This is a genomic window from Fibrella aquatilis (assembly GCF_017353255.1).
GTDB lineage: Bacteria > Bacteroidota > Bacteroidia > Cytophagales > Spirosomataceae > Fibrella > Fibrella aquatilis.
Genome location: NZ_JAFMYU010000018.1, coordinates 1 through 57671, shown reverse-complemented (window position 1 = coordinate 57671; position 57671 = coordinate 1). Strand labels below are relative to the sequence as shown.

General features: G+C 56.0%; 41 protein-coding genes (1 of these 41 running past the window's edge). 26 read left to right on the top strand and 15 right to left on the bottom strand.

The window, feature by feature from the left end; translation table 11 throughout:
• Window positions 1–913, top strand: the 3' portion of a protein-coding gene (locus J2I48_RS19705; protein WP_207337208.1) for an SDR family NAD(P)-dependent oxidoreductase. Its footprint begins 107 nt before the window's first position; 913 of the gene's 1020 nt are visible here — the last part of the coding sequence; the start codon falls outside the window, past its left edge; it ends in the stop codon at window positions 911–913.
• Window positions 914–1201: 288 nt separating this feature from the next.
• Window positions 1202–3796 carry a DUF3857 domain-containing protein gene (locus J2I48_RS19700; RefSeq protein ID WP_207337207.1) on the top strand — a complete coding sequence of 865 codons (2595 nt, stop codon included), beginning with the start codon at window positions 1202–1204 and terminating at the stop codon, window positions 3794–3796.
• 125 nt (window positions 3797–3921) lie between these two features.
• On the opposite strand, the gene J2I48_RS19695 is transcribed toward J2I48_RS19700, so the two are convergent.
• From J2I48_RS19695 to J2I48_RS19680, 4 genes are all read right to left on the bottom strand, one after another.
• Entirely contained in the window at window positions 3922–4344 is a 423-nt protein-coding gene (locus J2I48_RS19695) for a hypothetical protein (protein ID WP_207337206.1), read from the bottom strand.
• A 12-nt stretch (window positions 4345–4356) separates the two neighbouring features.
• Window positions 4357–5115, bottom strand: coding sequence for a hypothetical protein (locus tag J2I48_RS19690; RefSeq protein ID WP_207337205.1), 759 nt, complete (start codon window positions 5113–5115; stop codon window positions 4357–4359).
• A gap of 108 nt (window positions 5116–5223) precedes the next feature.
• Entirely contained in the window at window positions 5224–5934 is a 711-nt protein-coding gene (locus tag J2I48_RS19685) for a head GIN domain-containing protein (protein ID WP_207337204.1), read from the bottom strand.
• A gap of 24 nt (window positions 5935–5958) precedes the next feature.
• On the bottom strand, window positions 5959–6660 hold the full coding sequence (locus tag J2I48_RS19680; protein WP_207337203.1) for a head GIN domain-containing protein: 702 nt from the start codon (window positions 6658–6660) through the stop codon (window positions 5959–5961).
• A gap of 177 nt (window positions 6661–6837) precedes the next feature.
• Here J2I48_RS19680 and mltG point away from each other — a divergent pair, with 177 nt between their 5' ends.
• The 4 genes from mltG (at window position 6838) to J2I48_RS19660 (ending at window position 9878) form a co-directional block, all read left to right on the top strand.
• Window positions 6838–7887, top strand: coding sequence for an endolytic transglycosylase MltG (gene mltG / locus J2I48_RS19675; protein WP_207337293.1), 1050 nt, complete (start codon window positions 6838–6840; stop codon window positions 7885–7887).
• Window positions 7884–8027 (top strand): hypothetical protein, encoded by a 144-nt coding sequence (locus J2I48_RS19670; protein ID WP_207337202.1) that lies wholly within the window; start codon window positions 7884–7886, stop codon window positions 8025–8027. Before mltG ends, J2I48_RS19670 begins: the two co-directional genes overlap by 4 nt.
• 70 nt (window positions 8028–8097) lie before the next feature.
• The gene (locus J2I48_RS19665) at window positions 8098–9120 is read left to right on the top strand and encodes an alpha/beta fold hydrolase (RefSeq protein WP_207337201.1); all 1023 of its coding nucleotides are present in this window, start codon (window positions 8098–8100) and stop codon (window positions 9118–9120) included.
• Entirely contained in the window at window positions 9117–9878 is a 762-nt protein-coding gene (locus tag J2I48_RS19660) for a hypothetical protein (RefSeq protein WP_207337200.1), read from the top strand. The genes J2I48_RS19665 and J2I48_RS19660 overlap by 4 nt, the downstream gene beginning before the upstream one ends.
• 14 nt (window positions 9879–9892) lie before the next feature.
• On the opposite strand, the gene J2I48_RS19655 is transcribed toward J2I48_RS19660, so the two are convergent.
• Genes J2I48_RS19655 through J2I48_RS19645 form a run of 3 tightly spaced genes read right to left on the bottom strand, consistent with a single transcriptional unit; the run spans window position 9893 to window position 12751 of the window.
• Window positions 9893–11041 (bottom strand): helix-turn-helix domain-containing protein, encoded by a 1149-nt coding sequence (locus J2I48_RS19655; RefSeq protein ID WP_207337199.1) that lies wholly within the window; start codon window positions 11039–11041, stop codon window positions 9893–9895.
• A 13-nt stretch (window positions 11042–11054) separates the two neighbouring features.
• Window positions 11055–11522 (bottom strand): hypothetical protein, encoded by a 468-nt coding sequence (locus J2I48_RS19650; RefSeq protein ID WP_207337198.1) that lies wholly within the window; start codon window positions 11520–11522, stop codon window positions 11055–11057.
• A 5-nt stretch (window positions 11523–11527) separates the two neighbouring features.
• Entirely contained in the window at window positions 11528–12751 is a 1224-nt protein-coding gene (locus tag J2I48_RS19645; RefSeq protein WP_229376542.1) for an alpha/beta fold hydrolase, read from the bottom strand.
• A gap of 181 nt (window positions 12752–12932) precedes the next feature.
• On the opposite strand from J2I48_RS19645, the gene J2I48_RS19640 reads away from it, so the two are divergent.
• From J2I48_RS19640 to J2I48_RS19630, 3 genes are all read left to right on the top strand, one after another.
• Complete coding sequence (locus J2I48_RS19640) at window positions 12933–13835, top strand: helix-turn-helix domain-containing protein (protein WP_207337197.1); 903 nt, start codon at window positions 12933–12935, stop codon at window positions 13833–13835.
• Between the two features lie 75 nt (window positions 13836–13910).
• Window positions 13911–14372 (top strand): DoxX family protein, encoded by a 462-nt coding sequence (locus tag J2I48_RS19635; RefSeq protein WP_207337196.1) that lies wholly within the window; start codon window positions 13911–13913, stop codon window positions 14370–14372.
• A 99-nt stretch (window positions 14373–14471) separates the two neighbouring features.
• The gene (locus J2I48_RS19630) at window positions 14472–15395 is read left to right on the top strand and encodes an NAD(P)H-binding protein (RefSeq protein WP_229376539.1); all 924 of its coding nucleotides are present in this window, start codon (window positions 14472–14474) and stop codon (window positions 15393–15395) included.
• A 28-nt stretch (window positions 15396–15423) separates the two neighbouring features.
• Here J2I48_RS19630 and J2I48_RS19625 read toward each other — a convergent pair whose 3' ends face one another.
• Window positions 15424–16239 (bottom strand): helix-turn-helix transcriptional regulator, encoded by an 816-nt coding sequence (locus J2I48_RS19625; RefSeq protein ID WP_207337195.1) that lies wholly within the window; start codon window positions 16237–16239, stop codon window positions 15424–15426.
• Window positions 16240–16503: 264 nt separating this feature from the next.
• A complete protein-coding gene (locus J2I48_RS19620) occupies window positions 16504–17217 on the bottom strand; it encodes a LytR/AlgR family response regulator transcription factor (RefSeq protein ID WP_207337194.1) in 714 nt (237 codons plus the stop codon).
• A gap of 637 nt (window positions 17218–17854) precedes the next feature.
• Between J2I48_RS19620 and J2I48_RS19615 the strand changes: the two genes are divergently transcribed.
• The 16 genes from J2I48_RS19615 to J2I48_RS19540 all read left to right on the top strand — a co-directional run bounded on the left by J2I48_RS19615 (window position 17855) and on the right by J2I48_RS19540 (window position 50274).
• Entirely contained in the window at window positions 17855–18343 is a 489-nt protein-coding gene (locus J2I48_RS19615; RefSeq protein ID WP_207337193.1) for a hypothetical protein, read from the top strand.
• Window positions 18344–18418: 75 nt separating this feature from the next.
• A complete protein-coding gene (locus J2I48_RS19610) occupies window positions 18419–19306 on the top strand; it encodes a hypothetical protein (protein WP_207337192.1) in 888 nt (295 codons plus the stop codon).
• Between the two features lie 1015 nt (window positions 19307–20321).
• Window positions 20322–25502, top strand: coding sequence for a DUF8202 domain-containing protein (locus J2I48_RS19605; protein ID WP_207337191.1), 5181 nt, complete (start codon window positions 20322–20324; stop codon window positions 25500–25502).
• 179 nt (window positions 25503–25681) lie between these two features.
• Window positions 25682–34414, top strand: a complete 8733-nt coding sequence (locus J2I48_RS19600; RefSeq protein WP_207337190.1) for an Ig-like domain-containing protein — start codon at window positions 25682–25684, stop codon at window positions 34412–34414.
• Window positions 34415–34509: 95 nt separating this feature from the next.
• Window positions 34510–35073 carry a hypothetical protein gene (locus J2I48_RS19595; RefSeq protein ID WP_207337189.1) on the top strand — a complete coding sequence of 188 codons (564 nt, stop codon included), beginning with the start codon at window positions 34510–34512 and terminating at the stop codon, window positions 35071–35073.
• 63 nt (window positions 35074–35136) lie between these two features.
• Entirely contained in the window at window positions 35137–36249 is a 1113-nt protein-coding gene (locus J2I48_RS19590; RefSeq protein WP_207337188.1) for a thrombospondin type 3 repeat-containing protein, read from the top strand.
• Window positions 36250–36279: 30 nt separating this feature from the next.
• Entirely contained in the window at window positions 36280–37131 is an 852-nt protein-coding gene (locus J2I48_RS19585; protein ID WP_207337187.1) for a hypothetical protein, read from the top strand.
• Window positions 37132–37169: 38 nt separating this feature from the next.
• Window positions 37170–37730 carry an interleukin-6 family cytokine gene (locus J2I48_RS19580; protein WP_207337186.1) on the top strand — a complete coding sequence of 187 codons (561 nt, stop codon included), beginning with the start codon at window positions 37170–37172 and terminating at the stop codon, window positions 37728–37730.
• Between the two features lie 23 nt (window positions 37731–37753).
• Window positions 37754–42037 carry an SdrD B-like domain-containing protein gene (locus J2I48_RS19575; RefSeq protein WP_207337185.1) on the top strand — a complete coding sequence of 1428 codons (4284 nt, stop codon included), beginning with the start codon at window positions 37754–37756 and terminating at the stop codon, window positions 42035–42037.
• Between the two features lie 140 nt (window positions 42038–42177).
• Window positions 42178–44301, top strand: coding sequence for an ATP-binding protein (locus tag J2I48_RS19570; RefSeq protein ID WP_207337184.1), 2124 nt, complete (start codon window positions 42178–42180; stop codon window positions 44299–44301).
• Window positions 44302–44441: 140 nt separating this feature from the next.
• The gene (locus J2I48_RS19565; RefSeq protein ID WP_207337183.1) at window positions 44442–44870 is read left to right on the top strand and encodes an acyl-CoA thioesterase; all 429 of its coding nucleotides are present in this window, start codon (window positions 44442–44444) and stop codon (window positions 44868–44870) included.
• Between the two features lie 19 nt (window positions 44871–44889).
• A complete protein-coding gene (locus J2I48_RS19560; protein WP_207337182.1) occupies window positions 44890–45840 on the top strand; it encodes a YihY/virulence factor BrkB family protein in 951 nt (316 codons plus the stop codon).
• Window positions 45841–46065: 225 nt separating this feature from the next.
• Window positions 46066–47115 carry a glycosyltransferase gene (locus J2I48_RS19555; RefSeq protein WP_310587293.1) on the top strand — a complete coding sequence of 350 codons (1050 nt, stop codon included), beginning with the start codon at window positions 46066–46068 and terminating at the stop codon, window positions 47113–47115.
• A 96-nt stretch (window positions 47116–47211) separates the two neighbouring features.
• Window positions 47212–47838, top strand: a complete 627-nt coding sequence (locus J2I48_RS19550; protein ID WP_207337181.1) for an L-threonylcarbamoyladenylate synthase — start codon at window positions 47212–47214, stop codon at window positions 47836–47838.
• Between the two features lie 45 nt (window positions 47839–47883).
• The gene (locus J2I48_RS19545) at window positions 47884–49320 is read left to right on the top strand and encodes a purple acid phosphatase family protein (protein WP_207337180.1); all 1437 of its coding nucleotides are present in this window, start codon (window positions 47884–47886) and stop codon (window positions 49318–49320) included.
• A 30-nt stretch (window positions 49321–49350) separates the two neighbouring features.
• Window positions 49351–50274, top strand: coding sequence for a S1/P1 nuclease (locus tag J2I48_RS19540; protein ID WP_207337179.1), 924 nt, complete (start codon window positions 49351–49353; stop codon window positions 50272–50274).
• 100 nt (window positions 50275–50374) lie between these two features.
• On the opposite strand, the gene J2I48_RS19535 is transcribed toward J2I48_RS19540, so the two are convergent.
• The 6 genes from J2I48_RS19535 to J2I48_RS19510 all read right to left on the bottom strand — a co-directional run bounded on the left by J2I48_RS19535 (window position 50375) and on the right by J2I48_RS19510 (window position 56359).
• Window positions 50375–51124 (bottom strand): LytR/AlgR family response regulator transcription factor, encoded by a 750-nt coding sequence (locus J2I48_RS19535; RefSeq protein ID WP_207337178.1) that lies wholly within the window; start codon window positions 51122–51124, stop codon window positions 50375–50377.
• An 8-nt stretch (window positions 51125–51132) separates the two neighbouring features.
• Window positions 51133–52890: a sensor histidine kinase gene (locus tag J2I48_RS19530; protein WP_207337177.1), complete on the bottom strand. Its 1758-nt coding sequence runs from the start codon at window positions 52888–52890 to the stop codon at window positions 51133–51135.
• Window positions 52891–53164: 274 nt separating this feature from the next.
• Window positions 53165–54394, bottom strand: coding sequence for a 3-phosphoshikimate 1-carboxyvinyltransferase (locus J2I48_RS19525; protein ID WP_207337176.1), 1230 nt, complete (start codon window positions 54392–54394; stop codon window positions 53165–53167).
• A 23-nt stretch (window positions 54395–54417) separates the two neighbouring features.
• A complete protein-coding gene (locus tag J2I48_RS19520) occupies window positions 54418–54858 on the bottom strand; it encodes a response regulator (protein ID WP_207337175.1) in 441 nt (146 codons plus the stop codon).
• 88 nt (window positions 54859–54946) lie between these two features.
• On the bottom strand, window positions 54947–55615 hold the full coding sequence (locus J2I48_RS19515) for a hypothetical protein (RefSeq protein WP_207337174.1): 669 nt from the start codon (window positions 55613–55615) through the stop codon (window positions 54947–54949).
• A 186-nt stretch (window positions 55616–55801) separates the two neighbouring features.
• On the bottom strand, window positions 55802–56359 hold the full coding sequence (locus tag J2I48_RS19510; protein WP_310587292.1) for a DUF502 domain-containing protein: 558 nt from the start codon (window positions 56357–56359) through the stop codon (window positions 55802–55804).
• A gap of 128 nt (window positions 56360–56487) precedes the next feature.
• Here J2I48_RS19510 and J2I48_RS19505 point away from each other — a divergent pair, with 128 nt between their 5' ends.
• On the top strand, window positions 56488–57555 hold the full coding sequence (locus tag J2I48_RS19505) for an Ldh family oxidoreductase (RefSeq protein ID WP_207337173.1): 1068 nt from the start codon (window positions 56488–56490) through the stop codon (window positions 57553–57555).
• The last annotated feature ends 116 nt before the right edge of the window (window positions 57556–57671 follow it).

Sequence of the window (57671 nt, the reverse complement as noted above, 5' to 3'; positions counted from 1 at the left end):
GGTCATCACGGGCGGCTCGCGGGGGCTTGGGCTGGTGATGGCCCGACAACTGGCGCAGGAAGGCGCCCGAATCGCTATCTGCGCCCGCACCCAGGCACAACTCGACATCGCCGAAGCCGAGCTACGCGCTATGGGTGCTGCCGTGTATGCCCACCGCTGCGACCTGACCGACACAGACGCCCTGCGCGATTTCTTTGTGGCTGTGCGTGAGACACTTGGCCCCGTAGATGTGCTTATCAACAACGCGGGCATTATCCTGGCCGGTCCCTACGCCAACACCACCGACGCCGACTTTCACGATGCCATGAACAGCAATTTCTGGGCCGCCTACCACGCCACCAACGCCGTGTTGCCCGACATGCAGGCGCGCCGCTTTGGCCGCATCGTGAACGTAGCCTCGTTTGGTGGGAAGGTCTCTGTGCCGCACCTGCTCCCCTACTCGACCAGCAAGTTTGCGCTCGTGGGCTATTCCGAAGGCCTCCGCGCCGAGGTGGCCCGCGATGGGGTGTTTGTCACGACCATTTGTCCCGGCCTCATCCGCACGGGTAGTCCACGGCAGGCGTTGGTGCGGGGGCAGCACGAAAAAGAATACGCCTGGTTTAAAATTGGCGACTCATTGCCGGGTCTGTCGGCCAATGCCGAATATGTGGCGGGTCAGATTATCGAGGCCGCCCGTTATGGCGAATCGGAGCGGATTATATCGCTCCCTGCCAAGTTTGCCGGAGCCATCCACGGTCTCTTCCCAGGCCTGATGACCGACGTACTATCGCTGGTCAATACCCTCCTGCCCAACCCCGACCCATCGGGCCACGACAGCCCACTGAAGAAAGGCAAAGATCTGGAAACCAGCCTGACACAGAGCTTTTTAACCACCCTAACAGAGCAGGCCGTGGTGGCGAATAATGAGGGGTAGAGAGAATGTACAATGAACAATGTACAATGTACAATGGCTTCGCGCCCTAGGCCTCTCAACTGCGCTCGGGGTGACACCGGGCTGGCGCACCAAACCACTATAATAGGTTCTTGACTTGATTCAAGGTCGTTGTCACCCCGAGCGCAGTCGAGGGGCACGTAGCGCGGAGCCATTGTACATTGTTCATTATTCATTGTACATTAATCCCCTTCCTTGCAGTTTTGCAACGAATTGCTCAGATTGACGGAGTTAGAGCAAACTATCTTCATTCACTGCGTTTATCTGTTCATGCATACTCTCTTGCTTCGTTGGCTGCTTTGCCTGGCCATTAGCGGTTTGCTGCCTTCCAGCACCTTCGCAACCCCCACTGTTGCCATCTCACCTATTCCAAACTGGGTGTTACCGGTGAAACCCGGGGGGCACAATCCGCCAAACAAAGACATCACCCAGGGCTATTTCGTCTCGCTGTTCGACACACAGGTGCATGTTGACAAGCAGGCCTCATTCACGCGCCTCGTGCGCGAGGTTCGTACCTCGACGGGTGTGCAGAATGCGTCGGACATACTGGTCTATTTCGACCCTAACTACCAGCGGCTGACCCTGCACGAAGTAGCCATTATCAGGCAAGGCAAGCGGATTAATAAGCTCGTGGCGGGGGCTGTAAAAGTGGAACCAAGCGAAACCGAGCGCAGCAGTTTCATCTACAACGGCACCTATGTAGCCTCGCTCCTGCTCACCGACGTGCGCCCCAATGATCAGATCACCTATGCCTATACGCTGACGGGGCAGAACCCAATTTTTGGTGGGCGCTACTCCCAGACTACCTACTTCGGCGCGGGCGATCCGCTGCCCAACCGGCACCATGCCCTGTTTGTCGACGCCAGCCGGAAACTAGCCTTCAAAACCGAGCATACATCCCTGAAGCCAACCGTAACCCGGCAGGGTAACCTGTTAGTGTATGAGTGGCAGGCTTTCGACAATAAACCCACGGTGATGGAGGATTATACGCCGGCGTGGTTCAACACCGAACCCCGGATACAGGTGAGCGAATGGACCTCGTGGGCCAATGTGGCCAACTGGGCGGCGGGGCTGATGGCACCCCCTCCCCTGCCACCTGCCCTGCGGCCACTGGTCGATCAGTGGCAAAAACAGGCAGGCGGCAACCCTATACGGTATGCCCGGCAAGCCGTAGCATTTGTGCAGGATGAGATCCGGTATGTGGGTATCGAACTGGGCGAAAACTCGCACCGGCCCCACCCACCAGAGCAGGTTTTTCGACAACGTTACGGCGACTGCAAAGACAAGAGTCTACTCCTTTGCACGCTCCTGGCAGCCAACGGTACGCAAGCCAGTGTAGCGCTCACCAGCAGCTACCTGACCCACTCCATGCCCGCCCAGCTACCCGACCCTAACGTGTTCAACCATGCCATTGTCTGCACACAACTTGGCGGAAAACCAGTCTGGATAGACCCCACCATGACCAATCAGCGGGGCAACGATGCCGACTTTTATTGCCCCGCCTACTGCCATGCCCTATTGGCAAAAGTAGGCGAACAGGCCCTGCGTCCCATCCCCGTTGTGGGGGCTGGGCGGATCGTGATGAACGAAACATACCGTATTCCCACGTCGCTGGTCGATAGTTTGGCGGGGCAATTGGCCGTGCATTCAACCTACACGGGTCGTGCTGCCAACGACATGCGGAGTGCCCTGGCGCAGCAAGGCAAAACATCGCTCGAAAAATCGTATCTTGATTACTACCAGCAGTCGATGAGCGACCAGGTTGTTGACACGGAGGCACCCCTGACCGACACTGACGACCCCGTACGTAACCTGGTTGTTACCCAGGAGCGGTACCGACTTACCAACGTATGGCAGGCCGACAGTGGCAGTACGGCAAAGCGGTTCGAGATTCGTTGCCGGGGGTTTGTCAACGAGTTGCGCAGCATTACGGCCCGGCAACGCAAAACGCCCCTTGCGCTGGCCTATCCCTACGAAATTGACTACACCGTACGGCTTCATTTGCCCGAAGTCTGGACCGTAGAGAACGATAGCTGGGCCATTGACCGACCCGCCTATTCGTGCCATTTCCAGAAAACCCACTACCCCGCTGATAGCTTGGTTGTACTGCATTTTACCTACAAAAACCTGCGCGACCACGTGGCGCTGACCGACATAGCCACCTACCGCGCCGACATAGATAAGATAGACGGCGATCTGGCGCTCAATCTCACACAAGACCCTTTCGCTGAACCCAGTACCGACATTAACTGGCTCATGGTACTGGTGTCGGTGGTCACGCTGGCCGCCGGAAGCTATGCAGGCTGGCAGCTGTACCAACATGACCGCCAACCCGAACTACTGTCGTCAAACCCGCCGCTGCCCATTGGTGGCTGGCTGATCGTGCTGGCCGTGGCGTTACCCCTCGGTGCGTCGTCGTGGATCTGGAACCTGGCCACCGACACCAGCTACTACGCCATAGGTACGCAAACGACCCTAAGCCAGTTGGGAGGAACAAAGGGTACCATAGCGGTGGCTATGTTATATACTGAACAGATTACGACTTGTCTGTTCTGCCTATGGTCGATGCTGTGTATGGTGTTGTTCTTTCAACGGCGCACCACATTTCCGCGCTTTTTTTCGCTACTGTTATTTGTACGGTTCCTCTTCACGTTGGCCGATACCGCCGTCCTCAACAGCCTGATTAAGACCGATTCGACCAGCACCCGCGAATTGGGCAGTGCGCTCGTCGGGGTACTTATCTGGGTTCCCTACCTCAACAAATCGAGCCGGGTGAAGCGCACCTTTCTGCGACTGCGTGATGGCAGCTACTGGCAACCGCAGGCCGAAGCTATTCCACAGGAAAGCAGCGTTGATGACAACTAGTTATTGGTTGTATTAATTGACGAGGTTGTTCTCCTGCGAGGGACCACCACACCAGCCAATACAACCAGCGATGAGGGACGACAAATTGCGAATCCATTTCTGAAGCCATGCCTCGCCAAGACAGCTCACCCAGCCAATCCACTCACTGATAACTGTTTACTGATAACTGACAGCTGTTCCACCGCCCTATCCACATCCTGGCGTTTGGTGGCGGGGGGGTCGAAGCGGTTGAAGGGGCGGAGTTCGAGCACGAATGTCTCGTCTACGTCGCCCTCGCCGATGGGAGTAAACAGCTTATAGCCCATCACCGTAACGGGCATAAGGCCATGTCGGGCTTTGAATCGGCTCAGCACATTACCCAGCCAGGTTTCCACCGCCGCCACGGCAACACTATCGGCGGGGACAAACCGTACTTCGGCATGGTTGCGGTCGCGGAGGGTTTGCTCCTGAGGGTCGAAATGTCCTTCACAGCTCGAAAACGTCCGCACCAAACCCACATTATTCAGGGCCTCCACAAGAGGCAAAATACCGGATTCGATATCAGTCATAATTGAGCACTGTTAATTTTTAATGATTGACTTATATTGGTCAATATAGTTGAAATAGTGCCATGTATTTTCGGATGGTGCATCCGAATTTATTTTATAATTCGAGAACCGGGTCAGCACGTAATCCTGTGGCGTGATGCTATTTGTCTGAATCACTTCGATTGGCAAATTTGTTTTCTTATCAATAATAATCCGATACGTAACAAGCCGCTGACTAGTCAGCGGCATCAACTCGCCAAGGTTTTTTATCACTTGGCTATCAAGTGTAAATGATATCAGGTAGCAGGGTATTTTATTGATACTTGTATCGGCTGCTGTTTTCACCACATTATGTTCAGCCAAAATGATCGGAATTGCTTTTCGGAGTGTTATCAGGGAGTTATGAAAGAACGAGAGGGATGAAAAATCGTTAACAGTTGGCTGTTTCTTCACGTGCATAATCTTTGTCTTCTTATTCACGTCAAAGAAAGTAGTACCATCATATACCTTTTTATCTGCGTCACTTTCTAACTGAAACACAAATCCTGTTACGTTAACAGAAGGATTAAATTTTAAGTACGTACTACCAAAAATTTCATTATGGTATTCTTCTGATTTATAATTCACGTCACGATAATACGCGTAATTTATATTATTTATATTTTGCAATTTATTCGAAACCCGCTGTAGTATATTTATAGCTTCTTTCTCAGTTGATTTTGTTTGAGCCGATACACAAAAAAACGCTGTCCATGAGAGCAGCGTCAGAAGGGAGATCACGTTGAGTTTCATGCAAAAAAGGCGAGTTTAGATTTGTCAGATGTGCCCAATTAACGCCCTGTTGAGAGAGGGTATTGCTGAGACGATCTCCGGTGTGTCAGCAATACCCCTGATTGAACCTCAGTTTGCGCTGCCACCCAATGATGTCTTGCGGCTCACAACCCGGCCAGGGCCGCTGTGGCTGATGCTGCCGCCGGTAGAAGCGCGCAGGAACAGCTCATTGTCGGCATAAACCCGTACCGTGGCCCCGCTCGACGCGTCGGCCTGGCAGGTGGTGGCTTTCAGGCTGTTGGCCCGCACGGTAGCCCCACCAGAAGCATTGGCCGTGACCGTCTGTGCCGACCCTTCTACGTTGGCCGTGGCCCCGGCACCCGCGCTTAGTTCTACGTCGGTGGCGGCTATGTCGAGCGTTATTTCGGCACCCGATTTACTATGCACAGCCAGCCGGTCGGCCTTGAAGGTACCCTCGCCGGTGAGTTGCGCGCCCGACGTTACCGTGATATCGGTAAGGCGCTTGGCGGTGAGGTAGGCCTTCACGTAGCGGCTGGTGTGGCGGTCGGCACGGTCGCGGCCCAGCCAGCCCTGTAGCCGGATGCTCAGCTTCAGTTCGCCGCCGTCTACGCTGGCAATGATGTCGTCCTTATCAAACCCCCGCGCCTCGATCCGTACCGATTCGGTCTCGCCCTGGGTCAGAAACACCTGTACGCCCGAACTTACTTTCAACGTAGAAAAGTCCTTGACGGTGGGCGTCAACGTCATATCCTGCGCATCGGCCAGGTAGTTTGTCAGCAACAAAAAGGCCATTACCAGGCCACTGATGTACGTTTTCATATGTATTGTGAGTTGAGACAATGACTAATGACTATTAATATCTCCCCCGCCCGATGTTTGGCGGCTTACTACCTGGCCTGGTCCGCTGAAGTCGATGTCGCCGCCGCCGCTGGCCTGGAGGCGGAACTCCTTGCGGCCATACACCTTGGCGTCGGCACCGCCGCTGGCCTGCACCTGACAAACATCGGCGATGAGCTTTTGCGCGTGCAGGTCTGCCCCGCCCGACGATTTGGCCACGAGCCGTTCCGTCGACCCGCTCAGTGTGGCGTCGGCCCCGCTACTCACCGACACCGTCATGTCGCGGGCTTTCACGTTCATGGTCAGGTCGGCACCGCTGCTGACGTTGATGGCTAGCTGGTCGGCGGTAAAATCGGTTTGCCCGTGCACGTCGGCCCCCGACGATACATTGATAGCCGACAGGTTTTTCACCGTCAAATACGCCTTTATATAGTTGTTGCGGCCCATACCTCCCCAGATACCCTTCCGGTCGACGGCCAGTTTCAGCGTACCGTTGCTCATCTCCACCACGATCTCGTCTTCATCGAACCCCCTGGCGTCAATGCGTAGCGATTCGGTGGTGCCCTGCGTCAGAAACACGTCGACGCCATTGCGGACGTTCAGGGTCGATACGTTAGCCACCGAGGGCGTGAGGGTAACGGTTTGGGCCAGCGCCGCCGGGCTGGCAAGCAGGCCGAGGGCAGTTGTGAGTAGCAGGGTCGTTTTCATACGAAGCCGTGTTGATTGGTTCGGAGGAAAGATGCAGCAATGGAGCCAAAGGTTGCGTCTGATATTGACAAACGGTATTACCACGGGTTGGTTTCCCGTTTTACCTTTGCGGCCAGCCTGTGCGCCCCCGGCCCGCCACCCCTTCATCTGGCCCGCCACCGCACGGCCTTCCGCTCTATGACGCTCTCTCGTAACGCCAAAATCGGCATCTACATCGCCTTCACCGTCCTGTTTGTGTCGTTCACGTTCTATGCCTGGCAACTGGTGAAGACGCCCAACCTGAACACCCGCGACCCCGACGACAAGCCGTTTTCGCTCTATATTCCGAAGGGCGCTACCTACGAATCGGTGCTCGACACGCTCAAAAAGCATAAGATCGTAGAAAACGAAACGGCGTTTCGGTTTGTGGCCAAGCTGATGAAATACCCACAGCGCGTGAAAGCAGGGCACTACCTGATTAAAGCGGGCATGGGCAACTACGACGCCATCGGCAAGCTCCGCAGCGGCAGTCAGGACCCCATTCAGCTGACGTTCAACAGCAGCATCCGCCTCAAAAGTGAGCTGATCGACAAGGTGGGCAGCAAGTTTGCCTTTGGTGCTGAAGGCCTCCGCCCGCTGCTCAACAGCCCCGACTCCTGCAAACAATACGGCTTCGACACCACCACCGTCATCTGCCTCTTTATTCCGAACACCTACGAGCTGTTCTGGACCGTGAAACCCACCGCCCTCATGGAACGGATGGCTGCCGAATACAAGAAATTCTGGACGCCTGACCGCAAGGCCAAAGCCGCCGCGCTGGGTCTGTCGCAGACGCAGGTGCAAACGCTGGCGTCTATTGTGCGGGCCGAAACCATCAAAGCCGACGAGCAGCCCCGCGTGGCGGGCGTGTACCTGAACCGCCTCAAGCGCGGCCAGAAACTTGAGGCCGACCCCACCGTGATCTTCGCCAACAACGACTTCACCATCCGGCGCGTACTCAACAAGCACCTGACCTTCGACAGCCCGTACAATACCTACCGCTACGCAGGCCTGCCCCCCGGCCCTATCAACCTGCCGCCGCCCGGTGCCATCGACGCGGTACTTAACCCTGAACAGCACGACTACCTCTTTTTCGTGGCCAAAGCCGACTTCTCGGGCTACCACACGTTCTCGCGCAACATGGCCGAACACCTGGCCAACGCCCGCATCTATCAGCAAGCGCTTAACCAGCGAAAAATTATGAAGTGAGGGTAAACAGACATTCGAACCGGACGTTCGGCACCATCCCGCATACGTTCGCCATCAGCGGCAACCAGGCTACGGGCTTCGACCTGCGGATGAGCAACTTTGTCGAATACGACACGTACCCGTTTCGGCTGGCTAACTGATCCACTCAGCAATAGGTCTTATCCCATCGGGGAAGACGACAGCGGTACACGGCTGACGCAGTTTTGCGTTATGCTACTCAACGTTTTTAGTTTTCATCGGTGCGGCAGGCGGTCTGGTTTGGTCCGTTGGCTGGCGGTGCTTGGGTTAGGTGCCGGTTTGTTTGCCTGCCAACTGCCAACAGTAGATCAACCCGGTACGTGGGTGCCGCCCACCGCCGGGCAGGACCCGGCCCTGCCGCAACTTGCCGTGACTGTAGCCGGGTATCGGCGCGTGTTGCACCTGCAAACCTTCGGCAATCCGACCAGGCCCGTTGCCTTTGTACTACCCGGCGGGCCGGGGGCCGACTTTCGGCTGCTGCTACCGCTGCAAGCCCTGAGCGACCGCTATTTCGTCGTGATGTGGGACCCACGCGGGGCGGGGCTGTCGGAGCGAGTTACCCGTTCGGAACTGACCATCGACTCATTTCTTGATGAAATCGACGCCGTCTGGAGCGCGTTGGCTCCCGGCAGGCCCGTTACGCTTATTGGGCATTCGTGGGGCGCAAACCTGTTTCTGCGCTACACGGCCCGCTACCCGGAGCGCGTCAGTCAGTTGGTGCTTATCGAGCCGGGTGGGGTAACCAAAGCCGGACGCGACCACGAGAACGGCGGGGCGGTCAACTGGTTCGATGGGCAGGATTTTTTCTGGCAGAACCAGCTCCTGACCTCCAGCGACCACGCCGCTGCCGATTACAAAGCCGTCAGTCTGCTCCCCGGCGCGTACCGCAACTACACCTGTACGGGCGAGCGCGTCAGCGACGAACCCATATGGCGGTTCGGAGCCTACCAGTACTACGTATTGACCCAGACCCCGGCGGGCAGCGCAGCCGACGAGTCGTGGCTAACGGCCTTCCGCCAGTTTGCCGGGCCGGTGTTGATCGTAGCAGGTACGTGTGGGGCCAACCGGGCTGATTTTCAGAGCCAATATGTCCTGCCAAACCTGCCCGGTGCCCGGCTGGAGACGGTTCCGGGCGCGGGTCACATCAGCCTGTTCTTAACGCACCGGGAAGCGATGCTGCAACGGCTTCGCGCCCATTTACTAGCCTACCCATGAATCGAAACCATTTCTATCGTTGCTTTCCGGGTGGGCTTGCCTTGCTGCTTCTACCCCTGTTGGCTTATCGAACAACAGCCCAGGGCGCTTTCGGCGTTCGCTCTTCAACTGACCGAAATCAGGCCGGTATCGGGATCGGCATAGAACCTGAACTAACGACATCGGCAGGGTATAACTACCGGGTCAGTCGCCTACCCAATCCGTTGCAGTTTCGGGTAGGTGCGGGTCTGTTGTTGCCGCCCTATCTGGCGGGTCAGGGCAGCGTTCGGCTGAATGGTCTGGTCGCGCTGGACTGGCAACCCGCTCCACAGCCGACCGGGCGGGGCTGGTGCGGGCGGCTTGCCCTGCTTCCCTACTACGCCCACAACCGCAACGACGCCAGTACGCTGGACGGGCTGGGGCTGGACGTACGCCTGCTCCCCCTGCGCCGGAGCAACCGTTGGGCGGGTGGGCTGGACCTGGGCTGGCAAGCCACACTACTAACTCACGTTCAGCACAGCGACCGGGTTAAGGGCACCTTTACGGGTCGCTACCCAGCTAGTGAACCGCCTGCCGGGCAACCCCGCGACGGATGGTACCGAGGTACGGCTCACCGCTTCCGGCTGGGCTATACAAGCGCGTGGGCAATGGGACAACGGTGGAGCGGTCAGGTGTCGGCGGGTACGTTGGTTGGCCTTCAGCGACAGGGCGTCCTGCTCAGTTTCGCGCACGGGCAGGTGCCTGTCTATCTCGAAACAACCATCAACGTTGGTTGGTGATGGGGCCGCGATGGTCAGGTACGTAGTTGTTTACGGTAGCCGGAGGGGGTCTGGCCGGTGTGTTTTTTGAACGCCTTGTTGAAGGCCGCTTTCGACTCGAAGCCCGCGTCGAGGGCCAGGGCCAGGATGGTCAGGTGGTCGTTTCGGTGGTCTGCCAAGGCCCGTTTTACGGCCTCGACCCGGTAGCCGTTGACGTAGTCGTAGAAGCTCACGCCTAGCGTTTGGTTTAATACTTGCGAGAGTGTATGCGGCGACAGAGCCAGTTCATCGGCTACCTGTTTGAGCGTCAACGTACCATCGAGGTACCGTTCCTGTTGGACCATCCAATCCGCCAGTTGCTCAGCATGCGACCTACCCTGCTCGGCGGTTAAGGCCGATTTTTCGTATCTGGGTCGGCTCAGTACGTTTGGGGAGGTGCTTACCGGCTCAGGCTCAGCAGCTGGTTCGGGTACGTTCCATTGCTCAGGAGTAAACAGGACGGGCTGGCGCAACTGCCGATACCCAATCAGGTACGTTACTCCGGTTAGGGCGAACGCCAGTACGTGCCCTGCCGGATGCAGCCCAAGCCCGTAAAGGATACCCGCAAACAGGCCATAACACACGATAAAGCCGATTACCAGTTGCCGTAGCCAGGTTAGTCGCCCGGCTTCGATGGCCGAGTAGTGCGTCATCAAAACCGCGTCGTGCTGGCGAATGAGTCGGAACACGGGCACCAGATAAAGCAAAAAATGAACGAGCGGCAAGTGCCCCCACCAGTCCAGGTGAGGCTGGTTATAGTGGTTGTTGATAAACGTCTGCTTTTGGGCAAACGGCTGTGTATAGAACGGAATGTGACCCAGCACCACCAGCACAAACGGCACCACATGCCACCCATACGCCCATCGCCAACGGAACGCCGGACTAACGGACACCCTCAGGTAGCCATATAGCAACGGCCCAAACAGAAACGGCAGGGCCGAACCCAGCGCGATCAGGTCTGGCACATTGGCGAGCAGGTGGGAATCATGCAAAGCCATCCAGCCCATGAGCAGACAGGCCGCGCCCAGTAAGCCCGCCAGCAGACGACCACTCCAACCACTCAGGTTCGCGCTACGCCACCCGGCCAGCAACAGAAACAGTCCCTGTGCGACGCCCAGTAATTCGATGAGAACGATTCCCCGCATAGCCCATCCTGTATCATCGGATGCGTGTAAATGTCTGCTCTAAATCTTCTTCCCAAGTTGTGCCTTCTTTACTAAGTTCACCTTTTTCGATGATGGTATTGCCATCGTCAGCAATTATCCAGGTGTATCGTTGCGAGAGATTCGGTGCATTCCGCCACCACCTCACGACATTGTCTTCAACGGAAACATCATATTTTCTCGAAACTTTCCGCTCGTCGAACGTGAGCATAAACAATTCGCCGGTCGCATCGTCACTACTGAAGATGGCAATGCCGACCGGAAAACCTTCTTCATCTACCTCGGAATACCACCGTAGAAAAGCACCGCCCTCAATCCACTGGAAGGATGCCTTTCCGGCAAAAACTTTACCGGGAAGCTCAGGATGGGTACCAACGGTTTCCCATTCGCCAACCAATTTGCCCAACTCGTCCAGGGCCGGATTCTGAACTTGGGCTTTGTGAATACCTTGAATCCGTTCCATATGTCTCAAAATGTGGGTGGTTTAGAACTCAAGTCGGAATCCAGGAAATCCGTGATCATCGGTATCAACCAGTGCGTTCGCTGTAGCATACCGACGTGGGTGGTACCCGGCAGAACAGCCAACCGCGATTTGGGTAGCCCGTGCAGATCGCCCTGTTTGCCACCGCCTTTGGCCCGGAGCAGTTCTAAGGCGTGCTCGTAACGTACCCCGTCGGCGTCGCCGATAGCCATAAACAGCGGGACCTGGCTACTTTTTACGGCTTTAGACCAGTCATAAGGCTTCAAATCAATGCTGACGACCTTTTTAATAAAGTCCGGGAAGTGGGCCGGGTCGTTTCCAAACGTATCGTACTGTTCCCGTATCGGCGTACCCTTGAACATATCGGCGGTGAACGTAGCAAAACTCGCCTCTGTATCGGGCCACCACCCATCGTGGGCATAGGGGGCTGACAAGACAACAAGCCTGCGTACCTGCTGAGGGTGCCGCACGGCTGTCTGGAAGGCTACCCCGCCTCCCATGCTGTAGCCCAAAACATCGGCACTGTCTACCTTTAAATGCTTGAGCAGACCCGATACGTCGTCGGCCATTCCCTCATAGCTGATGTCACGCGCTATGTCCTTTGTTCGGCCATGCCCCTGCATTTCGGCTACAATGACTTGTCGATCTTTAGCCAGTGGAGGTATGAAACGCGACCAGTTCAAGGGTATGGTCATATAAGAGCCATGCAGCAGCACGAGGGGTTTGCCTTCGCCATACACCTCATAGTACAGCTTAAGCCCGTTCACGTCGGCATAGCCTGTTTTGGTCGGCTTCAGGGTCTGTTTCGTATCCATGTTAGTTGATCCGGTTGACGCACCTTCTCTCTGTTGCGGTTGGCAGGATGCCAGGCCCGCCACAATAACAGCAACCTGAAGGAGATATAACCTGTGCCTCTTCATACCAAACTTTTTGTACCATTCATGACGCAGAGCACCCAGGGCTAAGCTCAACGCATTGACGTCGGGCCAGTCTCTGACGGACGGCCATTTTTCTGGCCTTGAAAGATCTTCGTACGTTTTACGACCCAGCAAAAGGGTGTCTACGGTTTCCATGGTTTTTAAGGCGCATTCGGAACCCGCTTCTATAAAGGCTTCCGTGGTCCAGACCATAAAGTTGGTTTTGTCCTGGCTTGGGTCGCCGGTGACGACTCCGTTCAACGTGCTGTTTATATACACGATGATCTTGCGCATACGTTCAGGGTGTGTTTTTGGCAAAGCAAACGCGCCGATTCAGAACAGACCTTAGAAATCTTGCTTTCTTCGGCAACGGGCCACACCACCGAACCGCCATACCCTACGCTAAAAAAGCAAGATTTCTAAGCCTCAACCCGGCCTAATCTGTTTGTTTTGGTTATCCTTCTCCTCAACGGTTATGAATCAGCAGCGCGTAACTACCGGTAGGACTGACCTTATTCTTGATCCAGATCCGGCGCATCCGGTCAGGCGGCAGCACTTGTTCGAGGCTGATTTTTATTTGTTCAAGCAATGGACGCTCGACCCGAACGGTGCTGGTTTACCCTACATGGGCATCAGTCCGTGTTTCGCGCTGGTATTCAGTAACGCGGGTCAGATCAAATTCGATTTAGCGGATAAAGCCTATGAACTGCACACCGGCTACGTTGTTGTCGAGAAAGGCCACAATTACGATTTCCGATTATACCCGTCGGCAGGGGTGTTTTCAATTCTTGACTTCACCGACGACTTCTACGAACAGCTCCAGGACGAATACGGCCTGCGCCATTCCTTTTTCTTCGGCAATCCGAACCTGCTCACGCTGGGCCTGAAAACCTCACCCGCCATCGACTACCTGCATTACCAACTGGGGCAGCATGGGGCCGAGATGGACCGCTTGGAACGCGATCAACTGGTATTGGACCTGGTTCGCCAAGTAGTTGAGCGCATGAACCAAAGCCTGACCGAACCCCTCTCAACGGCCTACAAACGTTTCCATCTGACGACCATTGAGCAGGCCAAAGCGTACCTGAACCAGGAGTTTCACCGCGACCTCTCGCTGCTAGACCTGGCCAGTCATTGCTGCGTCAGCCCGTTCCACCTGGGGCGGCTCTTCAAAGCCTGTACGGGCTATGCCCCCCACCAATACCTGCTGACGGTCCGGCTGACCCACGCCGAACGGCTATTGCGCGATACGGGCCTGCCCATAACCGACGTGAGTTTTGCAGCGGGGTTCAACAGCATCGAGCACTTCGCCACCGCCTTTCGGCAGCGGTACCACGCCAGCCCGTCGCAGTACCGCAAGCAGGGCCGCTATCAATGACTGAGTTTGTCGTTTACTTATCTTTTTTCAGTTGTGGGAAGAGGATAAGATTCATATCGTTTAACTCTCCTTCTAATGAAACCACTACTTGTGTTGCTGGTAACCTCGCTGATCGCGTTGCTGGTTATCTTTTTCGTAAAGAACCAATGGAACTTTACCCTGGCGGCCCGGATCGGAATGGCCGCTATGTTAGTGTTTACAGCTATTGGCCACTTTGCTTTTACTAAGGGCATGGTCCTGATGATGCCCGAATTTCTGCCCTATAAGCAGCCGCTGGTTTATGCCACTGGCGTTCTGGAACTAATAGCCGCTATTGGATTACTGGTGCCTGCTACAACTACACTAACGGGTTGGTTTCTGCTTATTTTTTTTCTGCTACTTCTTCCCGCCAATATAAAGGCAGCCGTTGAGCACATTGATTACCAAAAGGCAACTTACGATGGTAGCGGTAGCTATTACCTTTGGTTTCGGATTCCTTTGCAGGTGTTATTCATGGTGTGGGTTTACATGTGCGCCATCAGCCACGCGCTACAGTAATTGTGTGGCTGTTCCCTAACCTTCCCTAATCGACGGAGTAGCCAATTTCTCACACCTTGTCGGTTTTGTTCTATTAAGCCATATAGCCCCCGCCTACTTTTGCCCGAAGTTAATTTATCAACTAAAAAGCAGAAAATGGCGCAGGACATAACAAAGACACTGGTATTGGGGGGAACTGGAAAAACAGGTAGCCGAATCGTTCAACAACTGATAGACCGCGATGTAGCCGTACGGATAGGATCCCGGTTTGCCGACATCCCCTTCGACTGGCTGGATCAATCGACATGGGTACCTGTTTTGCAGGACGTAAAAGCCGTCTACATTGCCTACCAACCCGACTTGGCGGTTCCCGGAGCGGTTGATGCTATCCGTGACTTTACTCAACTTGCCGTTAAAAATGGGGTACAGCAACTCGTTATGTTGTCGGGGCGCGGTGAACCTGAAGCGCAGGACTGCGAACGGGTGGTCAGGCAGTCGGGTGTTGACTGGACAATTCTCAGGGCAAGCTGGTTTTGTCAAAACTTCAGCGAAGGCTACTTGCTGGAACCCATTTTGGCTGGTTATGTGGCACTGCCGGTGGCCGATATTGGTGAACCTTTCATTGACATTGATGACCTTGCCGATGTAGCCGTTACCGCCCTGACTCAACCAGGACACAGTGGAAAAGTATATGAGTTGACGGGTCTTCGGCTATTAACCTTTGCCGAGGCTATTGGCGAAATTGCCCGTGCAGCAGGACGATCCATTCAATACGAGCAGGTACCTATCGAAACTTACACTGCCACGCTGACCGAGTATGGTGTTCCTGAAGAAGCCATTGCGTTAATGACTTATCTGTTCACGGAGGTCATGGATGGCCGCAACAGTACGCTCACCAATGGTGTCGAAGAGGCATTAGGCCGCAAGCCTACCGACTTTTCCGATTTCGTCCAAAAATCAATTGCGCTGGGAATATGGGCCGAAACGCCAGGCGGTGAAGAAGCGGGGGCAACCCGCTCACCAGAAATTGAACCGCGGCAGTAACTAAACAGGCTGATCTGCCCGGTCATCATCAGGCAGTATGAACCCCGGCCAACCCTGCTGCTAGTGCTTCCTGTTTGGTTTTTTGGTGATATTCCGTCGGCAGAATTCCCGTAAACGCTTTAAACGTTCGGGTGAAGTGCGAATGATCGGCGTAGCCGCTTTCGTAGGCGACGTCGGAGAGCTTGTCGTAACGTCCATTCGTCAACTGGTTCAAGGCAGCCTGAAAGCGACAAATGCGGGCAAACAGCTTGGGGGAGATACCCACGCTCTGTTTGAACCGGCGCTCCAGACTTCGTTCCGTAAGCCGCAGAGTATCCTGCAATGCCTTCAGCGTTATGTTGCCATTCGACCGGATCATCTCGTTCAATGCCTGGGCGATTGCCGGGTCTGTGTTCGGGTTGTGGTCCTGAAGGTGAGCCGATACGTACCCGAACAAACTGTCGACTGAGTTGGCCGAAGCAGGCTGCAACAGTCGTTCGAGCAGAGGCTTGTCGCGGACGCAGAATAGCTCGCTCATATCCATACACGTATCGGTCAGTTCGAACGCATCGAGACCAAAGAGTGCCTTTAGGGCATCGGGATAAAAACAGATGCCTAACACGGTAGATTCTCCGGTCAAAGTAAGCTGCACCGGCTTGACAGACTGCCCATACAGAATAATCTGGGGCAACCTTTTGTTGTGTCGATGCACCTCCCCGTTTGGCATGCACATAATTCCGGGGCAACCATCGGCCACTACGTCAATGGCGTCAAGGTGCGGGTGGCCCGTCTGGCTCGTTAACCGCCAGCCGTACCGGATGTAATCAGTTAGCGCGGGAGGTGGCGAAATGAGTTCGTATGGCATAAAAATCTCGCTTTTAGAACACTCGGGCATCTCTGTCGTTGGTTTGTTGCTGCCTAAAAGTTTTTGTGGCACACAGACAAAAAACAGTTAGCTGAATAAACAGAGGCCACCCGTCGGCGCCTCAAAGCACGCGACTACGTGCTGCCGTTGCCGCCGAAAAAGTAGCAGTATCTGATTGTAGCATAGTGGCATAGTATCGCGGCCGTTCTGGTAAAACCTATCGATTTATACGGCCTGGCGAAGTAGTGCTGACAGTGCCCTGAGCTAGCTGTCGTCACTACCATCAAACAGGGCTAGTAACCCTTCCAGGCGAGGGCGGTACGAGATCCCGATTGGAAGCTGCGTTTTCCCTAAGTAGATAGAGTGTCGGTCATAGCTAGTGATCTTCCCAAGGTTAATAAGGTACGATTTATGGATGCGGATAAAGAGTCGGGCAGGTAATAACTGCGTCATGGCCGACAGGCGTTCGTTCACCACAAATAGTTGTTCATCCGCGTATACCTTAGAATAAATGCCGAAGGCCTCCACGTACAGTATAGACCGAAAGTCGAACCGCTGAATACGACGGCCCATCTTCAGAAAAATGGCTTCGTCTGTAAGCGAAGGCTGGTTTTGCGACTGAAGCTGCGAAGCGCGATTGAGGGCCATATGCAGGCGCTCGTCTGTATAGGGCTTAAGTAGGTAGTCGGCAGCCCGACCAATTTCATAGCTATCAACGGCATATTCCGGATACGCACTGATGATGATAACCGGCGGCAACGTAGCGCCTATTTTCAAGAGGGTCATTCCGGATTGGTTGGGAAGATGAACATCAAGAAAAATAAGGTCGATACGTTGTGTAGCTAACATGTTGAGAGCGGCCTCGATTGTGCTGACTGCACCCACTGACTTATAGAATGTGAATTTATCAAGCCGCTGAGTTAACAACTCGACATCCTGTTCGCTGTCATCAACGACAAGGTACTGCTTTATGGTCATAGGTATTGGTAATGGGCTGTAAGGAGAGCATCAGATGGTGATTAATCCGGATAGCCTACCAAGCAAATATACGTTAATGGCTATCACCTGGATGAGCTTTACGAATGACTATAGCAACAATTGTAAATACAACTAAGCATGGGCAGAAACATTTATCCTGCCAGTTTGTGCTGTTAAATGGTGAAAAGTGCCTAAAAAAAGACGATCAAAAGCTATTTTAAGCACAGTAAATCTATATGTTCAGGATAAAAAAAGCCGCCTTCGTGTACTAATTACCTCTGTGCCGAAACTCGATTTAGTTACATCGTTATGGGAATAGTTGACAGGGAACGTTCACGTAATCAAATCGCTAAGTCCACTAACTAAAGTGGCCTTTTGAGAGCAGAAACCGCCCACAAGCGCATTAGCACAAAAAGTTGCGCCGTTGTTTGCTCCTGCAACTCTACTAGTTGGGTAAAGCAACATTGTTCAATGCTGGTGCGTCTGTTCAGGCGCACCACATTTTTGCTTCGCTACGGGGCTTATCATCACCACTATATACGCCTGCGTACGCTGACGCACCTTAACAAACTAGCGACGTATATACGATACCGGTAGGTGCCGATCTACGTGCCCATTAGCTGTTTAAGATAAATCAATGGAACGAGTAACACACCTGGTAGATACCTACCTGAAAAGCCGGATGGCTATTCTAAGAAAACTCGACGATGGGGCACTTAGCGTTGGGGACCTGGCACTATGGTTAAATAGTACGCCCTACAAGGTTCTCCTGCGCAAGAGAAATCCTAACAGCTGGCGACCCACGGAACTTGAACAACTGGCTACTGCACTTGACCAGTCCAGTACAACTATCCGGAGCCTGCGCTACCTGGCCGACCACTTGTTGCAACTACCTAACCCGGTTTTGCGGCAACTACTGAAGAAAACTCAATTAAACCGGGTCAAACTCAGGGACCGGGACGCCGATGCAGACCGGTGGCGGCAAAATGAGCTAATGCTGCTCGATTCGGCGCTTAGGTGTTACAAGGCCAGTGCGCCCCTCTGCATAGCTGCTGGTTCAACCACTGTAGCCAGTGACCTGGCTGCCAGAGAGCCAATCGTGATCAGCATACAACTCACTGCTTAATCAGCCAATCAACTAACCGTTGCTCCCTCACACTGGTGAGATGCGGGGGAGCAAACGGCCCAAAATAGCTCAATCATGATGACAGTCAGTAATTACCAGGAACACCCGTTGTATTACAATGACGTCAATAGCAGGCGTTTGTCGATTAACCAGTTGACCGAGACGTTTTCAGTAACGACTACGCTGGTTGACGGGAAACGGGCCCGTAAGCGCATCACCGAAACTGTTGCGCATAGCAATAAATTCTTTTTTACCGAAAACGTGCCCCCTTTTTTTCGGCAACAGCTGAGGGGCGAAACGCGAATGGATGTATTGAAAGAGTTCTGTCAACTGGCTACCAACCCGACAAAAGCCATGTTGCGCGTAAAAGTCGACCTATCGGCCGATGTGCAGCTGGCGGCAGCAGAATGGCACAGTATCATCGACTACTGTATCACTAGCCTGGGTCTGGCAGGCTCACCGGCTATTGTGCTGCATGCGCCAACGGCGACCCATTGCCTTCACCTGTTTGTACTCAGCCATAAGCCCCTGAAAGGAGAGGAAACAGTAGAACATCAACGGATAGTTAGACGAATGATGGCCATCCAACTGGCACTTTGGTGGCACAACCCTGTGTATCGAAACACGGTGTTCAAACCTACGCCGCATGAACTGGCAAACGGTCACTCCCAGACCAGTTGCGGGTCATTTATCAGCCGGGCTATTTATGACTTATTAGACCACAAGCAGATTGAAACGATCTACAGCCTTAGAGAGCACTTGTGGCTGATGTATCAGATTAAATCATACTGCCGCTTGGATGATTATTCATTCTACGAATTAAGGTTTCGCCATAAACAGTTTTCCTGGATTAACGCCTGTGACCTTAGCCTGGATGTGGGCGTGATTCGGATATGGCTGGACTTCAACCGGCTGGTTAAGCAGCCACAGGTACGAAACCGTATCATGGCCAACATTAAGTAGAAAGCAGAAAAACGCGCGTTAGGGGCAATAAACCAACCACAACGTGCAGTTTAACCACGCCGCCCTTGTATATCACGGGTCATGGCGTCTATTTGCTGTTGTCTGTGTATAGGCAGACAACAGCCCGAAAACCTATTTGCCCAATGATACACTGTTCATTCTACGCTCGTTCACCCCAGGGTCATGAGTCATTTGGTAGCTTAATGCGGGAGGACCCCAGGCCCTACCTGAAGTGGATAGTAACGATAGCTGCCAACAAGCAGCTATTTTTTTTGTGCTTGCCTAACCGCTTACCACCGCAATCGGGCCTTAGCGGTAGTGATTACTCAATTGGTGGGCGGTGATTTTCTGGTAAGCATTATTCTTGCCAAATGATAAAAGTTCAGTACAGGAATGAAGCAGTTAACAACACAGAACTCGCTATTCGATGTACAGAATGGGCTATTCAGATAGACAAAACATAGTGTTGAGGATAGTTTTGATAAACCAATACAATAACAAAACGTAGCCTTATTGGTCAACTTCAACAAATAGCCAATTAGGGTAGATGATTCCACTAGTTGAGCATAGAAAACTCGGTGTTCATGTCAGATTTTGGCCGAAGAATAAATCAATGCTCATGTTTGTCAGGGCATTTGCTTTAGGGTTATCAGGCTGGCAAGGTTATGCGCCAGTACACTTACCCGCCTAATTCCATGTACATACGTTGTCAGCTCTCTCCAGGCTGACGCGCCCTCCAAGTTTTCGGCTGCCCTATGTGCGGTAGACCGTGTTGACAGGTAGACGTATATACATATCCGTTACCCACGGTAATTAATGTGCCCTAAACCCCACTTTTCTAATCAATCACACTGACGTAACTAACTGACGTAGTCTAAGCGTATGGAAAACTAAAGAGCGAAGGTGGCAGCGTTAAGCTTCCCACCTCAGAGGCCAATCTCAATAGGCGAGGCAGTAGCTGCAACCAACGATCAATTGGGCTGTACTCCCGTGATTATCAACAAAGAATACGTTTATGAACCGAAAATTACACAACCTTATGCATAATGGTCCCACAAAGACGGACCGGGCATTTCGGCCGCGACTGGCCTGGTTTGCCCTGCTGCTAGCCCTGCTACCTCCTTCGGTCTACTACGCCCAAACGCTCGCTGTTAATCAGGCAGGCGTGGCGCGGGTACGTACGGGGTACCAGCCTGGTGAAACTCCTAGGCCTGTAGCTCGTTTAAGAAGCAGGCCTGCACCACCCACCACCCTATTTTCGACCGAGTTTTTGCTGGGCAGACCCACTACCAGTGCTGACCGGGCATTTGCGTTTAGTGCCGGCGCTGCGGAAATCTGCGACAATGGCCTCGACGACGACGGCGACGGCTACGTAGACGGCTACGACTCTGACTGTAGCACGACCACGGTGCCCGCCTGCACAGCCCCGGCCACCGCAGCGGCGTTTAGCATTGCGCAGGGCTGGGTCACATCAACGGCTAACGGGTTGGCCTGTTCGCAGTCGCCCACGGTAGCTGACCTGGACGGCGACAAAAAGCCCGAACTCCTGGTGGCCGCTGCCGGTGGCACGGGGTATCGCTATTACAAGGGTGATGGCACCAACCTTACCAAGAATACCAATGACTACATAATTCCGCTGTATACAAGCGTAACGCAACCTACTTCGCAGCCCGCCGTTGCCGACATTAACAATGACGGTACGCCAGAGGTCATCGCTGTAGCTGCTACTGGGCTTGTTTATGTGTTTGGTAATGTGGGCGGTAGCGCATCGGGGGGGCAAACATCCACCGGAACCGCTGGATTTCGCTACAGATCGAATGTGGCCTCGCAGTTTGCCTTTGGTTCTCCCCGTGTGGTCGATATTGACGAAGACGGCACCCCGGAAATTGTGGTGGGAACCGATGTGTTCCAGTTCGATTTTGGGGCTGGTTCACTGACACGGGTAGTGGCTGGTAGCTTAAGCCTGCCCTACGGTCGGGATGGTGTTGTTACCGCCGCACCAAATGGTCCCTGGGGTGCCGATCCTGTGGTGGTGGATCTGATTTCATCTAACCCCGGCAAAGAGCTTGTTGCCGGTTCGCGGGTGTACAAGGTCGATCTGGTAAACGGCACACTCACGACCCTGAAAAATTTGAACACCATCAGCCCGGCCAACGTACCGGCCAACTCTGACGGCCCTACGGCGATAGGTGATCTAGACCTCGACGGTGATCTGGACATAGCCTATGCCGATGGGACAAACTTCTATATCTGGGACCCCAACGGCAACGCCCTGCTGATGCGGCAGGCTAACTGGACAGTAGGCGGTTACCGGGGTATTCCCCTGATTGCCAACGTATATGACGAACAGTTCAACGAAGGTCGGGTCAATAACTACCCTGAGGTTGTGCTGACATCACAGAGCAAAATTTCGGCTTTCAACCTAAGCAAAACCACTGGGCCTGTCTGGACCATTGTCACCACCGACAACTCAGGCCAGACCGGCATTACGGCATTTGACCTGAACGGCGACGGTACTCAGGAACTGGTGTATAACGACGAACAGAACATACGGGTTATCAACGGCGACCTGGCTGCGCCGGTTAATTTAGCTTCGTATCCATCAGGTACGGCCACCTGGATGGAACACCCGGTAGTGGCCGACGTGAACGGCGACGGAGCCGCTGAATTTGTTTGTGTCACAGCGGGAGCCGTTGCTATGGTTGGTGAACTGCGAATGTTTAAGTCAGGGGGCGGTGCGCCCTGGCAACCGGCTCGTACGATCTGGAATGGGCGGGGCTACCGGTATGTTAGCATCAACGATGACCTGAGCATTCCGGCGCAGGAGCAGAATATTGCCCTGCCTTTTCCAGCCAGCAGCACCCGCAAACCGCTGAACGTATTCAACGCGCAGCTCAACCCCGACGGGTTTATGCTGGCACCGGGCACCGTAGCGGCAGCCAACGCCAAGCCCGCCATCATCGGGTCGGTGGTGAACTGCCCGTTTATGTACATCAACTACAGCCTGCTCAACACGGGCGACGCGGCCCTGCCAACGGGTATGAACGTTAGCTTCTATGCAGGCGACCCCACGCAGGCTGGCAGTAAGCTTGTTGGCACGGTGCAAACACCCGCGTCGGTTTCGGTGGGGCAAACCAGTTCATTCACGGCTACATTGCCCGTGGGCAGCAATGGTTTCCCGATTAATCTTTTTGTGGTGGCCAATGACAAAGGCACCCTGACGCTGCCACTGTCGCTGTCGGCGCTAGGCACCTCTACGGGTCTGCCTGAGTGTAACTACGCCGACAACACGGCCAGCAGCAGTGTGACCAACGTGGTGGGCTTTTGCCCCTCGCCGGGTTGCGTAGCGCAAAACCTGCAACTCTGGCTCAAAGCCGACGCGGGCGTTATAACGGCGGGCGGCACAGGCAGCACCGTAGCGGCCTGGACGAACAGTGGCACCCAGCCCTTTAGTCTGACTCAGTCGGTAGTGGCCAGCCAGCCGTTGTTTAACGGGGCAGGCAGCAACGGGCTGATCAACTTCAACCCCTCCCTCAACATGCTTGGCACGCGCTCTATGGTGCTGCCGGGGGGGATGCTGCCAAGTGGTACTATTAATAACGTGCATTTCTTCGGCGTGCTGCAAAATACGGCCCTGGTCAATACGGCCATGGCCTACGAAGAGACCCTGCCCTTAATTGCCAACGTACGGCCTCAGAATAACTGGGCTGTTCACTTGCCCTGGGGCGACGGCATCGTGTACTGGGACGCTGGCTCGTCTTCGGCCACCAACCGCCTGCAAGTGGCCTGGGGAGCCGCCCTGAACGTGCCGTATGTGTGGAGCCTGCTGGCCGACGCCACGCCCACCCCGTCGCAGCAAATTCTGCGCAATGGCACCCTGCTGGCCTCCGATGCCACCATGACCGCCTTTAGCAAGCAGTCGCCGGGTGCGCCGTTTAACCTCGGCAATGGCTACAACGGGCTGATTTCTGAAATCCTGATCTACACCGGTCCCCTGACGCAGACTGAGCAATTCCGCATCGAAACGTACCTGGCCATCAAGTACGGGCAGACGTTGGGCCATAATTACCTGTCGGGGTCGGGGCAGACGCTCTGGAACACCAACACCCAGGCCGTATTTACCAACGACGTGGCCGGTATTGGTCGCGACGATTGCCAGGGCTTGTACCAGAAACAGTCGAAGTCGAGCAACCCCAACACCATCGTAACGGTTTCGCTGGGCAACGTGATTGCGCCCACCAACGCGGCCAACCCGGCCAATTTCGGCGGCAACGGGCAGTACCTGCTGTGGGGGCATAATGGGGCACCAACCAGCTTCACGGCCACAGGTGGCCCGGCCAACTACACGGCCATGATGGACCGGCGGTGGCGGGTGCAGGAGTGGAACGGCTCCACCAACACCGACGCTATTCAGCAGGTAGTACTGGCGTTCGACCGCACCAACGCTGGCCTGACGGGTAAAGACACCGATTATGCGTTGGTCATCGACCGCGATGCCGACGGCAACTGGGCCGAAGAAACGCCCATTACCAGTGCCACTACTGTAGGCAGCAACCTGATTTTCACGGGTATAAACCTCAACCACAACCAGATCTTCCGGCTCGCGCTGCGCGATACGGACAACGATGGCGTGGCCGACGTAAACGACCTTGACGACGACAACGACGGTATTCTGGACACGCAGGAGCTAGCATGCACTACGCCGGTTAACCTGAACATCACGACGCTTGGTCCTAATGCAACCGCAACGGGCGTTCCACCGGGTGTCTTCTCCAGTTGGACGGTCGTAGCAGGCGATATTCACTTAGCCGGCGATGGCGGGTATGGCTGGCGTTCACAGGTAGGCGGTAATATGATTGATGGAGGAAACGGAAATGGCCGAATTCAGCGCATCGTACAAACAATTCCCGGACAGGCTTATAACTTCTCATTTTACACCGCAAAGCACACTACATTCCCCAGCAACCCACAGGCGGGTGCAGTCTCAGCCAGCAATGGCGCAACGGTGCTAGGTAGTGTGGCAGTGTCGCCAACGGCACTTGCGTCGTCTGCTGTCTGGAATGAGCAGGTACTCACATTTGTGGCCAGTTCTACGCTGACAACGTTGACTATGGAACAGACCAATGGTCTAAATCCTGGTTATGGCCCTGTTTTTTCAGGTATGGCCCTAACATTAGGTGACCCCTGTGACCCGGACGGCGATGGGATTATCAGCAGGCTTGATTTAGACGCCGATGGCGATGGTATCCCTGATAACATCGAAGCCCAGCCAACCAGCAGCTACTCCGCTGTAACCAGCAGTGTCGATGCAAACGGAGTTCCCGCCGTTTACGCCGGGGGAATAATGCCTATCGATACAGATAAAGATGGTACACCCGACTACCTCGACCTCGATTCGGACCGAGACGGCCTGCCTGATACGCAGGAGGCTAACATCACCAAAGTCAACGCCGACGCGGATGATGACGGGCTGGACGATAACAGCCGCACCGACAAAGACGTGACCAAGTTTGGTCCGGCGGGCGCGGGGCTGGCCAACAACGGCGTGCTGGCCTACTACCCCAGCTTCGACGGCGCCCAGGTCAACTGGCGGCAGGACGTGGTGCCCTCACTGGCCATTACCCAACCGGCCCGCAGCACGGCTACCAATAATACCAACCCGCCCATTGTGGGTACGGCCTCGCCCTTCAGCAGCGTCACGGTACTTGGCCCCAATGGTCAGTCGTGCGTGACAACCGTTCCGAAAAGCGGCACCTACACCTGCACCGGCCTGACGTTCCCCTACGGTCCGGCCAGCGTAACGGCCGTAGCCGCCAACAGTGGCGGCCAAAGTGCGCGGGTAGTGCGCAACTTCACGGTCATCAATTGCCCCACCCTGCCGGTGGGCGGCACGGCCGTCACCAGCAGCGGTACGGTTTGCGCGGGCAACAACAGCGGCGTGGTGAGCCTGACGGGTCAGACCGGCAACGTGGTGCGTTGGGAAACCAGCACCGACGGCGGTAACTACTGGGCACCGCTGCTGAACACGCTGCCGACGCAGTCGTTTACCAACGCGCAGAACGGACAGCAGTACCGGGCCATCGTAAACAACGGGGGGGGCTGTCTGGAAACGCCCTCGGCAGTAGTGACCATCACGACCAGTTCGGGTGCCTGCCCGCTGATCTGTCCCATCCCAATCAGCGTGATACAGAAGTAGACAGGCCCCACCCCACCCCGGCCCCTCCGCAACGGCGGACCGCCCTTAAACAAGGAGAGGGGAGCAAATCCAAGGTGGTCCTTCCCCCCTCCCCTGTTTTTCAGGGCGGTCCGCCGTTGCGGAGGGGCCGGGGGTGGGGTGGGATTCTAATGACCAAACATTCAACATAGTATATCAACATGAACATTCTGTACACACGAATGCGACTAAACCCTGGCCGATTCTGGCTGCTGTGGGTACTGCTTGCCCTGGCGGGATCAGGCTTGACAACGGTCGCGCAGGCGCAGTGCCCGGCCATCGACAAGGCCACGGTTTCGGGTTGTTATTATGCTAACGGACAAAGCCTGGCCACGGTAAGCGTGCAGGTTTCGTGGGGTAGCGTCAACGCCGGTACGGGCAATATTACCGTCACGCTTTTCCGCGGGGCCACCGTTGTGGGCACCCGCATCATTGTACCAGGGCCAATAACGGTTACGTACACGCCGACCCTCACGGGGGCTCAAACGATTGTATCGCCGCAGGTGGTAGCCTTCGACGTGCCTGCCAACGGTGCCGCGCTGACCCTCAGCGTAGCCCGGTCGGGTTGTGCTACCATCACCAACACCCAGCCCATTCAGGCTCCTTCGGGTTGTGCACCCACCACCTGTACCGGTAACGGGCTGGGTGGGGCGGTGTATTACGACTTCGATGCCAACGGGCAGCGGGCCGTATCAGAAACCGTGGGTGTGCCGAACGTAACCGTCACGGCCTACCCCAAAGCAGGTGCGCCGCTCACCACGACCACCGATGCCTTCGGGCAGTTCAACCTGGCGGTACCCCCCACAAGCTACCCCGTACGGCTTGAATACACCCAGATACCGCAGTTTTTGTCGGGTGGGCGCAGTGGTCCCAATGGCAGTGGCAGCCGCACTACGGTGCAGTTCCTGTCGGCGCCAACCTGCCAGGCTAACCTGGGGGTGCTAAACCAGAACGAGTTCTGCGATGCCAACCCTATAATCATGACGCCCTGTTATGTGAACGGTGATCCGCTGGTAGCGGGTACGGCTGGCACTGACCCCGCTATGGTAGGGCTTCCGTATAACTCAACGGGACGTGCACCGGCCAAAACGTTTATGGTGCCTAACTCCAGTTTGGGTGCTACTTGGGCAACAGCGTATAATAAATCAACGAAACGGTTGTTCACGTCGGCCGTTGTGCGCCGGCATGCGGGCTTAGGGCCACTAGGCATAGGTGGTATCTACCAGTTAGACCTAAGCAACCCTTCGGCTCCGGTGACGACCAACTTTTTAGATGTGGTCAATGACCTGGGTATCAACGTTGGCTCTATCGGCTCGAACGCGGCCCGTGGTATGGTGGGCGACAAAGCGGCCAAAAGCAACGACCCGCAGGCATTTACCGCTGTGGGTAAGGTGGGTATCGGCGGTATGGACTTCTCCGACGATAACTCGAAGCTGTATTTTACCAACGTCTTCGACAATACGGTCTATGAAATCGACATGTCGGCCTATAACCTCGGCGGCCCCAAGCCCACGGCGGCTAACGTCAAGTTGTTTCCAATACCTGATCCTGGTTGCGTGGGCGGTTCCCGCCGAAGCTGGGCCTTAAAAGTATCGCGTGGGTATGTGTATGCCGGTGTTGTGTGCGACGCGTCGACCTCGACCAAATCGAACATGATTAGCTACGTATACCAGCTTGATCCGGCAACGGGCGCCTGGAAGCAGGCTTTCTCTATTCCAATGACCTATCCAAAAGGTTGGGCTGGTGGCGTCAATATCACAGGCTGGTTTCCGTGGAGCGATGATTTCGCCGTGTATCCACAGCCTTCTGCTGGCCTCGTGCTCTACCACCAACCCATGCTGACCGACATCGAGTTCGATGTAGATGGCTCTATGGTATTGGGTTATGGAGACCGTGGGGGGATGCAATTCAGCGCAGAGAACTATGGCCCCACGGGCACCACGATACTTACCACCGTTTCGGGGGGAGACATGCTACGGGCCTACTTAAGCAACGGCACCTTTATTCTGGAAAATAACGCCAAAGCTGGACCTGCTACGGGCTATAAACCCAATAACAATCAGGGGCCAGGTTTTGGCGAATTTTATAATGACGACCTGCTGATGACAACTGATCCTAACTACTTAGGCCACGCTGAAAACGCCTTGGGTGGGCTGGCCCTAAAGCCTGGATCTGGTGAAGTAGTGGCAACCATTATGGACCCCATTAATTTGCCGAATGCCACCGTTGCCGGCGATTTTGTGTGGGCAAACGGAGTACGGCGGTTAAGCAACAGCACAGGTGGGGTAAACGATGCCTTCATAGTCTACCAGCGCTATGTCAATGGTGTGCTCACCGGTCCAGGTACGTCAGGTAAAGCCACTGGCTTGGGTGACATTGAGCTGGCCTGTGCGCAGGCGCAGTATATTGAACTGGGTAACCGGCTCTGGAAAGATGCCAACCGCAACGGGGTGCAGGATGCCGACGAGCAGCCGATGGCGGGAGTGCAACTGCAACTCTACAAAGGCCCCACGCTGGTAGCCTCGACTACTACCAACGCCGCTGGCGAGTACTATTTCTCCACCTTGCTGGGCCATACTATCCTGCCCAATACCACCTATAATATCCTCTTCGGCGCTGGGCAGTTCAACAGCACAACCCAGGAGATGACCGTTGGTGGCAACAAATACAAGCTCACCACCCCCGACGTGGGGCAGGGCAGCAACCCCGAACAAAACGACTCCGACGCCGACCCCAACGTGCTCTCAACAGCCCTGGGTGCCCGTCCGGGGGGTGTTCCGCAGATTGTAGTCACCACCGGCGATTACGGCTTTGTCGACCACTCGTTCGATGCGGGGGTATATTGCTCAGACGTAGCGGCATCGGTATCGGCAGTGGCAGCCACCTGCAACGGGTCGACCAACAACAACGACGGTAAAGTCGAAATCGTGTCGGCCACCAGTGCTACCCATTATGCCGTGAGCGTTGGTTCGTCATTTACGGGCGTGTCATTCACCGCCGCTACCCCCATGTCGGGCTTCCCGGTAGCGGTCATCAGCAACGCACCCAATACCGGACAGGTCTATACGGTACGGCTTTTCAACGGGTCGGATGACTGCGTGCTGGATGTTATCGTGAACGTACCGCAAAGCTGCACCATCAACTCGTGTACTGCGGTGGGCGGCACGGTGGTCTACAGCGGCAGCGGTGCCCTCTGCGCCACCAGTAACATTGGCAGCCTGACGGTAACTGGCTCGGCAGGCAACGTGGTCCGCTGGCAAACATCCACTACCGGTGGAGCAAGCTGGAACGACCTGCCCAATACCGCCGGGCAGGCGTACTACACCTTCATGAACGCGCAAAACGGTCAGCAATACCGGGCGGTGCTGAATACGGCCACCGGCTGCCCCGACGTATATGCCACACCGGTAACGCTGTCCGTTAGTAGTTCAGCCTGCACGTCAGGTAATTGTGATACCCGCACGGGCAGTTTGTCGGTAACAACAAGTGGCCCTGGCGCGGGTGCCGGTCAGACGTCGCGCCTCGTAGCTGTTGACCCAACGGGCGTGATCCGGGCGGTGTCAACTGCCAACGGCAGCAGCCTGAGCAACGTACCCACCGGCGATTACCTGGTTTATCAGGTGGTATTCGACAATGCCCAGCCACCCACGCTGACGGTTGGTACGGCCGTTTCGGCAACGGGCGGGGTTTGCGTCCGCTGGTCGAACGGGGTGCTGATGAAAGTCTGCTCAGCCGCACCAACGGTAACCATCACCAGCCCAACGGCCGGGACCACGCTGACGACCACTACGCCCGCCATTTCGGGCACGGCCACGCCCAACGCAGTGGTCACCATCACGGGCGGTCCCGGCAGCACGGGTGGTCCCGTAAGCGTTACGGCCGACAACAACGGCAACTGGACGACCACGGGCATTACGTTTCCGTCGGGACCCAACACGGTAACGGCGGTGGCTACTACACCCGCAGGTGGCAACAGCCTACCAGCATCCACCAGCTTTACGACGGCTGCGGCCCCCACGCTGGTGGTTGACCCAACTATACCTGGCCCGCCCACGCAGCCCATCACGGGTACGGCCACGCCGGGTAGCAAGGTGACCATCACCGACCCCACGGGCAACACCCTCTGCCAGACGACCGCTAGTAGCAACGGCACCTTTGCCTGTACCATAACGGTGCCCGCAAACGTGACCAACGTGATCGTGACGGCCTGTAACACGGCTGGTTGCACCAGCAAAACCGCTGTGGTTAGTGTTGTGCCCGTGCCCACCATCGCTGTGGACCCCGTGCCCACCATCGCCACCGTCACGCCCACCATCAGCGGTACGGCCACACCCGGTGCCCTGGTGGCCATCCTGGGACCAGGCAGCACCACCCTCTGTAGCACCACCGCCACCCAGACAGGCAGCTACAGCTGCACCGTCAATGTGGCCCCCGGTCCCCAGACCCTGACGGCCGTGGCCACCAACCCCGGTGGGTCGGCTTCGGCGACTACCAACAGCTTCACGGCCGTGGGTTCACCCACACTGGTGGTAGACCCGGTGGGCAAGCCCGGTCCCCTGACCCAGCCCCTGACGGGCACGGCCACCCCGGGCAGTCAGGTGGTGATCACCGACCCGGCAGGCCGCACCCTGTGTGCCACCACGGTGGGCAGCAGCGGCACCTTCAGTTGCCCGGTCAGCCTAACGGCAGGGGTCAACACCCTCACGGTGACGGCCTGCAACGCCAGTGGCTGCACCAGCCTGCCCGTCAGTCGCACGGCTCTGCCTGTGCCCAGCATTGGGGTGGACCCTGTGCCAACTATAGCCACGCTGACGCCCACGGTGTCAGGCACGGCCACGCCGGGGGCTTTGGTGACCATCTTAGGCCCCAACAGCACGACCTTGTGTAGCACCACGGCCACCCAGACGGGCAGCTACAGCTGCACGGTGAGTGTATCTCCTGGCCCGCAGGCGCTCACGGCGGTGGCAACGAATCCGGGTGGGTCGGCCTCGGCGCTGACCAACAGCTTCACGGCCGTAGGTCCGCCCAGCCTGACCGTTGCCCAGCCCACTACGCCAACCCGGCTGACCGACCCCATTACGGGTACGGCCACACCCGGCAGTCAGATCGTCATTACCGATCCAACCGGCAACACGGTATGTGCCACTACGGCCAGCAGTTCAGGTACGTTCTCTTGCGGGGTTAGCCTGACAGCAGGGGTGAACAACCTGACGGTGACGGCCTGTAACGCCAGCGGGTGCATTAGTCAGCCAACCAGCCGTACGGCGGTGCCTGTGCCCAGCATTGGCATCACGGGTCCGACGAACACCACGGCTACTACCTCACCAACGGTGTCGGGTACAGCCACACCGGGTGCCCTAGTGGCCATTCTGGGACCAAACAGCACCACGCTCTGTAGCACCACGGCCACCCAGGCGGGTACTTATTCGTGTGTGGTCAACGTGCCGGGCGGAGTTAATAGCCTGACGGCGGTAGCCAGCAACCCAGGCGGTTCGGCCTCAGCCGTGACGAGCTTCACGGCGGTGGGTTCACCAAGTTTGGTGGTAGATCCCCTCGTGCCAGGTCAGCCCACGCAGCCTGTCACGGGTACGACCACGCCGGGGAGCCAGGTGGTGATCACCGATCCTACGGGCAACACCCTCTGCCAGACCACGGCTAGTGCGTCAGGTACGTTTACCTGTACTGTCACCCTGCCCACAAACGTAACGAGTGTAGTCGTGACGGCTTGTAATACAGCGGGTTGCACCAGCAAAACGGCGGTGATGGCTGGCGTTCCAGCGCCCACAATTGCGGTAGATCCGATGCCAACCGTAGCCACACTGACACCCACGGTGTCGGGCACGGCTACGCCGGGGGCACTGGTAGCTATTTTAGGTCCCAACAGCACCACGCTCTGTAGCACCACGGCCACGCAAACAGGTAGTTACAGCTGCACGGTGAGCGTAGCGCCTGGCCCGCAAACATTGACGGCGGTAGCCAGTAACCCAGGAGGATCGGCTTCGGCAGTGACCAACAGCTTCACGGCCGTGGGTGTACCCACGCTGGTGGTAGACCTTGTGGGCAAACCCGGCCCCCTCACTCAACCCCTGACAGGCACGGCCACGCCAGGCAGTCAGGTGGTGATTACCGACCCGGCGGGCCGCACCCTGTGTGCCACCACAGTGGGCACATCAGGTACGTTTAGCTGTCCGGTGAACCTCACCAGCGGGGTAAATAACCTGACGGTGACGGCTTGCAACACAGCCGGTTGCACCAGCCAGCCTATCAGCCGCACGGCCCTGCCGGCACCCACGGTGGCTATCTCCTCGCCTGCCCCCGGCACGACTACGGCTAGCCTGACGCCCATCTTCACCGGTACGGCTACGCCAGGTAGTGTGGTCACGGTAGTAGGTGGTCCCGGCTCGACGGGCGGTCCGGTGAGTGTAACGGCAGACCCCAGTGGCAATTGGACAGCCACAGGTATCCGCTTCCCGGCAGGACCCGCTACGGCCACGGCCACGGCGGGCAACCCCGGCGGCAGCAGCCTACCTGCCAGCACAAGCTTTACAGCTAGCGGCGGTGCACCCACACTGGTGGTAAACCCAGTGCCACCTACGGGACCCGTGACGGGTACAGCCACGCCGGGTAGTCAGGTAGTGATCACTGACCCCACAGGCAATACCCTGTGCCAAACTACGGCGAGTGCCTCAGGCACGTTCTCATGCCCGGCAACCTTGCCCACAAGTGTGACGAGTGTGGTGGTAACGGCCTGCAACAGCAGCACCTGCACGAGCGTGACGGCTCTGGTGGGTCCTGGCCTGGTGGTAGCTCCGCCTGTGCCGGGTCCGTTGACCCAGCCTGTGACGGGCACGGCTACGCCCGGTGCTCAGGTGGTGATTACCGACCCCGCGGGCAATACCCTGTGCCAAACTACGGCGAGTACCTCAGGTACGTTTAGCTGTCCGGTGAACCTCACCAGTGGGGTGAACAACCTGACGGTGACAGCCTGCAACGCCAGCGGGTGCATTAGTCAGCCAACCAGCCGGACGGCAGTGCCCGTGCCCACCATCGCTGTGGACCCCGTGCCCGCCATCGCCACCGTCACGCCTACCATCAGCGGTACGGCCACGCCCGGTGCCCTGGTGGCCATCCTGGGACCAGGCAGCACCACCCTCTGTAGCACCACCGCCACCCAGACGGGCAGCTACAGCTGTACGGTGAATGTGGCCCCCGGTCCCCAGACGCTCACGGCGGTGGCAACGAATCCGGGTGGGTCGGCCTCGGCCACCACCAACAGCTTCACGGCAGTGGGTTCACCCACACTGATCGTCGACCCGGTGGGCAAGCCCGGTCCCCTGACCCAGCCCCTGACAGGCACGGCCACCCCGGGCAGTCAGGTGGTGATCACCGACCCGGCGGGCCGCACCCTGTGTGCCACCACGGTGGGCAGCAGTGGCACCTTCAGCTGCCCGGTCAGCCTGACGGCAGGGGTCAACACCCTGACCGTTACGGCCTGCAACGCCAGTGGCTGCACCAGCCTGCCCGTCAGTCGCACGGCCCTGCCTGTGCCCAGCATCGGGGTGGACCCCCTGCCAACCGTAGCCACGCTGACGCCCACGGTGTCAGGCACGGCTACGCCGGGGGCGTTGGTGGCCATCTTAGGCCCCAACAGCACGACCTTGTGTAGCACCACGGCCACCCAGACGGGCAGCTACAGCTGCACGGTGAGCGTAGCCCCTGGCCCGCAGACGCTCACGGCGGTAGCGACGAATCCGGGTGGGTCAGCCTCGGCGGTGACCAACAGCTTCACGGCCGTAGGTTCACCAAGTCTAGTGGTAGATCCCCTCGTGCCAGGTCAGCCCACGCAGCCTGTCACGGGTACGACTACGCCGGGCAGCAAGGTGACCATCACCGATCCTACGGGCAACACCCTCTGCCAGACCACGGCTAGTGCGTCAGGTACGTTTACCTGCACCATTACGGTACCAACCGGGGCAACAAGCGTAGTGGTTACCGCCTGTAATTCAACAGGCTGCACCAGCAGAACGATAGTAGTTCCTGTCACGCAGGGTACGGTTAGCCTGAACGTCAAGGTGTTGCTTCAGGGCGCCCTGCTGGGTGTGAACAGTGGTTCATTGATGCGCGACGACCTGCGGACGGGTGGCTACGTGCCGCTCACTACGCCCTACTCGGCCACAGCCAATGCCCGCTTTACCCAGGCGGGTGGCGGTGGCGGCGAAACGACCACCCCGGCGGTGCTATCGGCCAATGCCGGTACACCCAACGCCATTGTGGACTGGGTGCTGGTTGAACTGCGCAGCGCGGGTAATCCGGCGCAGGTGCTGGCTACGCGCTCCGGCCTACTGCAACGTGACGGTGACGTGGTGCTGCCCGCCGATGGGCTATCACCGCTCAGCTTCACGGGCCTGGCGGGCACTCAGTACTATGTGGCGGTGAAACACCGCAACCACCTGGGGGCCATGACCGCCACGGCACTGCCTCTGAGCAGCATAGGCACCACCGTCGACTTTACGGCGATGACCGATGCACAGGTTTATGACAAGCCTGGTGCGGTTAATTACGACGGTGTAGAGATGGTCACGGTCAACGGTAAACGTGCCTTGTGGGCGGGTGATGCCAACGCTGATGGGAAGGTTAAGTACGTGGGTGGTGGTTCAGACAACGGTCATGTACTGAACGATGTTATCACCGCCCAGGGCGCCATTGCAAACCCGTCGTACAACTACGACTTCGCCTTTGGCTACTTCTTTGGGGACCTCAACCTGAACGGCAAGGCGAAGTACCAGGGATCGGTCAATGACCCCACGGTGGTCTTCGACAACGTAGTGGTTACCTACCCGCTCAATATGCTCCAGTTGTACAACTACGACTTTATGGTCGAGCAGTTGCCTTAATCAATCTACCGCCGCGTCAACCAGCCGGTTGACGCGGCAACCCATCGTTTTGTATTGATTCTGAGTCGTTAACAACCAGTTTAATCCATTCCTTTATGAAATTCCTATCATCGTTATTGCTGTTGCTCAGTCTGGCCGTTACCAGCTATGGTCAGAATCAGATTGACCTCACGCTGCGCTATAACATCGGGCAGAGCCGCTACGAAGTGTATGCCCGCCCTAACTTCTCCCAGACTGATTTTCTGTGGGGCAGTTCGCAGATTTCCGTTGTAACCCCCGCTTCGGTGAGTAACGCCCCCTTTGTCATCTCAAACCTGGAGGCCGGGGGCTGGGATGATTCCTCGCCTCTGTACGCCCCGTCAGCAGCCCCTTCGCTGGACTTCCACGGCATTGGGTCGCCGGGTAAAAAGATCACGTTGGTGGCTGGTCAGGAGAAGCTGCTCTTTACGTTTACCCTGCCGGGCAATGCGTGTGTGGCGGGTTTACGGCTTTTTGTCAATGGCAGCGACCCCGGCTCGAACTCAACCACCATGCCCGGCGACTTTGCCAACGTGGTTTATGCTGCTGGCAATGCCAACAGTTTTTACCGGGCTAATTACGCCAATACGGGTAGCACCTGCACGGCCTGTAACCTGGTTGCTCCGTCACTGAGTAAGTAAGCCACTGTCTGGCTAATTAAACGGGGCCGATGCCCATAGGAGATGATAACACGATTAGCAACGATGCGACGTTGGTGGCTGGCTCTGCTGATGCTGCTGCCACTAGTGCGGGCCGGGGCCGGTAGCCTGCCCGATAGTACGGCTCACCATATGCAACCACTGGCCACCTGCGATTACACCACCGCCAGCATTACGCTGGCTAGTACGGGGGGCAGCGGGGGCGGCACGGTCCGATACATACTGGCCGATTCGGTCGGGACCATAGTGCAGGTAAGCGCCACACCCACGTTCAGCGGCCTTACCGGTAGCCATACCTACCTGGCAATGGCCATCAGCCACGACGGCACAGCCACTAACTTAACGGCGGGGCAGTCGGTAAGTGCCGTTACGGCGGGTTGTTACAACTTGTCGACGGCATTGTCCGTAAAGGTGTGCGTAAGCAAGCCCGACACGGATGGCGACGGCATTACCGATGAGCAGGACCGCTGCCCCAACACCCCTGCCGGTACGCCGGTGAATGCCTACGGCTGCCCCCGCACCCTGGCCACCTGCGACTATACAACCGCCAACATCACCCTCGCTAGCACGGGTGGTAGCGGCGGAGGTACTGTTCGGTATGTATTGGCCGATTCAACCGGTAGCATTGTACAGGTGAGCACTACGCCCACTTTCAATGGGTTGAGTGGTAGCCACACGTACATGGCCCTGGCTATCAGCCATGATGGCTCCGTAACGGGCCTGACTGTTGGCCAACCCCTCAGCCGAGTAACGGCCAACTGCTACGCCTGGTCTGATGCACTGGTCACCAAAGTGTGTGTGCCGTCAGTTACCACCTGCGATTATACGGTGGGCGATGTCATTAAGCTACAGGCCCTGGGAGGAAGCCAAACCGCTGGTACGCAGACACGCTATGTACTGGTCAACGCATCGGGGCTGCTGGTGCAGGTAACAACCCTGCCAACGTTCAGCACGGCCGGTCTGCCTGGTGGTAACTACGCGGCGTATAGTATTGTGTATACCGATGACCAAAGCGTGACAAACCTGACCATTGGCCAACCGCTGGCTACCGTTCGAGCAAACTGTATGGTCGTCTCCGACGCGCTACGCCTGCAACTATGTCCCAATTGCCAACCTAAGTGCATTCCGATTACCGCCCGCCTAGTTCGGCGTGGGTAGTGCGAAGGTGCCATCAAACAAATAATGGTTATGAAATTAGTTCGATTTATCCTGGCCTTCGTGGCTCACCTGGTGCTTGGGGCCTTATTCTTGTGCCCGCCTGCTGTTGCGCAGGTCGATAAGCCACAGCTAACCGTCAACCTGACCTACAATGCAGAGGCCAAACGGTATGAAGTGTATGCGCAGTCCAATTTCACGCAGGAGCGCTTTCTGTTGGGACCATCTCAGATTTCTATTGTAGTGCCTGGTCAGATGCCTGATCAATCACTAAACGTGGTGAGTGCTACGGCACACTGGACCGATTATTCCAACGTATACGCGCCAGCGGTAGCTCCTCTCACTGACTTCCACGGCATTCACAGCATGGGTAAAAACATTGATGTGCAGCGGGACACCCCGTTTATGCTGTTCGCGTTTAGTTTACCCGCTGGCTACGTAGATGGGGTAAGGCTTTACCTCAACGACCAGGATCCAGGATCGGTTAAAAAGGGCATGATGGGGGGCGACTTCAACAACACCCTGTCAAATCACCGGGGCGCTGAACTATTCCAACGGGGAACCACACAGGCCGACCTGGATCAACTGGTGATGGCAGAGGCCAAACCAGGTGCACCAGCCATCAGCGTTTACCCCAATCCGGCCACGGGCGATGCGGTCTCGTTGACGGTGCGGCACTTTGAGGCAGACGAGCGGCTAACCGTTCGGTTGCTGTCTGCTTCGGGCGTAGAACTTTATAAACTAGAGAATAGCGCCGACCAACTGGTGAACTATCAACTGCCCGTACCCCGTCAGTTAGTCAGCCTGGTATACCTGCAAGTGGAACGGGCGGCTGGCAAGACCGGCCCACGGACTTTGGGTCAAAAACTACTGCTGGTACGTTAATTTTCTTCTCCACGCCCGACAGATCATTACTTAACGAAATGATAATTATTCAGTTACAGCGTACGGTAGATACCTACTTACAAGGCCGCGATGCCATACTTAGGGGATTGGCTGGTGTGGCCCTGAGCGTGTCAGATCTGGAGGACATCCTGGATGTGAAATACCATAAAATTTTGTTCCGACGTCGCAATCCGGCATCGTGGCGACCTAAGGAATTAGTGTTGCTGGGTGAAGCACTCCGCTTGCCTACAGATGCTATTGCAGGCATCCGTGCCCTGGTGTTTCAATTGAGTTGCCTGCCCGATAGAACGCAGAGTCAACTGCTGAAGCGGGCCGGTCTCAACCAGAAAAAATTGTCGATTCGTAGCAGGGATCATGATTATTGGCAGGTCGATGAGCTACAACGTCTTGCTGTGGCACTCCGTAACTGGCAAGACTCAATGGCTACGGGCGATGTGCCAGTGTCGGCAGGAACACCAGACGTTATGCCGCCCCATATGGCTTTCCCAGCTACGTTTCGTAGACGAGAACCTGTTTTTACCTCACTGTCAAATCCAGCAACAGACAGAGTCAGCCGCGTTGATTCACCGTCTGCCTAACTATGAAAAATAGCAGCACATCTATGAAAAGATTAGGACGGTTTTTAGTGATCATCGGTAGTCTCTTAACCAGCTTTCTGTCAAGCTACGGTCAAACCATCTCAGGCATTGTCTTTCGTGACTTCAACAGTGATGGTGTTTATACCAGCCTGCCTACTTCGGGGACGTACATCTACAGCGAACCAGGTGTGGGTGGGGTGCTCATTACGGCCTATACTAGTAGTGGAGCCGTTTCGGCTACGGCGGTAAGTAGTACAGTCAGTGCTACCCTGGGCCGCTATGTGCTGACCGTTGGCAACGCTGGTCCTTACCGTATTGAATTCACGAAGCTAATGGCAGGTGATCGTGAATCGTTTCGCGGAGCCTCGTCAGGTACGTCGATCCAATTTGCCAACGGCGGGGCATCGGGCGTTCATTTTGGAATCAACTACCCTACCGACTTCTGCCAGAGCAATCCCGAATTGCTAACGAACTGTTATGTCTTTGGCAATCAGCTGGCTACGACTGGGGCCGCCACCATAACCGGTATCTACGGCAACGACCCGGTGCTGGTCTCGTTTCCCTATGATGCCGGTAGCCGATCCATTGCCGCCAACACGAGCATCTACGATCAGCCCACCGCCCACCGCGTGGCTATTCTGGCCCGGCAGGTGGGCACCACCCTGGGCCTGGCCTACGCCCGAACCACCAAACGACTTTATACGGCCTCGTTTTTTAAGAAACACGCCGGGTTTGGACCCGCCGGGCCGGGGGCCATCTACGTCAGCGACGCCACCTCGACCTCCACCGTCAGCCAGACGTTTACCGTGCCGGGTGCCAACGCCAACGCCCACGACCCCACCGACTATAACCGCGACAATGGCGACATAGCCTGGGATGCCGTGGGCAAAACTTCGCTGGGGGGTATGGACCTCTCCGACGACGATGATACGCTTTACGTGATGAACCTCCAGAACCGGACGCTGTACGCGCTCAACCCCACGTCGGGGAGTGTGCTCAGCAGCAGGGCAGTTCCGCTCAATCCGTTGCCACCGGGTTGCCCTACCGCCGGGGATGTCCGACCCTTTGCTGTGGAGTACTACCGGGGTAGGGTATACGTCGGTGTCGTTTGCTCGGCGGAAAGCTCCAACGATCCCACCGACCTCAAAGCGTATGTCTATTCGGTGAATCCGGCTACACTAGCCTTCAACGCTACGCCTGCCTTTCAGATGGACCTGAACTACCCCCGTGGCAATGCAGCGTCGACGGGCAGTGCTACCTGGTTACCCTGGCGATCCACCTACGCCAACGTTAACATCAACCCAACCGTCCGCCTGACCTACCCCATGCCAATACTGGCCAACCTGGCCTTCGACAACGGCGACCTCATCATCGGCCTGCGCGACCGCATAGGCGACATTGCGGGCAGTCAGACACGCGACAACCCCGCCACGACAGATTTGTATCAGGGCCGGATTGGGGGCGACCTGCTGCGGGCCGGGGGTTCGCCCGAACGGGGCTGGACGCTGGAGAGCAATGGTCGCTCTGAGGGCAACGGCATGTCTGAGCAGAACACGGGGCAGGGACCAGGTGGGGCCGAATTCTACCACGGCGATGGCTACCCCATTGCGACGGGGGGCGTGGTGAATGGGGCTATCTCCGGCACTACGGGCATCGGTGTGAACCACGATGAGGTCAGCCTGGGCACCATGACCCAGATACCGGGCTTCATTGAAACCGTTGCGGTGGTGTTTGACCCGGCTATTGACAACGGTGTCGACGGGTTTTTCGACGGGGGTTTCCGCTGGATGAACAACACCACCGGAGCCTGGGCGCAGTCGTACCGATTGTATAACGGCAGTTCGACTGGCACCGACCCCGGCCTGGCCGACTTCGGGAAGGCAGCCGGTTTAGGCGAGGTAGTTCCCTTCTGCGACCTGCCGCCCGTGATGATCGGCAACCGGGTCTGGCTAGATACCGACAACGATGGGGTGCAGGACCCCGGTGAGGCCCCGTTGGCGGGCGTCACCGTGACCTTAAAAGGCCCCGGACTGCCTGCGGCGGGTATCAACGTGACAACCAACACCAACGGCGAATATTATTTCTCAACCGGTGTTGGTACAAACTCGACCGGTTTTGTCTATGGCCTAACGGGGCTGACGGCCGGTGGTTCCTATTCGCTGAGCTTCCCTGCCAGCGTAACAACCAGTAATGCTTTCTTGAGCAGCAAGCCCAACGCCGCGACGGGTACCAACGGTGATAATATCGACACCGATGTCAATAGTAGCGGGTTAATCAGTTTCGTATTGGGGCGGTCAGGCGAGAACAATTTTTCGTACGATGCTGCCTATGTACCCTGCGTTCCCCCTTCTATCACGATCACGGCCAGCAGTCTCTCAGTGTGTCAGGGCAACCCTATTAGCCTGTCGGCTCTGGTTAGCCCGACGGGTAGTTACACCTACGTCTGGGCCGCGCCCGCCGGCGTACAGCTAACGGGTGCCGCCACATCAGCCGTTGTGGCAACGGGTCTGACCACCGGCACCAAAACCTTCACGGTTACGGTGAGTAGTAGCCCGCTATGTTCTACAAGTGCTACTATCACCGTTCAAGTCAATGCACTACCGGTAGCCGGTTTATCTGCCGCGCAGGCAACAATCTGTGCGGGGCAATCCACCACGTTGATGGCCAGTGGAGGAGGCACCTACCGCTTTTCGACAGGCGGCGCGGCCAGTTCAGTTAATGCCTTAACCGTTAGCCCGGCGGCTACCACGCCCTACCAGGTGACCGTGACGACGGGGGGTGGTTGTTCAGGCACGGCCACAGCAATGGTTACGGTAAATCCAGTGCCTTCGCTGCTCACAAAGATTACCTGCCAGGGTATCGCTACGTACGACATTAGTTTTACGACAACTGCGGGTGCTTCCGTTGTTGCTTCAGCAGGCAATGTGGTTGGAAGCCAAGTAGTTGGTGTACCATCGGGGCAAACCGTTAGTTTAACTGTCATGCTAAACGGCTGTAGCCTGACCCGGCAGTTTACGCAAAACTGTGCTGCCAACGCGGCCGGCTTGGGCGATTATGTTTTCGTCGATACGGACAATAATGGTATTCAGAACGCGGGCGATACGCCACTGGCAGGCGTACGGGTTACGCTCTACACCAATGGGGTAGCCTCTGCCACAACCGTCACCAACGCCAGCGGGTTCTACAGTTTCACGGGCCTGGCCCCCGGCAGCGGTCTGAACTACTCGGTAGGCTTTACCACCCCCGCCGGGTATACGGCTACGGCAGCCCAACAGGGCGGCGACGGATCGAAAGACTCTGATCCCAACCCGGCCACTGGTCGTACGCAGTCGGTTACGCTGGCCAATGGCGAGTTCTATCCTGACCTCGACGCTGGGTTTTATCTACTAAAACCAGTTTTGTCGGTAAAAAAATTGGTAAACAAGTCCAAGGCCAGCGTAGGTGACATCATTTCGTACACGGTCATCCTGACAAATACCGGCAATGCAGCTGCCACCAACGTAGACGTTCGTGATTCTACGTCAGTGGGGCTATCTGTCCTCCCAACTGGGTATACACCACCCGCCGGAACAACCTTTACACCGGGCAAGCCAGTCGGCATCTGGCGAGTCAGTTCCATCGGTGCTGGTCAGCAAGTACAACTCACGCTTCAGACAAAAGCTGATAGTAGTGGTATTTTGTACAACGTGGCTACAATACCCGGCGGTACCGCTCAGGTGTGTACATCCGTACCCGTCCGGCTGTGCGCAGGCGAATCATATACCATTGTATTGACCGCGCCTGCGGGCCGTGCCAGCTACCAATGGTTTAAAAACGGCATTGCCTTGCCTGGGGCTACTGCCGCCACCCTTGAGGTGAGCAGTCCGGGAGCCTATAACCTAACCAGTAATCAGTTGCCTGGGTTATGTACCGACTACAGCTGCTGCCCCTATATTGTGGAAGAAGACATCCTCCCCAACTTTACCGCACAAGCCGTAGCCGCTAGTTGTACGGGTAGTACACCGCAAACCAACGGCTACCTACGCTTAACGGGCTTCCAGGCGGACCATACATTCCAGTATTCATTGGGGACTAGCTTTGATCCGGCGACCTCACTATCGGGCACGGCCAAGGCGATTCCTACTAATGGGATAATAGCTGCCAGCCTGGCAAGTCCGGTTAGTGCCCAATACTATACGATCAGAGTGTATAATACCCAGGGGTGTTTTACGGATCGCACTGTACTACTCCAACCAACAGTATGTAACTGTCCAACGGCTGCCTGTGCGCCGTTTGTTGTCAGAAAGACCAGGGGCGGTGTCCGGTAATAACCAAACGGGCCGCTCATTCATGACGATTCAGTAAAAACTATATTCACGTATAGTGTTGGTACAAACCCAAAAATGCCTGCATTTTGCAGGCATTTTTGGGTTTTTTACGTACTTGTACCCCTCTCAGACATTTGCTCATGCGTATCCCTCTTTTGGCCGTAATCCTTTTTGTCAGCGCAACTGTGGTGTTGGGTCAACCTAACCATGCCGTTGAGTTGTCTGTATTGAAAAAGGCGTTAGCCCAATCGCCTTCTGACAGTGCACAAGTACGACTCTGCGCTTTGATTGCCCAACATTACTTCAATGAAAGTAGGCTGGATAGTGTCTATGTGTTCACCAAACGTGGTCTACGACGGTTGAACAAACCGTTCTCGCCAGCGTATGCCAGCGATTTACACTTTTTCCTTGCCCGATACTATCGACACCAAGGGCATTATCAACAAGGCATTCAACCCATCCGGCAAGCTATACGCTATGCGCAACAGGCCCATGACGATAAACGACTAGTAGAATACCAATATACCCTGGCAATGATCTATTCCGATGCAGGCCAGATTCCAGAAGCCGTCGACCAAATTGGCGAAAATTTAACGTATCTGATTAGCCACGAAGATGGCCCTACACTGGCTTCTAACTATCTGTTACTCATCAGCCTGTTTAATGAGATGAATAATAAGCCAATGGTAGCGTTTTACACGAACAAATACCTGGCATTGGATAAACGCTCTTGGCCCCCCGTCGACCGTATGTACGCCTGTTTAACCAGAGGCGAGATGCTGGAGAAAAAAGGCGATTTACAAGCCGCAGCTTTTCACTTTAAAGAGGCCATGTATTTTGCCCGCCTGACTAAATCGCCAAATAGAGTGATTGAAACGCTGGAGGTGCTGGGCATTAACCTGTGTAAGCGGCGGCAGCACAAAGCAGCCATTGAGTTATTCAGACAGGCTTACAAACAGGCACATGCGCTGAACCTAATTTCGTTTATGGCCAGTTCGAAGCGGGAGTCAGCTACTGCCTACCTGGCTATGGGCCTCTCTGGTGAAGCACTCAACCAGGCACGTTACGCCCTACAGTTGTCTCGCCAAAATAATGAAGCAAACGGAGTGATGGCTTCCCTTACCTGTTTGGGAGCAGCATTGGAAGCTAAAGGCAGTTTCCGTGAAGCATTAGCAGCCTATCGCGAAAACCACCATCTAAAAGAAAAGAAATTTACTGAAAATAATACAAAATTAATTGCGCAGATGCAAGCAAGGTTTGAGGCTGAAAATAAGGAGAAAGCAATCAAGCTACTTCAAAAAAACGTACAAATCGCTCAGCTAAATACATTACGTCAACAAGAGCAACTTTTGGTGGCCCAGCGAACAGGATTTGCTAGTGCTGCTTTTATCACGTTATTGATTATATTGATGGGGGTTGTCTATTATTTTTTACGAAAATCGCAACAGAAAAATACACTTCTCATACAGCAGCAGGCACTGCTTCAAAAAACAGCTAATGAACTAGCCGAGACAAATGCCGTAAAAGACAAGCTTTTCTCGCTGATAAGCCATGATTTACGTAGCCCCATAGCGATTATGAAAACGAATCTTCGCGAGGTCCGGTCGGCTAATGACCAACCGCAACTGTTGGTTCCGCTGATGAACCGACTCGATAAGCAGGTGGATAACGTACTTACCTTATTAACCAACCTATTAGACTGGTCGATGATACAACTGAAGGGCTTTCAATCCATACTTCAGCCAACCAGCCTATCTACCATCACCGAAGAGGTCATTAGTCAAGCCAGTGAACTTATCTATCAGAAGAACTTGATTATTATTAATCAGATAGATAAAGCTCATGTCGTGCTGGCAGATAAGCACCAGTTGCGGGCGGTCATACGTAACATAGTAGCCAACGCCATCAAATTCAGCCCGACAGGAGCCTACATTCGTATCCACTCCGTTCGTCAGGGTGAAACAGTTGAGCTTCAAATTCGGGATTCGGGCCTTGGTATGTCTGTGGAGCAATTGGAGACGCTGTTTGGTTCTCCTGATGTTCGTTCAGGCACAATGGGTGAAAAGGGAGTAGGCTTAGGCTTGCAGATATGTCGGGAGATGATGGACCGCCAACAGGGAAGCCTACGCATCAGCAGCAGACCCAATGGCGGTACTACTGTAAGTATTTGCTTGTCGGCACCCACCGAAAAGTCGCCATTGGCGCAGGAGTCAGCCGAATTTAACGTAAACCTGCCAACGCTGTTTAACACTGATGCAGCGTGAATGGTACTCGACAGACTTTGGGCATGCGGTGTCAGGCAGTTTGATCTCGTGGCAGGTCAACGTTGCAAGTCATGTAGTTCACAGTTGTGCAAACGGTAGCCTCCACTGGCAGCGTTGATGTTCACTCTTTTCCGTAACCCATGTATCATTTCACCACACACCCCTTCCGCGTTCGTTATGCCGACACAGACCAGATGGGGTACGTATATTACGGCAACTATGGCCGGTTTTATGAAATCGGGCGGGTAGAGGCGTTGCGGAGCCTGGGGTTTCTCTACCGCGAGATGGAAGCCTCCGGCGTGCAGATGCCCGTATATGAAAACACGTCGAGGTACCACAAGCCCGCCCGCTACGACGATCTGCTTACGGTGGAAGTGACCATTCCCGAACTGCCCCGCGCCCGGATTGTGTTTCAGTACATTATCCGCAATGAGGCTGGCGAGTTGCTCAACAGTGGGCAAACCACGCTGGTCTTTCAACGTATGGACACCGGGCGGCTCTGCGGATCGCCCGCCGCCCTTCTCGAACGCCTTAAACCTTTTTTTAACCATGAAGTTGGTACGGTATAAGCAACGATACTCAGCGAACATGTTTGAAAAATTAATGAGCCTCAAGGCTCTGTCGGGCGCACGAGTCTGGCTCCGTGACCATAACGCCCTTAATTCCAAACGCGACTGGTACACGTTTCTCAAGAAAATCACCGACGTACTCACCGACAATGACCTGAGCGAACGGGCTGCGTCGGTGGCGTATAACCTCATCCTGGCCATTTTCCCCACCATCATCTTTCTCTTCACGCTCATTCCGTATATACCCAGCGTTAATGAGAATGCCATCATGGATTTCTTTGCCCGTGTGCTGCCCGGTGGCACCTTCGACACGGTAGGACCTACGCTGAAGGACATCATCAGCCGACCACGGAGCGGGGTGCTGTCGGTTGGTTTTTTGCTGGCGCTCTATTCGGCCACGAGTGGCATGACGGCACTCATGAACGCCTTTAACTCGTCGCACGAGGTGCCGGAACAACGCACGTTTCTCTACAAGAAAAGCGTTGCCGTAGGGTTGACGGTGGCCCTGGCGCTATCGCTATTTCTGGCCATTACGCTGCTGGTGGTAGGCGGCGTAGTGATCGACTACCTGGCCCGCTTTGGGGTGTTCAACAATGCCGTGGTGTATTTTGCTCTTAAGGTGGCTCGCTACCTGTTGGTATTTGCCGTGTTTGTAGGTGTGGTGTCCCTACTGTACCGCTTTGGTCCCGACGTAAACATGAAGTGGACGTTTGTGACGGCAGGCTCGGTTACGGCCTCAGTGTTGATTGTACTGACCACGCTGGCGTTCTCCTATTATGTATCCAACTTTGGTTCATACAACAAACTGTACGGCTCTATCGGTACGCTCATCGCCCTGATGATCTGGACCAATTTGGTATCGCTGCTGCTCATCCTCGGGTTCGAGATTAACGTAAATCTGTTCGATCTGGAGGGCGAGAAGAACCCATCGGTTGGCGCAAAAACAACAAACGCCACCTCCAATAAATGAAGTGGCGTTTGCAAACCCTAACCCATAAATGTGATACAGAGTTAGGCAGGAAACCTGGCTGGCAACCTGCCCGCGTCCTGTACCCATTACAGACTAAAAATTGTGCCAGATTTGACCGTACCGTCAAAATAATCGCAGTTTTTTCCGGTCGCTAAAATCAATAGAGCTACTTAGTATTTTCTTCGTAAGTTTCATTGTATATAAAAACACACCAACCAGAACGTTTTGAATCGCCTGTCTGTCACCGTATCTCGCCCGCTGCTGCCTATGGATCCGTTCCTGAATCAGCACCGCCCCTGGGTGTCGGTTATTTGCACCTGTTATAACCAGGCCGACTATGTAATAGATAGCCTGCAATCGGTGGTCGATCAGCGCTATGCCAACATCGAACTGGTGGTCATCGACAACGCCAGCACCGACGATTCAGCAGGTCAGATCAGGCAGTTTTGCCAGCAGCATCCCGCCGTTCAGTTTGTTCAGAATACCACCAACGTGGGCCTGTGCAGGGCCTTTAATCAGGGTTTGGCGCTCACTACGGGCGATTTTGTGATTGATCTGGCCGCCGACGACTTGCTCATGCCCAACCGGGTAGCCCGGCAGGTAGCGCGTTTTTTGTCCCTGCCTCCCTTCTATGGTGTGGTCTTCACCAATGCCGCACTCATCAGCTCACAAGGCAACGTGATGGGCCACCATTTTCCCCTCAACGCCGCTGGTCATGCAAGTGTACCGGTACCCAGCGGCGACGTGTTTAAGGCCGTTTTAGAGCGCTATTTCATCTGTACGCCCACCATGATGATGCGCCGTAGCATGCTCGACGAGCTGGGTGGCTACGATGAGGACCTTGCTTTTGAAGATTTCGACTTCTGGGTGCGCTCTTCCCGCGAGTACCGATATGCCTACATCGACGAGGTGCTGACCCAAAAACGCCGCCTCCCCCACTCGCTGGGACAGCAGATCACATTACCCGAAAACGCCCTGCTTGAATCGACGTTGCGAGTGTGTTTCAAAGCGAATACCCTGTGCCAAACCCCCGACGAACGCCATGCACTGGCCATGCGGGTGCGGCAGTTTATCCGCAAATGTTTCTACGCCGAGCAGCACGAACTAGCCGACAAATTTGGGCGATTACTGCGCGAAATCGAAACACCAGACCTACTTACTCGCCTGATTCTCAGGCTCGGACACCTCAAACTGCCCATCAACGGCATGTACCGCTACTACCTCACCCGGCGGGCATTTAAAGGGGGTATGCGGCTGGAAATGAAGGGAGTTTAACGTGTAAAGTCTAACGTTTAAAGTTGGCTTACGCAAGAGTAGTGTTCGCGTAAGCCAACTTTAAACATTAGACTTTACACGTTAAACTCCCTTCTCATGCCCGCTCAACTTATCAAACTCTATCCGGCTAATCCTGACCTGCAACGGGTGCGTGAGGTGGCGCGTGCGCTGCGCGAAGGGGCGGTGGTGATCTACCCGACCGATACCATTTATGGACTGGGCTGCGACATTCATAATGCCCGGTCGGTGGAGCGGGTGGCGCGGATCAAAGGCATCAAACCCCAGAAGAATGACTTCTCGTTTATCTGCTATGACCTGAGTCATATTGCTGACTATGCCCGCGTAAGTAATTCAGCTTTCAAGCTCATGAAACGGCTACTGCCGGGGCCTTACACGTTCATCCTCGATGCCACAAATAACGTGCCTAAGTTGTTGAACACCAACAAAAAAACGGTCGGCATCCGCGTTCCTGACAACGCCATCCCCCGACTTTTGGTGCAGGAACTGGGCAACCCCATCATTACCACCACCCTCCGCGACGAGACGCCCGACACCGTGGAATACACCACCGACCCGGAGCTAATTTTCGAGAAATATTACCACGACGTCGACATCATCATCGACGGGGGCATCGGGGGATATGAGCCGTCGACAATTGTGGATGCGACCAACGATGACTTCAGGGTGGTGCGGCAGGGCCTGGGCGAAGTTGATTGGGACTGAATCTTTTCTCAACTTGAGCCGTAGCCTGACCGCACACCGCATTTCATGAGAAAACTCCTTCTGCTGTTTCTGTTTTTCACCCTTACCCTGGTCTCCTGCGCCCAAAACAAGGCTTCTGACAAACACTTTTTCACCAGGCCCTACTTGCAAATCGGGAAAGCCCCCTCGCCCACGTCGCTGCAACTGCTCTGGCACACTACCGATGCCGACGCCGAGTGGCGCGTTGAGTACCGCCCCGATAGCACCACAGCGTGGCTCAGCAGCCCCCCGCCTACCCACCGGCGTATCACGGTGAGCGGTATACGCAAACACCGGGTGTACCACGCCGCCCTAACGGGCCTGATACCCGGCACGTTGTTCAACTATCGGGTGCTGAAGGCGGGCAACGTTGTTTTTTCGGCCACGGGCCATGCCCCCAAAACCACCGACCAGCCCTACCGGTTTGTGGCCTTCGCCGATATTGGTGCCGAAACCGGCGACCAAAAACGACTGGCCTATCAGGCTTATCAGGCCAATCCCGACCTGGTAGTGGTGCCCGGCGACATTGTGTATGACTACGGACTGGCGTGGGAATACCGCACCAAATTCTGGCCGATCTACAACGCCGACAAAGCCAACAGCAATGGTGCCCCGCTGATGCGGTCGGTGCCAATGGTAGCCGCCCCCGGCAACCACGACACGGAGGTGCGTAACCTGGACGAAAAACCCGACGCCCTGGCTTACTATTACTACTGGAACCAACCGCTGAACGGCCCCGTGGGTCAGGAAGGTGGCCCGCTGGTGCCGCCGCTAATAGCCACCAAGCGCAATCGGGCAGCGTTTACCGAGGCCGCTGGTAACAACTACCCCCGTATGACCAACTACTCATTCGACTATGGCAACGCCCACTGGACCATCATCGACTCGAACCCCTACGTGAACTTCACCGATTCGACATTACTGAACTGGGTGAAGAAAGACCTGGCCGCCGCGCAGGGTGCCACCTGGCGCTTTGTGATGTACCACCACCCTAGCTTCAGCTCGTCGCGCACCCATTTTGAACAACAGCAGATGCGGCTGCTATGCCCCTTGCTTGAAGCCGGTAAGGTCGACGTGGTGTTTAACGGACACGTGCATAACTACCAGCGCACGGCTCCCCTGCGGTTTGTGCCCAACCCTCAAGGCGTGCAGCTCATAGCCAGCATGGGCAACCGAACTTACCGGGGCCGGGCCGTTAATGGACGCTGGACGCTGGACAAAGCATTTGACGGCAAAACCAACACTACTCCCAACGGCATTGTTTACGTCATTACGGGGGCCGGGGGCCAGATTCTGTATGACCAGGACCAAACTAACGAACCCGGTTCATACCAGGAGTTTACCACCAGATTTATTGCCAACGTACACTCACTAACTGTTGCTGATGTGGCCGGTAACACGCTAAAGGTTAAGCAGTTAACCAGCGACGGAAAAGAAATTGACTCGTTTACGATTACTAAATGAAATGGCCTGACTGGCCGCCTGAAACACGTTATGAACTTTTCGTTTAAATCGGCCTGGCTGCTGGTAGTTGCCCTGTGCGTTGCCAACGGTTCGTTTGGCTGGAACAAACCCACCCATATGGCCATTGGTGCCATTGCCTACCGAGATATGCTGGCCAAGTCGCCCAGGAAGCTGGCGCGGGTACTGGCCATTTTGCGGCAACACCCCGACGTGAACACCCGCTGGGCGCCCATGCTCCGCGACTCGTCGCTGACCGAGAGCGAGAAAAACGAGTACCTGTTTATGCTTGCCGCCCGATGGCCCGACGATATCCGCGGGCAGAAAAACCCCAACGACCACCCCACCTGGCATTTCATTAACTACGTCTATAACCCCACCCTGGGCATAGCCCGCACCGACACCACCCTGGCCACGGGCGAAAACATCCTGCAAGCCTTTGCCCTGAACCGGCAGCTGCTGACCAGCAACGCCCCCGACAGCACCAAAGCCATTGCCCTGTGCTGGCTTTTTCACCTGGCCGGCGACGTACACATGCCCCTGCATACGGCGGCGCTCGTGAGTCCGCAGTTTCCCGACGGTGACCGGGGTGGCAACCTCTTCAAAATCAAGGTAAGCATGAGCAACCCCACCTTGAATCTCCATGCTTTCTGGGATGGGATGCTGCTAGGCAGCGACACCTTCCGCGCCGCCGACCAACTGGCCGTGCAACTGGCGCAGGCCCACACGCGGCGGCAGGTGCCCCACCGCTGCAATCGGGATATCGGCAAGTGGTCGCGGGAGAGTTTCGAGCTGGCCCGCACCTTGGCCTACAAACAGGGCACCCTGATAGCCGGTACTGGCAACGACGGCGCCGTGCTCCCCCCCGACTATGTCGCCACCGTAAAACCTATTGCTGAACAGCAGGTAGCCTTCTCCGGCCACCGCCTGGCCACAGTGTTGAGGAAAGAAATGTAAAATAAGTGGTGAGTGGTGAGTGCTAAGTGGTGAGTTTGCTTACGCCAGCGTATTGCGCTGGCGTAAGCAAACTCACCACTTAGCACTCACCACTCACCACTTATTTCGGCGGTTTCGTGCGGATGACGGTCAGGCGTTTGATGAGTTCTTTGCGGCCCGATGGCTGAATGTCGAGGGCGGTTTTGCCGTCGAGGAAGATCAGGCTGTTGCCTTTGAGTTGCTTCACCTGATCCAGGTTAACCACGTGCGACCGCGAGATGCGGAAAAAGCTGTTGAGCCGAAAATACTGGGCCACGGTGGTGAGGTTAGTGGTGACCAGGTGGGTCGAGGCATCGGCCATGACGATGTTGGCGTAGGACTTATCGGCTTCGATGTAGAGCACCTGGGCTACGGCCACTTTTTCAAGACCCTCTTTGATGGGCACCCACACGTAGCCCGTTTGCAGGGCGTCGGCCATACCACCCTGGGTAGACTGAAAATTATGGTACGCCAGGTTAATGTTCATCAACAGTTCATCGGCCCGAAACGGCTTGAGCATGTAGGCCGCAGGCATCATCTCAATGGCCGACTGGTAGGTTTCCAGTTCGGGATCGGCGGTGAGGAAAATAATGGGCATATGCTGGTAGGCCAGCAGTTCACGGGCGGTGGCAACACCGTTTCCCGTCGATTTTTCGTCCAGTTGAATATCCACCAGTGCCAGATCAGGCAACTGGTTTTTCACGGCTGTCAGGGCTGCCTGAAGCGTCCGGGCCATGCCCGTTACGGTGTGCCCGGCCTGTTCCAGAGTCTGGCGCAGGTGCATGGCCGTGATGGTATTGTCTTCGACAATAAGAATGGTTAATGGCGTCATAGTGTGGATTATATGGTAAAGTCAAGCGTAAAAACTGTGCCCCGCCCGCCCATATCCTTACCCGAACCAAATTGTGCCCTGCCATTAAGTTGCATGGCCTGTGCTTCAATTAGCGTGAGGCCAAACGTACGGGTTTTAGCGACCAGCATATTATCAGTTTGCAAGACAGGCACATCATGATCCATGCCCGGCCCATTGTCGGCCACGGTCAGCATGATGGTTCGACCATGCTGACGGCACTCGATCCAGAGCTGTGGCTCGTCGTTGTCAGGGAAAGCATATTTGCAGGCGTTTGTAACTAACTCATTGATAATCAAACCAAGCGGCGTGGCTTTGTCAGCCGACAGTAAGATAGGGTCTAGGGCATACTGTACCGGAACGGTCAGGTAGCCGAAGGACAGTAGCACCCCACTAACCAGCTCCCGAATGAACTCGTCGACGTCTACCTGCGCGAGTTGGTCCCCGTCGTAGAGCCGCCGGTGCAAAATAGCCATCGACTGCACCCGAAGCTGGCTTTCTTCCACGGCCTGTTTGGCCACCTCGTCGGTAAGGCGGCTGGCTTGCAGGCTCAGCAGGCTCGACACCACTTGCAGGTTATTTTTCACCCGGTGGTTTTGTTCCTTCACTAGTTCGACGTTTTGTCGGCTGGTACGTGCCAATGTTTGGTTTAGTCGGAAGTAGTTCACCAACAGTCCAATGGTCAGCAATAACAGCCCCGCAATGGCCAGAATCAACAACTGCTGCTCTTTGAGGTTAGCCATTCGAAGTGCCAACTCCCGTTTTTGCGTCGTCAGCAGCGATTCCTTTTTCTGAGTGTCATACTCGATGTTCAGGCGGCTGATGGCCCCGTCGCGGTCGGCCAGAATCTGACTTTGCTCCAGTTGGTGTTGCCGCTTCAGCCGGTCGAACGCAAGCTGCCACTGACCGGTGGCGGTGTAGTAGGTCACGAAGTTACGCTCCAGGTCGAGCCGGATATGGTATTCGTTCAGGTGCCACCGGCTATAGAATTGCTCAGCCTCTTGCAGGGTCTGGTGAGCCAGTTCTAGTTTACCAAACCGCACATAGGCCGCCGCCAGTTTCGACATGGCATACACCCGAATACCTTCTTTACGCTTCAGAGCAAACAGCCGCAAGGCTTCCTTTAAGTTATTAATAGCCTGCTGGTCAGCCACTTTAGTATACAGCACACCGATATTCATATTGGCTTCGGCAATGCCCAGTGTGTCGTTTAGCTTGTAGCAGTACGATTCGGCCAGCCGGTGGTAGGTAAGCACCTGCCTGAATTTGGCGGTATCGGACCCTAGCTGGTTCGCCCATTTTTCTTCGCAAAGGAGTGCCAGATTACCATTGGCTCGCAGCAGTGCCTTATCTGAACGGCAGTCTTTAGCCACCTGAAGTGCCTGTTTGGCGTAAGCCAGCGCCTGACCGAAACGGCCCAGCCGGTTTTCAGTTTCGCTCAGCCGAACGTACAGTCGGCTCAGTTCAAACGAAGCACCACGGGGTTCTTGCACGTGCAGGGCTTTCAAAAAGTAAACCTGTGCCGTGAGGTAGTCGCCCGCAAAAACGTAGGTTTTACCATACAGGTACCAAGCCTCGGCCAGCCCCAGCGAGTCATGTTTTTGGGTTGCCTCCTGCTCTACCTCTCGGGCGTAGGTGAGGCGTTCGGGCCGCAGCTTCAGATGAACTAACGGCTGCGCCGACCCCAGACCGGGCGTCATCATCCCGAGCAGAATGCTCAAACAGAAAGCCAGCGTACAGCGAAACATCTCAAGGAGGCCAGGTAACGATAGGTATGGACAGGTACCCTACCAAATGTACTGACTAACACGGCTCTAGTCAACGCGTATTTCGTTCGCAGGAAAAAAACGCGCGCCCGCAAGAAAAAAACAACACCTGACAACCTCGCTCTTGACCTGACTGGCTGAAAACGCCACCTTGAGTACCGAACGGCCAAACCAGCCTGGTTTTCTGGTCCCATTAGTGTGCTTTCCGCTTATATCAACGCCAGAGAGACAGACCTCTCACCCATGACATGTGCCCTTAGTTAACTTCAGCTATCATCGCGAAATCGTCCCAAAAAGAAGGGTATGATTTCGCGACCACGCTGGGTTCTTCAATCACGACGGGACGCAACATGGCTATCGGCGCAAAGGCCATAGCCATCCGGTGGTCGTCATACGTGTCTACGCTAATCAACTCAGTAGCAATGGCTTGTTTGGAGGGTTTCACCTCGTAGCGGGCGTTCGGCTCTACTTCTACCAGGTCTGCACCAAACTTGCGGAGTTCAGTCTGGATGGCCAGCACCCGGTCTGTTTCTTTGATCTTCAGGCTCTCGATGCCCGTAAACGTAGCCGGAATACCTTTCATGGCGCAACATACGGCCACGGTCTGGGCCAGGTCGGGGCAGTTGGTGAAATCAACGGCAATGTGGTCGGTGGCGGCTTTCTTGGTCAGCCGAAACCCCTTGCCTGTATACGTGGCCTGCACCCCAAGCTGGTCCATAATGCCCACAATGGCACTGTCGCCCTGGAGCGACTCCGCTTTCAGACCCAGCAGTTCCAGTTCGGCATTGGCAGCCAGGGCCACCACGCTAAACCAGTAGCTCGCCCCCGACCAGTCTGATTCAATGGCATAGGTGGTGGGTTGGTAGGTACCAGCGGGAATATGAATGGTTTGTGCTGCCCAGTCGGCCCGGGGCGTTACGCCAAAGGTGGCCATCTGTTGCAGGGTCATGGTCATGTACGGCACCGACCCCAGGGCGCCCGTCAGGTGCAGGGTAAGCCCACCTGGCAAATAGGGAGCCAGCATGGCCAGCGCCGAAATGTACTGGCTGCTTACGTCGCCCCGGATACTTAACTCGCTTACGCCACTATGCCGAAAACCCCGCGTCTGAATGGGTGGGTAACCGTCTTTACCCAGGTAGGCTACGTCGGCCCCCAACGTGCGGAGCGCATCAACCAGCAGGCCAATAGGGCGTTCGCACATGCGCGGGGTGCCGGTCAGGGTTTTGGTCTGGCCGGTGAGGGCAAAGTAGGCCGTCAGAAACCGCATGGTCGTGCCCGCGTCGAGCACGTCGGCGGTGGGGTCTTCAGCGCGGAGCAGCCGGATCATGGTCTGGGTGTCGCGGGCTGAGGCGAGGTTCTGAAGATCACAGCGAAAGCCCGTCAGCGCGTCGATAATCAGGGCGCGGTTACTTTCACTTTTCGACGAGGCAAGGGCAATAGTTGCCCGGACGGGCTGGGTGGGTGGGGTGAGCAAAACGGCATTCATGCCGCAAAACAACGCATTTTTGCTCAACTGTTGGCATTACCGTCCGATTGTGGGGAGCGGGGAAGCTGAGCCGTGTTGAGCCAGTACAGTTCCAATTCCTGCACGGTGCGCAGCAGGTCGGCATACTGGTGGGGCTTGGTAATGAACGAATTAGCGCCCATTTCATAGGCCCGCTGCACATCGCTGGGCTGGTTAGACGTGGTCAGAATTACCACGGGCAGTGTCTCGTAAGCCGCTTGGCTACGCAATTGGGCCAGGGTCTGAAAACCGTCCAGGATGGGCATATTCAGGTCGAGGAGCACTAGCGTTGGCGGGGCTTTTTCAACCGTAAGTTGTTTCAGCAGTTGTTCGCCATTGCCAAAAAACTTAAGCTGGCAGCCCTGTCCGGTCGATGCAAAGGCCGTTTGCAAGAGAAACTGGTCATCCTCGTCATCATCGGCAATGTAAATGGTATGTGGGGTCATTGTGAGTAGTGATGGTCCGTAAAGGTCCTACTATTGGCCAAAAAGTCAACGGCACCAAGTAAGAATCTTACCCGGCGCTGGAGTTGATTTAACGAGTCCAAAGTATTTTAAGCCGATTGCGGCCACCCACGCTATAGGACCGGTGCGAAACGGCGTAGCTAACGCCCCCCCCGAGCATCATCAGGCCAGCCGGCACCAGATTGCGATGGTCCAGACGAACCGCCAGTTTGTTGTTATCGTCGCGGCCATTCACAAAATCGGCGACCAGATACACCACGGCAGCAACGGGTAAGATATACGCCGCCTGGCTCACAAACGGAATGCGATGACTAAAATATACCCGCCGCACGTCGGCCACGGCAATGGAAAGCGGCTGGGGCTGGTCGTAGAGTTCGTTCTGAAAGGCAATGACAAATGAAGTATCATTGACGCTGATGAGCGGCGAATGGTAATGTGTCCGGTCTGTTCTGGTTTTGAACGACATCACCTCGCCGGGAAAGGTACGGTACCGCCGAAACCGCCCCATCAAGCCCGTCACGTCGAGGGCCAGATACCTGTTTCTCATCATAGCCCGTTTAGTCGAGTCGACAATAGGCAGCCCCTGCGCATCAACGGGGGCCTGTTTGGGGGCTTGGTCAACAGCGCGGTTGGGCGGCTCCGACAGTTGCACACCCGGCACCGTTCCTGGCTGCGCCAGGCTCATTTGCGCCGCCAGACTCAGGGCCAATCCGATCACTACTACGAATCCCGTTTTCATACACACACCACTATATGCCCATAACCCCACCAAGCTGGGAAAGGTTGGAAAGCAGAGGAATTTGGGATTTTGGATTGGGGCGGTCCGCCGCTGCGGTTTCGGATTTCGGATTGTTGCTGTCGCACGGGTTTGCGCTGGTGCCGAGACGTCGGACCGCAGCAACAATCCGAAATCCCCAATCCAAAATCATTTTCCGCTCACTCCGCCCGACACGATGAGTTTCATGACGTCGGCGCTGGGGAGGTTGAGGAGCTTAACGTTTTCGGCGGGGACAATGTAGAGTTCACCCGAAAAAGCGTAGGAATGGGGCAGATAGACCATGATGGCGTCGGTGAGGCCCAGGCGCGTGAGGTCGGTTTGGGTGATGAAACCGATCTTGCGAATGCCCGACTCACGGTTCATCATGACGAGTACGGGCTGGTTGAATTTTTTCTTGTCGCCCACAAAGGCCGAGATCAGGTCTTTGACCGAAAAATAGATCAGGCTCACCAGCGGCAGGTGCCGAATGGCGCCTTCCACCAGCCCGGCAAATGACCGGGGCAACACCGTGGAAATCAGCACGCCCGACCCCAGGATGATGCCAAACATGATGAGAAACCCAATACCGGGCATGTCGATAGGTACTAGCCCGTCGACCCAGATGAAAACGCTATAGATGACGTAGATGGTAAGCCCCAGCGGTGCCACCCCCAGCAGCCCCCGCCCGAAATAGGTGATCAGGCGATTGATTATTTTTCTGTACACGTGTAAGAAGTCAATAGTCGTCAGTCGATAGTAAATAGTCAGTTGCAGTCCGGTGCTACGGCGCGAAGCTACTCACGCGCCAGCGACTATCGACTGACGACTATCGACTCTTGACTATTTTTGCTTTCATGATTCATGCCAAGCCGTTGCGCTCGTTTACGGAGCACATTTTTAGGGCCATCGGGTGTTCTGATGACGACGCCCAACTTGCCGCCGATGTACTGATTTCTGCCGATTTGCGCGGGGTCGATTCCCACGGCGTGGCCCGACTGCCGGGCTATGTGCGGCTCTATGACCTGGGTCGGCTGAACCCCACGCCCACTATCCGGGTGGTGAACGAGACCCCCTCTACCGCCGTAGTGGATGGCGACCGCGGGCTGGGGCTGGTGGTGGGGCCGTGGGCCATGCGCGTGGCCATCGAAAAAGCCCGCGTGGCCGGTACGGGTTGGGTGGCGGTGCGCAACTCGAACCACTTCGGTATTGCGGGCTACCATGCGCTGCTGGCCGTGGAACACGACATGATCGGCCAGGCCATGACCCACGCCGCGCCGCTGGTCGCACCCACGTTTTCGCTCGATAAACTGCTGGGCACTAACCCCATTGCCGTGGCCATCCCCGCCGCCACCGAACCGCCTTTCCTCGCCGATTTCGCCTCGACGGCCGTGGCCTACGGGAAACTGGAAATCCTACAACGCAAAGGCCAGCCCATTCCCGAAGGCTGGGCGCAAGGTGCTGACGGTCAGCCTACTACCGATGCTAACGCCGTGAAAAATGGCGGGGCACTGTTGCCGCTGGGGTCCGACCGGGAGCATGGCAGCCACAAAGGCTATGGCCTGGGAGCCATTGTCGATATTTTTTCGGGTGTACTCTCCGGGGCCAATTACGGGCCGTGGGTGCCGCCCTTTGCCACGGCGGGGTTCATGACCGCCGACGAAGGCGTGGGCAGCGGTACGGGCCACTTTTTCGGGGCCATGCGCATCGACGCTTTCCGCCCCGCCGATGACTTCAAGAACCACATGGACACCTGGATTCAGCGCTTCCGGTCGGCCAAAGCCGTGGAAGGAAAGCACGTCCTCGTCCCCGGCGACCCCGAGCGTGAGATGGAGTCCCAACGGCTGGTAGAAGGCATTCCCGTGCATGAAACGGTGCTGAAAAGTCTGGAGGAATTAGGCGAACGGTTTGGGGTGAGGTTGTGAAGGGTGAGGGGCGAAGGGTGAATGGCTTCGCGTCGACTACCCTGCCGCTACCCCCATTACCCTGGCCAGTGTCCCCACCATAGCCGTCAGGCTAAGGGCCGCCACCCTGGCCTGTG

Excerpts from the sequence above, each read along its gene's own strand:
- J2I48_RS19690 (WP_207337205.1), bottom strand. The coding sequence starts at position 5,115 with ATGAAACTCAACGTGATCTCCCTTCTGACGCTGCTCTCATGGACAGCG.
- J2I48_RS19695 (WP_207337206.1), bottom strand. The coding sequence starts at position 4,344 with ATGACTGATATCGAATCCGGTATTTTGCCTCTTGTGGAGGCCCTGAAT.
- J2I48_RS19560 (WP_207337182.1), top strand. The coding sequence starts at position 44,890 with ATGTTTGAAAAATTAATGAGCCTCAAGGCTCTGTCGGGCGCACGAGTC.
- J2I48_RS19610 (WP_207337192.1), top strand. The coding sequence starts at position 18,419 with ATGATGACAGTCAGTAATTACCAGGAACACCCGTTGTATTACAATGAC.
- J2I48_RS19600 (WP_207337190.1), top strand. The coding sequence starts at position 25,682 with ATGAACATTCTGTACACACGAATGCGACTAAACCCTGGCCGATTCTGG.
- J2I48_RS19525 (WP_207337176.1), bottom strand. The coding sequence starts at position 54,394 with ATGAATGCCGTTTTGCTCACCCCACCCACCCAGCCCGTCCGGGCAACT.
- J2I48_RS19535 (WP_207337178.1), bottom strand. The coding sequence starts at position 51,124 with ATGACGCCATTAACCATTCTTATTGTCGAAGACAATACCATCACGGCC.
- J2I48_RS19700 (WP_207337207.1), top strand. The coding sequence starts at position 1,202 with ATGCATACTCTCTTGCTTCGTTGGCTGCTTTGCCTGGCCATTAGCGGT.
- J2I48_RS19635 (WP_207337196.1), top strand. The coding sequence starts at position 13,911 with ATGAAACCACTACTTGTGTTGCTGGTAACCTCGCTGATCGCGTTGCTG.
- J2I48_RS19515 (WP_207337174.1), bottom strand. The coding sequence starts at position 55,615 with ATGAAAACGGGATTCGTAGTAGTGATCGGATTGGCCCTGAGTCTGGCG.
- J2I48_RS19625 (WP_207337195.1), bottom strand. The coding sequence starts at position 16,239 with ATGCCATACGAACTCATTTCGCCACCTCCCGCGCTAACTGATTACATC.
- J2I48_RS19680 (WP_207337203.1), bottom strand. The coding sequence starts at position 6,660 with ATGAAAACGACCCTGCTACTCACAACTGCCCTCGGCCTGCTTGCCAGC.
- J2I48_RS19645 (WP_229376542.1), bottom strand. The coding sequence starts at position 12,751 with ATGCGCAAGATCATCGTGTATATAAACAGCACGTTGAACGGAGTCGTC.
- J2I48_RS19550 (WP_207337181.1), top strand. The coding sequence starts at position 47,212 with ATGCCCGCTCAACTTATCAAACTCTATCCGGCTAATCCTGACCTGCAA.
- J2I48_RS19685 (WP_207337204.1), bottom strand. The coding sequence starts at position 5,934 with ATGAAAACGTACATCAGTGGCCTGGTAATGGCCTTTTTGTTGCTGACA.
- J2I48_RS19575 (WP_207337185.1), top strand. The coding sequence starts at position 37,754 with ATGAAAAGATTAGGACGGTTTTTAGTGATCATCGGTAGTCTCTTAACC.
- J2I48_RS19605 (WP_207337191.1), top strand. The coding sequence starts at position 20,322 with ATGAACCGAAAATTACACAACCTTATGCATAATGGTCCCACAAAGACG.
- J2I48_RS19590 (WP_207337188.1), top strand. The coding sequence starts at position 35,137 with ATGCGACGTTGGTGGCTGGCTCTGCTGATGCTGCTGCCACTAGTGCGG.
- J2I48_RS19585 (WP_207337187.1), top strand. The coding sequence starts at position 36,280 with ATGAAATTAGTTCGATTTATCCTGGCCTTCGTGGCTCACCTGGTGCTT.
- J2I48_RS19615 (WP_207337193.1), top strand. The coding sequence starts at position 17,855 with ATGGAACGAGTAACACACCTGGTAGATACCTACCTGAAAAGCCGGATG.
- J2I48_RS19620 (WP_207337194.1), bottom strand. The coding sequence starts at position 17,217 with ATGACCATAAAGCAGTACCTTGTCGTTGATGACAGCGAACAGGATGTC.
- J2I48_RS19640 (WP_207337197.1), top strand. The coding sequence starts at position 12,933 with ATGAATCAGCAGCGCGTAACTACCGGTAGGACTGACCTTATTCTTGAT.
- J2I48_RS19540 (WP_207337179.1), top strand. The coding sequence starts at position 49,351 with ATGAACTTTTCGTTTAAATCGGCCTGGCTGCTGGTAGTTGCCCTGTGC.
- J2I48_RS19665 (WP_207337201.1), top strand. The coding sequence starts at position 8,098 with ATGCTACTCAACGTTTTTAGTTTTCATCGGTGCGGCAGGCGGTCTGGT.
- J2I48_RS19530 (WP_207337177.1), bottom strand. The coding sequence starts at position 52,890 with ATGTTTCGCTGTACGCTGGCTTTCTGTTTGAGCATTCTGCTCGGGATG.
- J2I48_RS19650 (WP_207337198.1), bottom strand. The coding sequence starts at position 11,522 with ATGGAACGGATTCAAGGTATTCACAAAGCCCAAGTTCAGAATCCGGCC.
- J2I48_RS19580 (WP_207337186.1), top strand. The coding sequence starts at position 37,170 with ATGATAATTATTCAGTTACAGCGTACGGTAGATACCTACTTACAAGGC.
- J2I48_RS19505 (WP_207337173.1), top strand. The coding sequence starts at position 56,488 with ATGATTCATGCCAAGCCGTTGCGCTCGTTTACGGAGCACATTTTTAGG.
- mltG (WP_207337293.1), top strand. The coding sequence starts at position 6,838 with ATGACGCTCTCTCGTAACGCCAAAATCGGCATCTACATCGCCTTCACC.
- J2I48_RS19655 (WP_207337199.1), bottom strand. The coding sequence starts at position 11,041 with ATGCGGGGAATCGTTCTCATCGAATTACTGGGCGTCGCACAGGGACTG.
- J2I48_RS19520 (WP_207337175.1), bottom strand. The coding sequence starts at position 54,858 with ATGACCCCACATACCATTTACATTGCCGATGATGACGAGGATGACCAG.
- J2I48_RS19595 (WP_207337189.1), top strand. The coding sequence starts at position 34,510 with ATGAAATTCCTATCATCGTTATTGCTGTTGCTCAGTCTGGCCGTTACC.
- J2I48_RS19570 (WP_207337184.1), top strand. The coding sequence starts at position 42,178 with ATGCGTATCCCTCTTTTGGCCGTAATCCTTTTTGTCAGCGCAACTGTG.
- J2I48_RS19565 (WP_207337183.1), top strand. The coding sequence starts at position 44,442 with ATGTATCATTTCACCACACACCCCTTCCGCGTTCGTTATGCCGACACA.
- J2I48_RS19660 (WP_207337200.1), top strand. The coding sequence starts at position 9,117 with ATGAATCGAAACCATTTCTATCGTTGCTTTCCGGGTGGGCTTGCCTTG.
- J2I48_RS19545 (WP_207337180.1), top strand. The coding sequence starts at position 47,884 with ATGAGAAAACTCCTTCTGCTGTTTCTGTTTTTCACCCTTACCCTGGTC.